This window comes from Dyadobacter psychrotolerans, assembly GCF_004349265.1.
Taxonomy (GTDB): Bacteria; Bacteroidota; Bacteroidia; order Cytophagales; family Spirosomataceae; genus Dyadobacter; species Dyadobacter psychrotolerans.
Map to the genome: position 1 here is coordinate 1 of NZ_SMFL01000013.1, position 57,671 is coordinate 57,671.

The 57,671-nt window shown below is 43.5% G+C and carries 46 protein-coding genes and 2 pseudogenes (1 of these 48 running past the window's edge); 23 read left to right on the forward strand and 25 right to left on the reverse strand.

What is annotated here, in order from left to right; all coding sequences use genetic code 11:
• The 9 genes from E0F88_RS26200 to E0F88_RS26240 all read left to right on the forward strand — a co-directional run.
• Positions 1-275: integrase core domain-containing protein (locus E0F88_RS26200; protein WP_165940013.1), on the forward strand; the 275-nt coding region annotated here is incomplete at its 5' end.
• Positions 276-382: 107 nt separating this feature from the next.
• On the forward strand, positions 383-1,120 hold the full coding sequence (locus tag E0F88_RS26205) for an IclR family transcriptional regulator (protein ID WP_131961259.1): 738 nt from the start codon (positions 383-385) through the stop codon (positions 1,118-1,120).
• 270 nt (positions 1,121-1,390) lie between these two features.
• The gene (locus E0F88_RS26210; protein ID WP_165940153.1) at positions 1,391-2,800 is read left to right on the forward strand and encodes an endo-1,4-beta-xylanase; all 1,410 of its coding nucleotides are present in this window, start codon (positions 1,391-1,393) and stop codon (positions 2,798-2,800) included.
• A gap of 91 nt (positions 2,801-2,891) precedes the next feature.
• Positions 2,892-4,085 (forward strand): enolase C-terminal domain-like protein, encoded by a 1,194-nt coding sequence (locus E0F88_RS26215; protein WP_131961261.1) that lies wholly within the window; start codon positions 2,892-2,894, stop codon positions 4,083-4,085.
• Between the two features lie 24 nt (positions 4,086-4,109).
• Positions 4,110-4,877, forward strand: a complete 768-nt coding sequence (locus E0F88_RS26220; protein WP_229213919.1) for an SDR family NAD(P)-dependent oxidoreductase — start codon at positions 4,110-4,112, stop codon at positions 4,875-4,877.
• A 69-nt stretch (positions 4,878-4,946) separates the two neighbouring features.
• Positions 4,947-6,203 carry an MFS transporter gene (locus E0F88_RS26225; protein WP_131961262.1) on the forward strand — a complete coding sequence of 419 codons (1,257 nt, stop codon included), beginning with the start codon at positions 4,947-4,949 and terminating at the stop codon, positions 6,201-6,203.
• Positions 6,204-6,297: 94 nt separating this feature from the next.
• Positions 6,298-7,011, forward strand: coding sequence for an RraA family protein (locus E0F88_RS26230; RefSeq protein ID WP_131961263.1), 714 nt, complete (start codon positions 6,298-6,300; stop codon positions 7,009-7,011).
• A 363-nt stretch (positions 7,012-7,374) separates the two neighbouring features.
• On the forward strand, positions 7,375-9,126 hold the full coding sequence (locus tag E0F88_RS26235) for an FAD-dependent oxidoreductase (RefSeq protein ID WP_131961264.1): 1,752 nt from the start codon (positions 7,375-7,377) through the stop codon (positions 9,124-9,126).
• Between the two features lie 83 nt (positions 9,127-9,209).
• Positions 9,210-11,174, forward strand: a complete 1,965-nt coding sequence (locus E0F88_RS26240; protein ID WP_131961265.1) for a sialate O-acetylesterase — start codon at positions 9,210-9,212, stop codon at positions 11,172-11,174.
• 460 nt (positions 11,175-11,634) lie between these two features.
• Here E0F88_RS26240 and E0F88_RS26245 read toward each other — a convergent pair whose 3' ends face one another.
• The 9 genes and pseudogenes from E0F88_RS26245 to E0F88_RS26285 form a co-directional block, all read right to left on the reverse strand.
• Positions 11,635-12,561 carry an alpha/beta hydrolase gene (locus E0F88_RS26245; protein WP_131961266.1) on the reverse strand — a complete coding sequence of 309 codons (927 nt, stop codon included), beginning with the start codon at positions 12,559-12,561 and terminating at the stop codon, positions 11,635-11,637.
• Positions 12,562-12,734: 173 nt separating this feature from the next.
• On the reverse strand, positions 12,735-14,420 hold the full coding sequence (locus E0F88_RS26250) for a RagB/SusD family nutrient uptake outer membrane protein (RefSeq protein WP_131961267.1): 1,686 nt from the start codon (positions 14,418-14,420) through the stop codon (positions 12,735-12,737).
• 4 nt (positions 14,421-14,424) lie between these two features.
• Positions 14,425-17,505 (reverse strand): SusC/RagA family TonB-linked outer membrane protein, encoded by a 3,081-nt coding sequence (locus E0F88_RS26255; RefSeq protein ID WP_131961268.1) that lies wholly within the window; start codon positions 17,503-17,505, stop codon positions 14,425-14,427.
• Between the two features lie 724 nt (positions 17,506-18,229).
• Positions 18,230-19,720, reverse strand: a complete 1,491-nt coding sequence (locus tag E0F88_RS26260; protein WP_131961269.1) for a hypothetical protein — start codon at positions 19,718-19,720, stop codon at positions 18,230-18,232.
• 257 nt (positions 19,721-19,977) lie between these two features.
• On the reverse strand, positions 19,978-20,295 hold the full coding sequence (locus tag E0F88_RS26265; RefSeq protein ID WP_229213920.1) for a TonB-dependent receptor plug domain-containing protein: 318 nt from the start codon (positions 20,293-20,295) through the stop codon (positions 19,978-19,980).
• Between the two features lie 878 nt (positions 20,296-21,173).
• Positions 21,174-21,311: pseudogene (locus E0F88_RS34860) on the reverse strand (hypothetical protein); the annotation flags it as partial.
• Positions 21,269-21,505, reverse strand: coding sequence for a Tn3 family transposase (locus E0F88_RS34865; RefSeq protein ID WP_131961388.1), 237 nt, complete (start codon positions 21,503-21,505; stop codon positions 21,269-21,271). The gene E0F88_RS34865 and the pseudogene E0F88_RS34860, both read right to left, overlap by 43 nt.
• Before the next feature lie 185 nt (positions 21,506-21,690).
• Positions 21,691-22,515 (reverse strand): AAA family ATPase, encoded by an 825-nt coding sequence (locus E0F88_RS26280; protein ID WP_131961270.1) that lies wholly within the window; start codon positions 22,513-22,515, stop codon positions 21,691-21,693.
• On the reverse strand, positions 22,502-23,917 hold the full coding sequence (locus tag E0F88_RS26285; protein ID WP_131961271.1) for a TnsB C-terminal domain-containing protein: 1,416 nt from the start codon (positions 23,915-23,917) through the stop codon (positions 22,502-22,504). Before E0F88_RS26285 ends, E0F88_RS26280 begins: the two co-directional genes overlap by 14 nt.
• Positions 23,918-24,065: 148 nt before the next feature.
• Here E0F88_RS26285 and E0F88_RS26290 point away from each other — a divergent pair, with 148 nt between their 5' ends.
• From E0F88_RS26290 to E0F88_RS26315, 7 genes and pseudogenes are all read left to right on the forward strand, one after another.
• Positions 24,066-24,683, forward strand: coding sequence for a recombinase family protein (locus E0F88_RS26290; RefSeq protein WP_131961272.1), 618 nt, complete (start codon positions 24,066-24,068; stop codon positions 24,681-24,683).
• A gap of 257 nt (positions 24,684-24,940) precedes the next feature.
• Positions 24,941-25,519: a Crp/Fnr family transcriptional regulator gene (locus E0F88_RS26295; RefSeq protein ID WP_131961273.1), complete on the forward strand. Its 579-nt coding sequence runs from the start codon at positions 24,941-24,943 to the stop codon at positions 25,517-25,519.
• Between the two features lie 72 nt (positions 25,520-25,591).
• A pseudogene (locus E0F88_RS34870) lies at positions 25,592-25,753 on the forward strand (maltose acetyltransferase domain-containing protein); the annotation flags it as partial.
• 306 nt (positions 25,754-26,059) lie between these two features.
• On the forward strand, positions 26,060-26,182 hold the full coding sequence (locus tag E0F88_RS34875) for an LbetaH domain-containing protein (protein ID WP_374756327.1): 123 nt from the start codon (positions 26,060-26,062) through the stop codon (positions 26,180-26,182).
• Positions 26,183-26,185: 3 nt separating this feature from the next.
• Positions 26,186-26,824 (forward strand): NUDIX hydrolase, encoded by a 639-nt coding sequence (locus tag E0F88_RS26305; RefSeq protein WP_131961275.1) that lies wholly within the window; start codon positions 26,186-26,188, stop codon positions 26,822-26,824.
• An 872-nt stretch (positions 26,825-27,696) separates the two neighbouring features.
• Positions 27,697-28,371 carry a response regulator transcription factor gene (locus E0F88_RS26310; RefSeq protein ID WP_131961276.1) on the forward strand — a complete coding sequence of 225 codons (675 nt, stop codon included), beginning with the start codon at positions 27,697-27,699 and terminating at the stop codon, positions 28,369-28,371.
• Positions 28,368-29,639 carry a sensor histidine kinase gene (locus E0F88_RS26315; protein ID WP_165940154.1) on the forward strand — a complete coding sequence of 424 codons (1,272 nt, stop codon included), beginning with the start codon at positions 28,368-28,370 and terminating at the stop codon, positions 29,637-29,639. Before E0F88_RS26310 ends, E0F88_RS26315 begins: the two co-directional genes overlap by 4 nt.
• A 189-nt stretch (positions 29,640-29,828) precedes the next feature.
• Here the strand turns inward: E0F88_RS26315 and E0F88_RS26320 are convergent, their stop codons facing one another.
• From E0F88_RS26320 to E0F88_RS26335, 4 genes are read right to left on the reverse strand one after another with little or no spacing between them, the layout of a single operon-like run.
• On the reverse strand, positions 29,829-30,539 hold the full coding sequence (locus E0F88_RS26320; protein ID WP_229213921.1) for a LytR/AlgR family response regulator transcription factor: 711 nt from the start codon (positions 30,537-30,539) through the stop codon (positions 29,829-29,831).
• The gene (locus E0F88_RS26325) at positions 30,524-31,309 is read right to left on the reverse strand and encodes an ABC transporter permease (protein WP_131961278.1); all 786 of its coding nucleotides are present in this window, start codon (positions 31,307-31,309) and stop codon (positions 30,524-30,526) included. Before E0F88_RS26325 ends, E0F88_RS26320 begins: the two co-directional genes overlap by 16 nt.
• Positions 31,306-32,214: an ABC transporter ATP-binding protein gene (locus E0F88_RS26330; RefSeq protein ID WP_165940155.1), complete on the reverse strand. Its 909-nt coding sequence runs from the start codon at positions 32,212-32,214 to the stop codon at positions 31,306-31,308. Before E0F88_RS26330 ends, E0F88_RS26325 begins: the two co-directional genes overlap by 4 nt.
• A 49-nt stretch (positions 32,215-32,263) precedes the next feature.
• Positions 32,264-33,325 carry a sensor histidine kinase gene (locus E0F88_RS26335; protein WP_131961280.1) on the reverse strand — a complete coding sequence of 354 codons (1,062 nt, stop codon included), beginning with the start codon at positions 33,323-33,325 and terminating at the stop codon, positions 32,264-32,266.
• Positions 33,326-33,550: 225 nt separating this feature from the next.
• On the opposite strand from E0F88_RS26335, the gene E0F88_RS26340 reads away from it, so the two are divergent.
• Positions 33,551-35,959, forward strand: a complete 2,409-nt coding sequence (locus E0F88_RS26340; protein WP_131961281.1) for an outer membrane beta-barrel family protein — start codon at positions 33,551-33,553, stop codon at positions 35,957-35,959.
• Positions 35,960-35,986: 27 nt separating this feature from the next.
• Complete coding sequence (locus E0F88_RS26345; RefSeq protein WP_131961282.1) at positions 35,987-36,664, forward strand: phosphatase PAP2 family protein; 678 nt, start codon at positions 35,987-35,989, stop codon at positions 36,662-36,664.
• Here the strand turns inward: E0F88_RS26345 and E0F88_RS26350 are convergent.
• Complete coding sequence (locus E0F88_RS26350) at positions 36,658-37,272, reverse strand: HD domain-containing protein (protein WP_131961283.1); 615 nt, start codon at positions 37,270-37,272, stop codon at positions 36,658-36,660. The two genes, E0F88_RS26345 and E0F88_RS26350, sit on opposite strands and share 7 nt — an antisense overlap.
• A gap of 146 nt (positions 37,273-37,418) precedes the next feature.
• On the opposite strand from E0F88_RS26350, the gene E0F88_RS26355 reads away from it, so the two are divergent.
• Positions 37,419-37,832: an EamA family transporter gene (locus tag E0F88_RS26355; RefSeq protein WP_131961284.1), complete on the forward strand. Its 414-nt coding sequence runs from the start codon at positions 37,419-37,421 to the stop codon at positions 37,830-37,832.
• 23 nt (positions 37,833-37,855) lie between these two features.
• On the opposite strand, the gene E0F88_RS26360 is transcribed toward E0F88_RS26355, so the two are convergent.
• Positions 37,856-38,605, reverse strand: coding sequence for an ABC transporter permease (locus E0F88_RS26360; protein WP_131961285.1), 750 nt, complete (start codon positions 38,603-38,605; stop codon positions 37,856-37,858).
• Positions 38,602-39,531 (reverse strand): ABC transporter ATP-binding protein, encoded by a 930-nt coding sequence (locus E0F88_RS26365; protein WP_131961286.1) that lies wholly within the window; start codon positions 39,529-39,531, stop codon positions 38,602-38,604. Before E0F88_RS26365 ends, E0F88_RS26360 begins: the two co-directional genes overlap by 4 nt.
• Positions 39,532-39,735: 204 nt before the next feature.
• On the opposite strand from E0F88_RS26365, the gene E0F88_RS26370 reads away from it, so the two are divergent.
• A complete protein-coding gene (locus E0F88_RS26370) occupies positions 39,736-40,770 on the forward strand; it encodes a sensor histidine kinase (RefSeq protein WP_131961287.1) in 1,035 nt (344 codons plus the stop codon).
• A gap of 2 nt (positions 40,771-40,772) precedes the next feature.
• Complete coding sequence (locus E0F88_RS26375) at positions 40,773-41,477, forward strand: LytR/AlgR family response regulator transcription factor (protein ID WP_131961288.1); 705 nt, start codon at positions 40,773-40,775, stop codon at positions 41,475-41,477.
• Between the two features lie 20 nt (positions 41,478-41,497).
• Here E0F88_RS26375 and E0F88_RS26380 read toward each other — a convergent pair whose 3' ends face one another.
• The 3 genes from E0F88_RS26380 to E0F88_RS26390 form a co-directional block, all read right to left on the reverse strand.
• Complete coding sequence (locus E0F88_RS26380; protein WP_131961289.1) at positions 41,498-41,749, reverse strand: hypothetical protein; 252 nt, start codon at positions 41,747-41,749, stop codon at positions 41,498-41,500.
• A 170-nt stretch (positions 41,750-41,919) separates the two neighbouring features.
• The gene (locus E0F88_RS26385) at positions 41,920-42,621 is read right to left on the reverse strand and encodes a LytR/AlgR family response regulator transcription factor (protein WP_131961290.1); all 702 of its coding nucleotides are present in this window, start codon (positions 42,619-42,621) and stop codon (positions 41,920-41,922) included.
• Entirely contained in the window at positions 42,622-43,656 is a 1,035-nt protein-coding gene (locus tag E0F88_RS26390; RefSeq protein WP_131961291.1) for a sensor histidine kinase, read from the reverse strand.
• A gap of 204 nt (positions 43,657-43,860) precedes the next feature.
• On the opposite strand from E0F88_RS26390, the gene E0F88_RS26395 reads away from it, so the two are divergent.
• Both E0F88_RS26395 and E0F88_RS26400 read left to right on the forward strand, forming a co-directional pair.
• Complete coding sequence (locus E0F88_RS26395) at positions 43,861-44,745, forward strand: ABC transporter ATP-binding protein (protein ID WP_131961292.1); 885 nt, start codon at positions 43,861-43,863, stop codon at positions 44,743-44,745.
• Complete coding sequence (locus E0F88_RS26400; RefSeq protein ID WP_131961293.1) at positions 44,735-48,373, forward strand: ABC transporter permease/M1 family aminopeptidase; 3,639 nt, start codon at positions 44,735-44,737, stop codon at positions 48,371-48,373. The genes E0F88_RS26395 and E0F88_RS26400 overlap by 11 nt, the downstream gene beginning before the upstream one ends.
• A gap of 494 nt (positions 48,374-48,867) precedes the next feature.
• Here the strand turns inward: E0F88_RS26400 and E0F88_RS26405 are convergent, their stop codons facing one another.
• From E0F88_RS26405 to E0F88_RS26430, 6 genes are all read right to left on the reverse strand, one after another.
• Positions 48,868-50,379 (reverse strand): IS1182 family transposase, encoded by a 1,512-nt coding sequence (locus tag E0F88_RS26405; protein ID WP_131961294.1) that lies wholly within the window; start codon positions 50,377-50,379, stop codon positions 48,868-48,870.
• Between the two features lie 289 nt (positions 50,380-50,668).
• A complete protein-coding gene (locus E0F88_RS26410; protein WP_131961295.1) occupies positions 50,669-51,346 on the reverse strand; it encodes a phosphatase PAP2 family protein in 678 nt (225 codons plus the stop codon).
• 78 nt (positions 51,347-51,424) lie between these two features.
• Positions 51,425-51,934 carry a heme-binding domain-containing protein gene (locus tag E0F88_RS26415; protein WP_131961296.1) on the reverse strand — a complete coding sequence of 170 codons (510 nt, stop codon included), beginning with the start codon at positions 51,932-51,934 and terminating at the stop codon, positions 51,425-51,427.
• A 36-nt stretch (positions 51,935-51,970) separates the two neighbouring features.
• On the reverse strand, positions 51,971-53,071 hold the full coding sequence (locus E0F88_RS26420) for a VIT1/CCC1 transporter family protein (protein WP_131961297.1): 1,101 nt from the start codon (positions 53,069-53,071) through the stop codon (positions 51,971-51,973).
• 57 nt (positions 53,072-53,128) lie between these two features.
• Positions 53,129-54,262 carry an efflux RND transporter periplasmic adaptor subunit gene (locus tag E0F88_RS26425; RefSeq protein WP_131961298.1) on the reverse strand — a complete coding sequence of 378 codons (1,134 nt, stop codon included), beginning with the start codon at positions 54,260-54,262 and terminating at the stop codon, positions 53,129-53,131.
• A 7-nt stretch (positions 54,263-54,269) separates the two neighbouring features.
• Positions 54,270-57,671 carry the 3' portion of a CusA/CzcA family heavy metal efflux RND transporter gene (locus tag E0F88_RS26430; protein ID WP_131961299.1) on the reverse strand. The gene runs 957 nt beyond the window's last position, so 3,402 of the gene's 4,359 nt are visible here — the last part of the coding sequence; the start codon falls outside the window, past its right edge; the stop codon is at positions 54,270-54,272.

Genomic DNA, 57,671 nt, shown 5'->3' on the forward strand with positions numbered 1-57,671 from the left:
GAGATCCTAACGAGAATGCGATGGCTGAGAGATTATTCCGGACACTTAAAGGAGATTTTGAAATCAGAGGTTTTGTTTCTTTTTCGTCAGCATATGAAGCTGTCGAGAAAGCGATTAACAATTATAACGCCATGCGGCCACATGCATCGCTCGGATATCTGACACCCCATCAGGCACATTACCGGACCGGACCTCTCCCATTGAAATGGTATCCCTATAAAAAAATCCGTTTTGGGAATGTCCACTATCCGGATCATTATCAGAAAACCGGCTAACTGTCAACAGATTTCAGTAGCATATGCTCCAATTTCGAAAATAAATGTTCAAAACTAGACCAATCTATTTTTTGGAGTATATTTGTTTTACAATATAAAATTAATCGATGATTCAAGTAATTAATCGGGCATTAGACATCATTGAGCTTATTGCTCAGGAGCCAGATCGACCGAAATATCTAGGTGATATAGCCAATGCCGTTGGCTTAAATCACGGAACATGCGCCAATATCCTGAAGACCTTAGTCGCCCGCGACTTTATCGAGCAGGCGGCGGCAAAAAAAGGTTACACACTTGGAGCCAAGGCCTACGCATTAACTGGTAATGATAATTATCGGAAGGATTTACTCGAAGCAGCTACCGGTGAGATGAACAACCTAACCAAAGAGCTAAATGAAAATGCACTGTTAGCGGTTATGAAAGGAAATCAGAGGATTGCCTTGTATCATAGCTATTCCGATCATGACCTGCAAGTACGGACCATTGACCAAAAAGATGCATACGAGGCAGCATCAGGCCGTTTACTTCTCGCTTATTATACAGAAGCAGAAATAGGAAAATTTATTAGTAGATATGGCTTGCCAACAGATGCCGTCTGGCCCGAAGCCTCAACACAGGCATTATTTACTCAAGTGCTAACCCAGATACGACGGGAGAATCTGGCCATTCAACCAACCAGAGGAAGACAGGTCATTGGACTGGCTGTTCCTATTTTCAAAGCCAGCCTAGTAGTTGCAAGCCTAAGTGTTTACATGCCCGAATACCGATATCTGGCAACTGACCGGGTTAAAGTAATGCACGAACTACGGGCGGCGGCAGAACGCATATCAAGTCGGCTAGTCTGATTTATCAATAGTTTATACGGTCCATTTAAATTAACTGGTATTGGTCAGTTAACTTAAATGGACTTTTCTTTTTATACTATTTTCAAGAAATAATTAAAAAAAATTACTTAAAAATTTTGTTAACTCAAAAAGAGAGGGTTTATTTGCTATCATTATTGTAATAATTTTTATAATATAAAATTATATAGTTTTATGTCTCTTAAATTACGTTATTTCTCTATGCCCACCTTGATGTCATTGCATTTGCATATTGCCCAAAGTCGATTCCTTTTGATTGTTAGAAGAGCTGTGACGGGCTCCAAACTTTACCTGCACTGTATGAAACAAATTGCCATTGCTACATTCCTCTTATTTTTGGCTCTACAAGCGTCGGCTCAGTTTTCAGATCAGTACAACGACCAATGGAACGACCCGGGTGTTCAACAACGGATTACCGATGGTATTCGCGAGAATCGCATGGGGACATTCACTGTGCGCTTCACCGACAAATCAGGTAAATCTATCACGCCCGGCGAGGTGGCACTCACCCAAACCCGGCACGATTTCTACTTCGGATCCAATGGCTTCATGGTGAAAGGATTTAAAAACCCCAAAGAAGATGCGTTGTTTGAAGAGCATTTTACAAAACTTTTCAATTTTGTGACTGTTCCGTTTTACTGGCGGGAATTGGAGCCCGAACCTGGCAAGCTTCGCTTTGGTAAGGACAGCGAATTCATGTATCGCCGTCCGGCACCTGATGTCGTGCTGGAGTTTTGCCGCAAATACAACCTTACACCCAAAGGCCATACACTCGTATGGGATAGTCCGCGCGCTTCGCTTCCTACCTGGCTTCCGCAGGATGAAAAAATCATGGATCAAAAAATCAGTAAACGAATTGAACAAATTGGCCAGCGTTATGGTCACGAAATCCAGATTTGGGACGTAATCAATGAAGTGACAGACCGTCATCCCGAAATATTGATGCCGAAAGATTATGCCTTCAAGGCGCTTAGAGACAGCGAACGTCTGTTCCCTAACAGCAATGTATTTACTGTTAATTTCAGTCAAATATGGAAACGCAGCGTTAAGAGAGAATACAGTGCCGATTACCTGTTCCTCGAAAATCTACGGCTTCGCAATGCCAAAGTCAACGCCATCGGTATGCAGTTTCACAACTTCAACGAGATTGAATATGAGCAGATTATGAAAGGTAAAGATTTTGCCCCTAAAATGTTGTTTGATGCACTCGACCTATATTCCGATTTTAATTTGCCCATTCATATTACCGAAATCACTGTGGCGGCACTGACCGAAAAAGGTCCCGAATATCAAGCTGTCATGACTGAAAACTATTATAAATTATGGTTTAGCCATCCGAATGTAGAAGCCATCATCTGGTGGAATCTGGTGGATGGAACAGCCTACCGGCCCGACGTCAATGTGGCCTCCGGCGAAGACAAGTGGAATGGGGGCTTGTTGAATCGTGATTTCACAAAAAAGCCTGTTTATCATGTACTCGACCGATTGATTAATAAAGAATGGCGCACCAACCTAACGGTATCTCCTAAAAATAATGCGGTGAGTTTCCGCGGTTTTTACGGTACCTATAAGCTCGTCACTCAGGTAAACGGGAAGAAATATGAAAAGGAAATACAATGTCCTAAAAGCGGCACACGCGAAATTGTGGTGGCGCTGAATTGAGAAGTTGTATAAAAATTCCATAAGCTAAATCATTATACTTTAACCGAAAGAACGAAAATTTTCCTGGACTCTTTCACTTATAAAAAAAAACGTGAAAATCATTGATATCCGCACCCGGTGCGTTGCCATCCCACTTAATGCCCAGCTGCGCCACAACACCGGGGTTCATCCCGGCTATTTCCTGAGGACTATTCTTGAAGTCTTTACCGACGAAGGAATCGTTGGCCTGGGCGAAGTAGGTGGTGGCGATCAGCGGGGGGCTTTACAGAAACTAAAACCACGTATTCTTGGCGAAGATCCGTTCCATCTCGAAGTGATCAAAATGAAGGTATTACGGAGTATTTATTACCTCTCTAATGCACGGTTATACGCAGCCATCGAAATGGCTTGTCTCGACATTCAGGGAAAGGTTCTGAACCGCCCTTTGAGTGACCTGCTCGGCGGGCGCGTTCGGGACGAGGTTCCGTTTATTGCCTATCTGTTCTGGCGTTATGACCGGCCAGGAGACGGAAAAAATGATGAAACGGCCGAAGACCTGGCCGACTATTGCCAGGAACTGCACGAAACGCTCGGCGTTAATGCAATGAAATTGAAGGCTGGGGTTATGGCTCCAAAAGAAGAGGTGCGTGTGCTCGAACTTTGTCGCGACAGGCTGGGTGATGATTTTGGACTTCGTATCGATCCGAACGGTTTGTGGTCGGTGGCAACAGCGGTGCAGATGGGCCACCGCATGGAAGACCTGCATATCGAATATTTTGAAGATCCGTCGTGGGGACTGGAAGGAAATGCATCCGTCCGTAAGCAGGTGCGAATGCCAATCGCAACAAACATGTATCCGGCCAAGTTCGATGATCTCGGTCCCGCTATCCGGTTGGGTGCTGTCGATATTGTGCTGACTGATATCCATTACTGGGAAGGCCCTCGCGGCGTTAAAGACCTGGTGGCCGTTTGCAACACTTTCAATATGGGCGTGGCAATGCATTCCGGGGCCGAATTCGGGATTGAACTGGCGGCCATGATTCATACAGCCTCTACCATCCCGACGATGACCTTTGCCGGAGATGCGCATTACCACTATCTCACTGACGACATTATCGAAGGCGGATTGATGACCTACGAAAGTGGCTGTATCAAGGTTCCGACTGGTCCGGGACTCGGCGTGTCACTGGACGAGGACAAAATGAAGCATTACGAAAAATACTATGAAGAAAAAGGAGACTACTACGCCCGGTTCCATCAGGATCCTTATCGGCCTGACTGGTATCCGTCTGTAGGAGGAATTTAAACCGGGCTATTAAAAGGTTATATCGTGAACATAGCAAATCTATTGGATCTGGCAAATAAAAATGCACTGGTGACGGGTTCAAGCCAGGGAATCGGAAAGGAGTTGGCACTGGCGCTGGCTCAACAGGGAGCCAATGTAATGATTCATTGCCGCGACGAAATTGAAGCGGGCCAACAGGCTGCTGATCTGGTTCGGCAATTGGGTGTAAAATCCGGGCTAATCGTCGCCGATCTGGCTCTTGAACATGCTGTTGACCGGATTGCGAACGAAGTGCAGCAGCAATTTGGGACAATTGATCTCTTGATTTTGAACGCCTCAGTGCAATTCCGGAAGCCCTGGCTCGATGTGACGACCGATGAATTTAACCAGCAGATGATCGTAAATTGGCAACGAACCTTACAACTGATTCAGCGGTTTGCACCTAGTATGCAACAACGTGGCTGGGGCCGTATTCTGACCATTGGCAGTATTCAGCAGATAAAGCCCCATCCCGACATGATTGCCTATGCGGCAACGAAAGCTGGCGTTCTGAACATGGTTCGTAATCTGGCTTTGCAACTGGCGGGAAGTGGCATCACGGTCAACAACCTGGCTCCTGGTGTGATTCTGACGGAACGCAATACCGATGCACTGGCCGATGAGGATTACCGCAAACGGGCACTGGGACGTATTCCGGTGGCTTTTTTTGGCGAACCACATGATTGTGCCGTGTTAGCGGTACTCCTTTGCTCGGAAGCCGGGCGCTACATTACCGGGCAGGACATTTTTGTGGATGGTGGTATGGGTTTATGATTCGCTCCACTTGTAATTTCCACAAAATGCCTGAAATGCAGCTATGACAAAACCTAAACTTTCCTTTTAATGATCGACTCTGCACCATCTGTTATTCGCAAACCAACCAGCTATCGGTGGGAGTTACTGATCCTGCTCTGGCTGGCTTTTTTTCTGAACCAGGCCGACCGTCAGATTTTCAGTGTCGTATTACCCCTCATCCGACAAGACCTGGGATTGACCGATGCTGAACTAGGCTTGATTGCCTCAGCTTTGGTATGGACTTATGGCCTGCTCGTGCCGATTGCCGGTTTCATTGGCGACCGATTTTCACGCCGAAATATTCTTGGTTTCTGCCTCCTGTTTTGGTCAGGGGCAACGCTCTTCACCGGTACGTGTTCAAGTGTTGTTCAGTTCATTTTACTACGGGGTGTCGGAACAGGTGGAGGTGAAGCATTCTATGCGCCTTCTGCGAATGCCTTGCTGGGTGAAACATACCGGGAGAATCGTTCGTTGGCCTTGTCTATTCACCAGACAGCCGTCTACTTCGGTATTGTTCTAAGCGGTCTGATTGCCGGTTACATCGGAGAGCACTACGGTTGGCGGAATGCTTTTTATTTGTTTGGAGGCTTAGGCATCGCATTGGCCGTGGTCTTTTTCAGTCGTATCCCAAAAGAAACAAGCCCTGATCGGGATGGCGACACAGAGGTAGCCTTTCCCGAAATACTGACGACAGCCCGCCTTATTGTGCGCAAGCCAACAGTGGTGCTGCTCACACTTGGTTTTGGCTGTATGGTGTTCGTAAATGTTGGCTATTTAACCTGGATGCCATTATTTCTGGTTGATAAGTTTACCATGAGCTTGACTGATGCTGGATTTTCGGCTCTGTTTTACCATCACCTTGGAGCTTTTCTGGGAGTATTGTCCGGGGCCCGCCTGGCTGATTATTTTGCCCGGGCCAATCCGCGTAGCCGGTTGATCATACAGGCACTTGGGTTACTATTGGCATCGCCGTTTATCTACTGGATCAGTATGAGTCAAACGCAAACGATGACCTACGTTGCATTATTTGGCTTTGGCCTGTTTCGGGGTTGGTATGATTCAAACATCGTGGCATCGCTCTATGAGGTAGTTTCACCAACCGTTCGCTCGACGGCCTATGGGCTGATGCTGGCCTGTGCTTTTCTGATCGGCTCATCAGCGCCCTATCTCCTGGGTGTGCTTAAACCAACACTAGGGTTAACACTGGGGCTGGCAAGTCTGTCGGGAGTGTATGCCCTCGGTGGTTTGCTGATTGGAAGCGGAGCTATCTGGTTTTTTGAAAACGATAGAGAAGTAAACCTATGAAACAGCTCTTAACTGTATCCAAAACGGTAGCTGCCTGACGCTGATATTGCTTGAAAATAAAAAATACATTTAACCGATCATCATTTTAATCCACATGGAAATAATCACGAACGACTACCCAATTCGTAAACATTCGGTTCATTACGATGCTGCCGAAATAGCTCACCGCTACAAAAAATTGTATGCCGCCCTGGTATCTGATGCACTTGAAGGACTGGGTTATCATGATCAGTGCATGGCCAGTGGTGTTTATCCACTTATTCACACCATGAAAGTAGCCGGCCCAGCCTTTACCGCCCACGGCATTGCAACACCCAGCCGCGACCAAAAGGTTCATGACATCCGATTGGGAATGTTTAAAAGTATGACCGATGGTATAGTGCAGATCCGGGATACACAGGGTGATTTATCCTGTGGGCAATTTGGCGAAATATCGGCCACAGCAGCTGCTGCTGCCGGTTGTGTCGGCGCGGTCATTGATGGATCCACCAGGGATTCCAATTACCTTATCGACATGGGTTTCCCGACCTTCTGCCGGTTTCGGAATCCGGTCGAGGCCTTCGGCCGGTTTATGGTCGTAGATTACCAAATACCGATCTATGTGAAAGGCATGAGCGGGCTCCTGCAGGTAAACCCTGGCGATTATGTCTTTGGCGACAATGACGGGGTCGTTGTTGTACCACAGGAACTGACCATCAAAGTATTGGAAATTGCCGAACAAGCCTTTTCCGACGAAGCCCAGAGTCGTCAGGCAATGGCTACCGGCCGCGATCCGTTTGAGGTGTACCAGGAATTTGGACGGTTTTAAAGTTGGAGAAGCCTGGAAAACTGTTTGATCGGTTATATGTCCATGAAGTTTTAAGCATTTGAATGTAACCTTATCAAACAGTTTTTTTAGAAAAGGAAGTATAAGGCAAGTTGTCCAGGAGCCTCCTAACGATAAAGGCAATTTGATGACCCAGGCTTTGAATCGCGGAAAAGGCGATGAAAATGCAATTCGAAAATCACCGATTCACAATCTATGACCATTATTGTAATGCATCGCATTAAAAGCCTGACCTGATGTGGCATTGGTGCGTATTTACTATTAAGGAACGAAGTGTACAGCGACAAAGCGGATAGTAATTATCCTGATAACGCTGAATTAGTTTACAGTTAAACCTAAAATTTTATGCCTTCATCCAGAAAGTTTTGCCGGACCAGCTCTTCTATCTCGCATCATATCTTTATAATAAGAAGTGGCATAAGTAAATGGCTGTCGGCCTCCTTGTTGATTGTTTGTGCGGGATTGAGCACAACTAATGCCGGACATTCGCAGGGATCAACCGGGATTGAACAGCAAGGTATCGTCCGGCGGGCCGATGTAATCATTTATGGAGGCACTTCAGCAGCTGTGATTGCAGCTGTTCAGGTTAGAAAGATGGGCAACTCGGTAATTATCGTTTCTCCTGATAAACATCTTGGTGGACTATCGGCAGGAGGACTGGGTTTTACCGACACTGGCAATAAAGAAGTAATCGGTGGCTTGTCACGTGAATTCTACCAGCGTATCTATCAGCATTATCAGCAAGAGGATGCCTGGAAATGGCAGAAACGGGAAGAATATGGCAACAAAGGCCAGGGAATACCAGCCATTGATGGGGCCAGCCGCACCATGTGGATTTTTGAACCTCATGCCGCCGAAAAAGTTTTTGAAGATTTTGTGAAAGAGCATCATTTGACAATCTACCGTAATGAATGGCTTGACCGGTCGGTTATCGGGGTTCGGAAAAAAGCCGGCAACATCCAATCATTTCGAACGCTAAGCGGGCAGGTATATGAGGGCAAAATGTTTATTGATGCCACCTACGAAGGAGATTTGATGGCCGCCGCAGGTGTTAAGTATCACGTCGGTCGCGAGGCGAATAATGTATATGGGGAAACCCACAATGGCGTGCAAGCCGGTGTGTTCCAGCACGGGCATCACTTTAGTGTTGATATTAGTCCGTATAAAATTCCGGGAGACATCAAAAGTGGTCTGGTACCAGAGGTGCATGAGGAAACTCCAGGCGAAAATGGCGCAGGTGATTCTAAAATTCAGGCCTATTGCTTTCGGATGTGCCTAAGCAATCATCCGAGCAACAGACTTCCATTTGCCAGACCAAATGGGTACGATTCAACCCGATATGAATTACTGATACGTGTATATAAAGCTGGTTGGAGTGAAACGTTTTCCAAATATGATCCCATTCCCAACCGTAAAACAGATACGAACAATCACGGTCCGTTTAGCACGGATTACATTGGTAAAAATTACGATTATCCCGAAGCTACATACGAACGTCGGCGCGATATAATTCGCGACCATGAATTGTATCAAAAGGGCCTGATGCATTTTTTGCAGACGGATCCACGCGTTCCAGCCGATGTGCATGAGAAAATGCAGCAATGGGGATTGCCCAAAGATGAATTTGTCGATAATGCGGGTTGGCCACATCAGCTCTACATTCGTGAAGCCCGGAGGATGACAGGCCAATTTGTGATGAAAGAAAATGATGCGCTGGGTAAAACAAACATCCCCAACTCAATTGGAATGGGATCATATGCGTTGGATGCCCACAACGCGCAACGGTACGTTCAGAAGAATGGATTCGTTCAGAATGAAGGTGATATTGGTGTACATCCGGATAAGCCCTATTCCATTGCTTACGGATCTATCTTACCGAAGGAGGTTGAGTGCAACAATCTGCTTGTGCCTGTCTGCATGTCGAGTTCACACATCGCCTACGGGTCAATTCGGATGGAGCCGGTCTTTATGATTTTGGCTCAGTCAGCGGCAACGGCGGCTGTGCTGGCAATCAGGGATAAGGTCTCACCCCAGCGATTATCTTACTCAAAATTAAAAGCTGTTTTGCTTAAAGACGGACAACGACTGACTCAGTAGTCCGTAAAGCCCTTTTCTAAACTCAGACTAAAATGTCTCCTTGCACTTGTGCTCATTCTATTCCACCAAAATCAAGTATTCAAATGAAACGTATGACATGGTGTCTTATTATTAGTGTGTTGGTATTTCAGGTTTCCTTTGCCAATGTTAGTTTGCCTAATGTTTTTGGCTCGCACATGGTACTACAACGCCGGAAGCCGGTACCGGTCTGGGGTTGGGCCGCTCCTAATGAAAACGTGACCATTACACTTCTATCTCAGGTCAAGACCGTACAGGCAGGCAAAGACGGTAAATGGCGGGTTTCGCTGGATCCAATGGAAGCGGGCGGACCTTATCGGCTTATTGCGAAGGGCAAAAATAATACCATTACTTTCGAAGACGTGCTGGTGGGTGAGGTGTGGATTTGTTCCGGTCAGTCAAATATGGAATGGCCTCTACGTTCGGCGGCAAATGCCAAAACAGAAATCCCCAAGGCTATCCATCCACAAATCCGGCAGTTGCTGGTTAAGAAAAGCATCAGTTTAACCCCCAAGGATAACATTGAGGGTAGTTGGGCCGTGTGCAGCCCTGAAACAGCGCCCAACTTCACCGCTGTTGGTTACTTTTTCGCTAAGCAGCTTCAGGGAGAATTGCATGTGCCAATTGGGCTAATTAATACGTCCTGGGGCGGCACACATTCCGAAACCTGGACCAGCCGGGAGGCTATGAATCAAAATGAAGAATTAAAGCTGATTGCCAATAAATTACCTGCTACCTATGAAGAAGTAATTCAAGGTGGTGCCGAGCGAATAAAAGTACTTATACAAACCCAACAGGGCGGTTTACCTACCGCTGCTGAAGAACAAACATGGTCAAAGGCCGATTTTGACGATAGTGTATGGAAAACGATGGATATACCCCGTGATTGGGAGTGGGCTGGCTTAACAAGTCTGGATGGCATTGTTTGGTTTCGTCTGGAAGTCGTCATTCCGCCAGGAAGTAAGTTGAGCAAAATGCAGTTGCACATCGGCTCCATAGAAGACAACGATTCGACGTTTGTGAACGGGCAGTTAATTGGCAGTAAAAAAGGCAGAGGAGCACGTGAATATGTAATACCCGAAGGCTTGCTGAAACCGGGTCGCAATGTGATAGCTGTACGGGTTGTTGATACCGGGGCTGTTGGAGGGATGGTCGGTCCGCGCGAGCAGCTTAACCTTGTTGGCGAAAGCTTAATAATTCCATTGGCTGGGTTATGGAAATATAGAGTGGCAAGTGTTTTTGCTTCTTCCTACAAACCGGGATCGAATACGTATGCTACTCAACTGTTTAATGCCATGCTGAATCCTTTAATCCCGTACGCAATTCAGGGAACTATCTGGTATCAGGGGGAGACGAATGCGAAACGGGCATACCAATATCGTAAAACATTTCCGCTGATGATTCAGGACTGGCGACAGCATTGGGGATATGATTTCCCATTTCTGTATGTTCAGCTAGCCAGTTATAATGCACTGAATGGCAACAGTCGGAACGGAAGTACATGGGCGGAACTCCGTGAGGCACAAACTATGACATTGCAATTGCCCAATACGGGCATGGCCGTTACGTCTGATATTGGCGAGCGTATGGATATTCACCCAAAAAATAAGGAAGACGTTGGCAAGCGTTTGGCGGCCGAAGCTATGCGGGTGGCCTATCACAAAAACGAAGCTGGTTCAGACGAAACGTCACGCGGACCACAGTTTGATAAGATGACCATTGACGGTAATAAAGCAATTCTGACGTTTCGCAATGTGGGTCAGGGTCTGTTCGCGAAAGATAAATATGGGTACCTGAGGGGATTTGAAGTGGCCGGATCCGATCAAAAATTCTACTATGCCAAGGCCGCTATTCAGGGGAATTCCATTGTTGTTCACGCCGATTCGGTGACTACGCCACTGGCTGTACGCTATGGCTGGGCCGACGATAATGGTGACGTAAACTTGTATAACCGCGATAACTTTCCTGCCATTCCTTTCCGGACCGATACTTGGAAAGGAATTACTGAAGCTGTTAAATTTGGTGAATAGGGCCAGAAAGGAAGTCTCAGGGTTTTCTAAAAAACAGACTTAAACAGGCTCAGAAAAAATCCCTCCGGACCTGCAATCCAGAGGGATTTTCGTATCAAAGTGAGACAGATCCGGTTACACGGGTTAAAAGGATTGAATGAAAAGTACCGCGGGTTTCGTGTAGCAAAGTTTGCGAGGTACCGATCACCTGCATTCAAATCTCAGCGCCTTCTTTGAATATTGAAGAGTAAAAAATTTACCTTTTCTCAAACCTTCCCTCCGGAACTGGCTGCCATAGAGCATAAGCAATTTAATTTCAACTTATGAAGACTCGTATTTGCTCCATATAGCTTTCAATAGGCTGGCGGTCATTTATGGACAATCTTTTAGCCTGACCCGTAACACCTGTATCATATTCTGCAATACAAATTTGTATCAACGAGAGTTTTGCATTGGCAGCAGATCCTCCGACATATTTTTTTTATTTCTTAATGTAATTCATTGCTTTCAACCAACCCTCCATGGCCGCAGGCCAATTTGCAAGCGAACCTTTGCCTTCGGTCCGGAATCCGTAGCCGTGCCCGCCCTTTGGATACAAATGCAGCTCGGCCGGTATTTTTAGCTTTTTCAATGCCAACGCGTATGCGATGCTATTTTCTGGCGGTACGCCTTCGTCATCCATCGTGTGAACCAAAAAGGCTGGAGGTGTTTTGGCGTTCACCTGTAATTCATTAGAATAATATGTGATCAATTCCTCAGATTTTTCAGAACCAAGCAGCCTGTCCCGTGAGCCACCATGAGCAAGGTTAGGCAGAAATGAAATCACAGGATACAATAAAATTGAGAAATTTGGCTTTGCTTCTTCCGAGGCCTTTTCGCCCATATTATAATGCGTCGAAAGCGTAGCGGCAAGGTGCCCGCCGGCAGAAAATCCCATGACACCAATTTTATTTACATCTACATTAAACTTTTCAGAGTTTTGACGGATAATTTTCATTGCCTGCATGGCATCCATCAACGGTACTTCATGCTGATGTGTCATCGTCTTTTCATCCGGCAGACGGTATTTCAGCACGAAAGCCGAAATACCGCGCTCGTTGAACCAATTGGTCAAAACGCTTCCTATGTGTGACGCCAATACTCCATAACCTCCGCCGGGACAGATCAAAACACCTGCTCCGGTTGCTTTGTCTCTGGGTGCAATAAAAACGGTCATTGAAGGAACCGTTACACCACTGATCCGCAGAATTCCAGCGCCATCAACGACCGATTTCTCCTCGACGGTATTGATCCTGAAGTTGGGTATCTTGCCATCGGGCCAGAGCATCAGGGTTTCGGTCTGCGCCATGGAATTAAGGAATGAAGCCGACAGGCACAAAGCCAGCAAAATTTTTAAAGTCTTTTTCATTGGTTCATTTTTCTTTGCAGGAAAATACCTGAAGATATACGGCGCCGGCAACAAATTCGCTGCCGGCGCTGGGAAACCGAGTCGCACAATCTCTGGATTGCTCTACAATTAAAAAGATCTGCCAGGTTTTACATACCTGCCAGATCTTTTTAATTTACCTAAGCCTCAAACCATTACCAATCAGGATTTTGTGTGATTCCGGGATTGGTATCCCGTTCAGACTGCGGCACCGGCAAAAGGTTTAGTTTAGGATACCAGAATCGCATTTCCCTTACCATACGTACGCTTTCACTTTCGGCATATGTTGGAATGTTGTTTAGGTCATTTACTACCGTCAGTTTGAAATTAGGCCTGGCTGGAATAATCGCGGGATCCTTGGCAATACCCATCACTTTTTGCGGCATCACAATAGAAGCAATATCCCAGCGACGAATATCGAACCAGCGAAAACCTTCCATAGCCAGCTCGACAGTCCGTTCCCGGCGAATCAGCTGTCGCATTTTGGTCTGATCACCCATCACTGCGTCGGGCTGCCCAGCCCTTTTCCTTATCAGGTTAATGGCGTTCAATACCGAGGCATCGATTTCATTAAGTTCAATTTTTGATTCGGCGAAGGTGAGCAAAATTTCAGCATAACGCATCAGGATAAAATTAACCCTTGCCGAAAAGTTGTTTTCGGCCGTCATCGTATATTTTGCGTGCAGCAATCCTACCCCACTTTTGGAAGGACCAAAAGCATTATCATAATCGGCGTTGGCTTTGGTCGACCACGTCCCGTCCGCATTTTTGAATGAAGTTGTGTTTTTATAGATGTCATAAACCAAGGTAACCAGGTTCATCGAAATCGTGTCGCCAGGAATCGCCACTGTATATTTCAAACGGCTATCCCGGTTCAGGCGTGGATTTTTGGGATCGTAAACAGCCGATTCATCAATGCGTTTTCCATCTTTTGCTTCAAACATATCTACCAGTCGCTGCTGCGGAAAGCGCGCAGACTGTCCACCGGCAGCTCTTGAACTACCTGACAGCGGTAGGTAAGTAAATGCATTCACATCAGCATCAGTGTAAAGAACTTCAAACATGATCTCCTTTCCGGCATTCGGCGTCTGCCCCAACTTGGTAAACAGATCCTGGAATTTAGGATTCAATCCCAGCCCAGCACCATCCATTACCGACTTGGCCGCATCAGCCGCTAATTTGTAATCTTTATTGTAGAATGCAGTACGAGCCTTTAACCCTAGAACAACCGCTTTGCTCATACGGCCGCGGTCGGCAGGTGCCCAGTCAAGTCCGGCAGTCGCAGCATCCAGATCGCTGTAGATAAACTTAATCACATCGGCCTTCGGTGTACGTAACTGGTTATAAAATTCAGAAGGAAGCAGTGGCTTAGTAATCAAAGGAACATCCCCAAACATATTTACCAGATAGAAATAAGCAAATGCGCGTATCCCTTTTGCCTCCGCCTGCATACGGTTGTAAACCGCGGCTGGTACATTGGCCTTCCCGGTCTCCATACCCTCGATCATTGTGTTCGCACGCTGGATCGTTAAATATGCCATGGTCCAGAGGCTTTTTGAATGGGTATTAAAAACATCGAAGTTGCCTTCACCTAAATCCGGGGCCCGTTGCAGGGCAATATCTGTCCATCCATCGAATACATATTGATATGGTATGTTGCCGGTGTTCCAGTATACTAATTTGTAAACAGCATTGAGAGCTGCATTCATTTCTGTCTGATTATTGAAAAACTGCCCGGTTGCCGGCGCGTCCAGAGGTGCTTCTTGAAGATAGTCCGTGCAGCCTGAAAAAGCGTGTAAACAAAGACAAAGACCAGTTATATAAAAGATTTTCTTTTTCATTTTTTTAAAGATTAATATTGATACCAACAGTGTAGGTTTTCATGATCGGATAAAATTCTCCGCCTGTGTTGCGCTGTTCAGGATCGAAACCGGGGAAGAAATTATTCCAAGTCACCAGATTTTGTCCACTCAGGTAAATTCTTGCCGATTTAATTTTGATCTTCCCTGTAATCGTTTTAGGCAGGGTATATCCAAGCACCAGATTTTTGACGCGCAGATAGGATGCCGAACGTACCCAGTAAGAAGACGTTACATAGTTGTTGGGAATGGCATTGGCAGTCAGACGTGGATATGACGCATCCGTATTTTCAGGTGTCCAGAAGTCCTTTTGATGCTCATACATAGAACCCTGAAAATTGGCCGAGTAAAATGGCTGAGAGCCTGTTCCTGATAGATAATTCTCCATCTTGCCAACCCCTTGAAAGAAACCGGTGACGTCAAAACCCTTATACTGGGCCGCCAGATTGAAACTGTATTCATAACGTGGAAAGTAATTGCCAAGAATGGTACGGTCGTAGCTGTCAATTTTATTATCCGGAATACCGTTCGGGCCACTGATATCGCGGTAGCGAATGTCGCCGGGCGCAGTGTTCCCATAGTGGAATGGTGCATTTTTCACTTCCTCCGCGGTTTGAAAAAGCCCGTCAGCAATATATCCGTAATATGAATCAAGGGCGTAACCCTGCTGCTGGATCGTCGCACCGCTGATGATCGGGGTCCCGCCATTTCTAAGCACCTCGTTTTTCACGTCTGAGATGTTAAACTGTGCCTGATAGCTGAAATCCTTCATCTTGTCTTTCCAGCCAATGCCTAGTTCCCAACCCGTATTGCGCATTGAGCCTACGTTGACAAAAGGAGATGCAAGCCCAACGTAAGACGGAATTGGAACAAGTTGTAACATATCTGAAATATCCCGCTGAAAGTAATCCGCTGTGATTGTCATCCTGTTCCTAAGCAGCCCAAAGTCTGCACCTATGTCCAGGATTTTCGAAGTTTCCCATTTGATATTCGGGTTGGCAGCTGTTGTAAGTGCATAACCTGCATTAACTACATTGTTGAAATAATAGTTGTAAGCCGTTCCTGAATAGAATGTAGAGTATGTCGGATAGTAATCCGCCGATCCGCTTCTGATCAGATTCTGATTACCAAGCGTTCCATAAGAAGCACGAATTTTGGCATCCTGAACGATGTTGTTGATGCCCGACCAGAAACCTTCCTGCGAAATTCTCCACCCGGCGGACACCGAAGGGAACAACTTCCACCAGTTTTCCTGTCTGAAACGGGACGATGCATCCATACGTCCGTTTACTTCCAACAGATATTTTTCATCGTAGTTGTAATTCAAACGCCCATAAGCAGAAACCATAGAGTACCTGTTGATTCCGCCACTCATGTTTTGTCCAAGCGGATCACCGCTGTCCAGATAAGGGCGGTCCGGCGAGAGCAGATTCTGACGGAGTGTATTTATGTTTGAACTTTGAAAATCCTCGGTACTGAAACCGCCCAGAGCCGTGAGGTTATGTTTGCCAAATGCCCTGGTGAATGTAGCCTGTATCCGAAAAAGGTTCTGGGTATTTTCAGTAGTATTGTCTGCAAGCGAATTCAAGGCAGGCCATGGCCGGGCGAACAGAAGTGCGTTGTTGGCGGCATCCGCAATGTAAATTTTGTATTGATCCGTAAATGTCCTGCCATGTGATGTGTAAAAATTTGAGCTGTAAGAAGTGAGAAGTTCCAGGCCAACAATTGGTTTATAAGTCAGTGTTCCTTTGATGATCCTGGAATTCGTAATATTTTTGCTGAAACCACCATCCTCTGCCTGTGCGGCAGGGTTGGCATTAGACCATCCTTCTCCCCACTCACCACCATCATAACGGCCTGGTGCTGTTGCCGGGAAACCAAGCATCTGACGAATAATCGATTGCGGGGTCGACTGACCGGGCCATAGGCGGTCGCTTTTGTTTAAAACAAGATCCATCGAAGCCGACAGTTTTTTTGTTAAAGCAATATCGGTATTGAAACGCAGGTCCGTACGTTTGTACCTGGTATTGGCAGTAAGACCGTTCTGATCCAGAAAGCTTCCCGACGCATAAATTTTTATCCTGTCTGTTCCTCCCGAAACATTGAGGTTGTGATTGTGCATCATACCGTTTCCGGTCAAAACAAGCTTTTTCCAATCTGTATTAAAAATGGTGTAATTATTGGGGCCGGAAGCTTCGTACGCAGCAATCTGTTGTGTGAAAGCGGCCGGCAAACCACTGTTAGCCTGGGCTACGTCCCAGTATTTCATGTGCTCCAAAGCGTTGACCTTGTTTGGCAGATCAGTAGGAGTCTGATTTGAAACATAGGCATTGTAACTCACATTGATCCCGCTTGTGCCGCGTTTAGTAGTAATCAAAATGACGCCGTTGGCTGCCCGTGAACCGTAGACCGCCGCCGCAGCCGCATCTTTCAGAATCGATATACTTTCGATATTATTAGGATCAATTGCATCTAGACTCATTTCTACATTATCAATCAAAACAAGTGGATTCTGACCGGCATTAATCGAACCTATACCCCTTATACGTATTGTTCCGGCATCGCCTCCCGGCACTCCCGATTGCTGGGTAACCGTTACGCCCGGAGCTGCCCCCTGCAGTGCCAGAGAGGTCGAAGCCACTTGTCTGTTTTTCAAACGTTCGCCATCAATGATAGAAACTGCCCCCGTCAAATTGACTTTTTTCTGCGTTCCGTATCCAACTACCACAAGCTCGTCCAGGGTTTTGCTATCAGACGCTAATAAAACATTGATTTCGCCAGGACCGCTAAAAGCAATCTCCTGACTGATCATACCCATAAAAGAAAACACCAATGTTCCGGTAGGCTGGGTAAGCGTCAGTTTATAATTCCCTTCTGCATCTGTTGTCGTTCCTGTTGACGAACCTTTGATTAGAACAGTTACTCCAGGTAATATTGAGCCGGTTCTTTCTGTTACTTTACCACGTAAATCCCCGCTTTGTGCAATTGCCTGGTACTGGTGACACATGGTGACAAGCATCATGAGCCACCAGCCCATTCGACGTCCTTTATTAGAAAAATTTTGCATTGATTTGATGATTAGATATAATTAATGGAACTTACTTTTGGATCTTCATTCGAAGGGCCACCACGGTTTTGGAAAAGAGTAAAAAGTTTAAAAATAATGTATCTCATATAACCTACACTGCAGGTTATGACAAAATCGATATCGGCTTCGAAAGTATGGTTCCTGGCCGGTCAAAGACTGGCTGGATCTCCTTATTTCCCTTTTTGCTCTAATCCATTATCCGTTTTATCAAAGTAATTTTTCGGAAAAACATCCAAAGTCTCTCAAGCAATCTCAGACTATATATTTCCACCCCGATTCTGACATCAACGTTGAACTTGCCTTTCGGTTTGTTCCGGTCAAATATGCATTCATCTTGTCACTGACTAGATTGTGGTAATACTAGTGATCCTTGACCCGGTTCATCATAAAATAGTTGGTAGGGTATTCTTGCTTGCATTTATTTGAATTTTTAGTGCCGTCCAAATGTACATCCTCCAATATTACAAGACCTAATTTTTTAACAGTGAGCAATTTATCCTTAAATCACTCCTTAATTTCACGAAGAAAACGTTTACGAAATCCTGCAATCGTGTTATTTCCAGGTCTTGAATTGCGGTAATTAAACGAAAGCAAAAGAATCATGAGTAGCTGCTTCATTTTCTTGAACTAAACATACCCGTCGGATACCCATAAAAATCTTTCTCATCACCACCAATTGACACATACAAATCAGATTCACTTATTAGTTAGATATATTGGAAATCGCTTCTAAATAACCAAATAAATCCTTTTGATTAGGCACCAACCCCGGGCCTCCCTCTGCCCATTCTGATACATTATAGATAACAACTGTCTTCGGTTTTGCCGTAGCCTTGGTGACATTGACGGCATGCTGTAAAGCTTGTTGAAAAAGCAATGGTGTGCTGCCATACAGGTTCCATTGCGAAGGGTGTGGGGCTTGTGTTTTAGCCGAGGTCATTACGTTCAAAACCCTGAAATCATCCAGAGGGAACACCGCTGAGTCAGCTGCATAAGCCTGATAGGGTCCATTTCTGGTATGGGCATACGTACTGGAATAATCCTGTGACAGTAGAATAACATGGTTGTTTTTCAAATCAGTCCTAATCCCCGCAGTAAAAGTACCGGCACCAGTGGCGAGCGTTCTACCATATATACAAATACCATCGTACCCCAGGTTTATGCACTTTTGCGCCAATGATTTCAGATAGATAACCGAATTCGTAGTTCCATTGTAGGAATCGTGGGTGCCGCGGAATCCCTCCATATTCCAGCCATAAAAGACTGGGTATCTTTTCCCGTTTTCTACGTGACAATATACATTATCATAATTTGCCAGTATGTTATCGATCATATCATTATCCCGCGCAGTCGCATCCACTTTGGTAATTCCGTGGTTCGCCGCAATCCATACAGAATACTTCAGTAACTTGAAGTTTTTCGCATGGTTAAACAACTGATAAAGCCAATGTCCGGAATCGGACGGCTGATTCCAATTTGTTGTTCTGAAATTATTGGTTATGATCGTTCCTTTGACCCCGTACTTAACCATCCAATATGATATCCAGTCCAATACTTTTGGATCATCTCCGCGATACCAACCTAGAAGCGGGTGCCTGGCAGGATCATAATTTGCATTGGTTGTAAAATTCCATCGCCAATCATACCAACCGTGCCAGCCATTCTGCCCATTTTGTGCCATTGCAGTTCGTGCGAGCCCAAAATCATTATACCAATGTGCCAGAATATCCACCGTTTTCGATGTCGGGACTGTTGCCAGAGGCGCTTCGATAAGATTTCCTTCTGTTATGTAATTGGGATATGTGAATACCTGCTGGGAAAGATTATGAGGAATCCCGACAAATTCAACTTCGGGATCATAAATCAATGCATTGTTAAATTTGATGATTCCTGCACCGAAAAAACCCTCCGTAGGTGCTGAGTGAACATTGAAAGTGTAATTGCCATCGTAAACATAAACCGGCAATTGAAGTTGATTCGCAAGTGTTATTGCCGCATTCAGAGAATCGACGTCATTAAAATATACGGAATTGACATTGTCAATGACCGCAACTCCATAGGGATCATTGCCCCTTGGATCCGTCAGGGAACCATCTAATTCGTGGTCTACCAGGAGGGAGCATGAAGACAACATCAATGATGTGCTGATTCCCACAATTAGCATTTTGCATAAACGACCTAGTTTGCTCATCATCTATATATTTTGTTAAATGATTAATTGACTATTATTTATTATTTGACGGCTTGGTACCAGCCGGGATTTGTCTCAACTTAGCGTTCAATTTTAATTCGATTCTGTCATTCCCGGTCCCGGACCTCCACAGCCACCATCAACCGTATGCACCGTAATGATCGGCTGGACTAACAGAGACTGATAAACAATGGTTTCGGCAGGTACCGCAGTAGCTACGCAACAGGTCGCTAAAGATTTCCTCCAACTGTTTCCGTCAATTACATACAAAGGATTATTGTTTCCGATTGTGCCAATTCCACGTATTCTGACAGTTGCACCACCGCTGGCGAACCATTAGTGGTGATGTAAACACCTGGGATTCTCCCTTGCAATGCTTTGATGAGATTACTCAAAGGCACGTCTTTGATATCCGAAGTTCTAACAACGCTGACAGCCCCTGTAAGATCCTCTTTTTTATGTGATTGATAACCAGTCACTTTACCACGTAAATTCCCACTTTGTGCAACTGCCTGGTACTGGTGACACATGGTGAGCCACCAGCCCGTTCGACGTCGTTTTTTAGAAAAATTTTGCATTGATTTGATGATTAGATATAATAAAATGATCTTACTTATGGATCTTCATTCGAAGGCCCTCCACGGTTTTGGAAAAGAGTTTAGGAATAATGTATCTATACTGCGCTGCAGGTACTTAAAATAATATTGGCTTCGAAAGCATAATTCCAGTCCAAAAAAAGAAGATGGGCCGAATCCGGTATTTCCTTTTTGCTGTTACCAGTTTTAACAAAGTAACTTTCTTAAAATCATCCAATCGCAAGTGCTTCACAATTAACAATTATAGCTTCATGTCATATAATTCTATTTTTATATTATAAAATTAAATTTTAACAACATACAATGTTAACGCTAAAAACTGTTTCGATGCAAATTTTTTGCCTTTTTTTTATAAAAAATTTTTATTAATACCTTTCTGGTTATGAATTTGATAGATCTGCTCTTTCTGAAAGTATTCGACAAGTGAAACTATTTGCTAAGCTTTTTTAGCTGATATATAGAATTTCTAAGATTTATTAAGAGCTCAAATGAATGAAATTTCGTAAAAATCACACTTTAAGGGCCTTTTAGGCCTACATCTTAACAGGTATGCCAAAAGCGCCAAGCCTTCCACCATTGTTGCACTCGGCTAATTTCAAATGAATTGTTTATGAAATAGGTTTAAATTTTATAATATAAAATTTAAACCCTAAGAGTTATTTGGTTGATCATAAATACTGAGGGGATTTCCATCCAGGGGTTCTTTTAGCAAATGGGCAAAGAAATACGCTAAGCAATATGCTCGTCAATTATGATCTTAATGGGCGTAAGCCATTGGATTCAAATTTTTTCACTTTTTTAAAAGTGCATCTGCCTAAACGGTTGATGTGCGCAACCTGGCCGGCGAAAGATGTTCGGGATCATCTTCTTCTACCGGATATCCCTCTGCCTGGTGCTTTTTGAGCACTTCTTGTATAAACCGTATTCCAGACCAGTACCAGGTTGGTCACAACGTTCAAACATCCGACAGTATCTTGCTGGGCATCTTCTTGTTTTCTACGGAGAGGGCCATCGCCTCAAACCAAAGCCAGGCCCGAAGCGCGTGCAGCTGTTCTCCCTTGTTCAGCTGGGCGTGAATTCGCCGGCGCAAGGGCTGGCTTTGCAAATACCGGAGTATAAAGGTGGTTTTGACCAGTTTCCCAGACTCTTGTAGAAGCTCCGCTCCGCATACAGCCCTACTTGATAAATCGATTCCCTTCTACGCTTTAGGCTTTGTGTCGATCCTGATGCTGCACCATTTTCCACGTGTACTAGATAACGGAGGATAAATAGAACAGCAAAGTAAATCCCAGAAATCTGTGTGAACTTTAACAATAAATTGCATATTTATTTCAACATTAAATTGCCGTATTAATAGGGATCAAACTTGAATGTTACTCACCCAATAAGCAGACACTTTCTTGCGGCTTCAACAACCTCTTTGGTTACTGTTTGCAGCTTGTTTATTTCCATAATCCTGCATATCTGACTGAATATACGGTCAATCAATCTAAAGTTGCCGCCTGTGATTCGTATGATAGTATTCATTGCTTCATAGTCGGCAAAATACTCCGGATCATATTCTTTACCCATTTTACTCCATATTCTAGGAAACACAAACCGCATTTCATCTTCTCCCAAAGATTTATATTGATGTGCAAATCCGATCCGGGAGAATAGCTGGGGATATCTCGAAAGTCTTTTCTCAAAGCCAGGCATACCAATCAGTACCAATCCGAAATGTAAATAATCATACATATTCCTAACTTCTTCCAGGCTATTAAAACTAAGCCTGTCTGATTCATCAAGTATAACTAAAGGGCAGAATGAATTTGCGTATTTGACTCTTACTTCCAGATCCGTTATTCCATTTGCTTTTGCAACGGATGAGCCATAACCAAAGTAGCGCCGGTGAATTTCATATCTAATAGTTTTTGGTGTGTTGGTAACGGGAACTGTGACAAAAACACCTTTGCAAATTTTTGCCATTGAACTATTCTCTAAGGATATATCACTGACAAGGTTCTCAGAGGTTAATTCTTCCCTCCATTTAGTGTAATATGCAGCAGCCAGCGATTTGCCAACACCAGGTTCTCCGTAACAGACTCCTATATACCGGTAGTCTACACATGAGTTAACAAATTCCTCAAACCTTTTAAATTCCTGCGTGAGAATAAATGAAGACAGAAACTTTCCAGGAATCTTTAAATCATTCATTTTCATAAATACGAAGTTTAGATGTTTTCGGCTCACTGACTACGGATTGCTTAGGAGATGATGGACATTTCCTGCCTGTGACACCTTTAATGAAGGCTTTTGACTGTCTGAGCTGATCAAATAAATCCTTTTTTACGGAGCTTCTGGCTGCTTTAATCTCTTTAAGGCTGATAGTCATATCAGAAAGATCCTGACAGACAGCTTTGCATAGGAAATTATCCTGGTGGTAGACTTTAATCTCACCCAGATCATTAGGATCATATCGGATAGTTACGGTTTCACCAACAAACGCTGCCAGAACGATTGAGATATATCTCATGCCAAGGAACCGGATGCCATCCCTTTGCACCTTGCGTGGCCTTTGAATGAACAATAGTAAAAGATCAAGTTCTTCAAATGAGTTCGGCATTTGAGGCAAAAAGCCTTCTGACCATCTTTGAAGGGGCGAAACGCCGATTGTCCTATGTATTTGCTGGTTGTAAGTTGTCACTATAAAGTCCTTTACAGCAGAATTGAGCTCCGTAAAAGTCAACTTTGGTTTAGAAAGAGGTTTACCATTCTGGCTATAACCAGGTAGGATTGCTAGAAGCGTGTCATTCAATGTTCTGAAAAACCGTTCAATTTTACCACGGCCTTGTGGACGGCCCACAGCTGAATTGAAGTGACGAATCTTTAAATTGACACATACCTGTTGAATATGTACAGACATGAAATCAGTGCCATGGTCGGTGTAGAGAATCTGTGGTATTCCGCAAGTCTCCCAGCATGGTTCCTCTTTTCTGGAAATTGCCTGTCTTAATGCCAAAGCGGTATTAATAGAGCTTGGAGCTTCTACTGATAATTGAAATCCTGCAATCGCCCGGCTATAATCATCCATTATAATAGTAAGCCAGGTTTTTACTTCCTTTCCATCGCTGTCCAGGACATAAATGTCTAGCTCTGTGTGATCACATTGCCATATTTCATTAGGGGCCTTGCACTCTCTGCGATAAATAAGTTCAAATTTTTGTCGGTAAGCTTTAACACCTTCATGAGATAGCGTCAACAAAGCCGGCTTGATCTTGCGTACAACATTATATACTGTTGTATAGGAAGGGGGCTTTTGATTGGCTTGCTCAGCTAACAAAACAATTTTCTGATAAATAGCCGTAATCCTCAGTTTGGGTTTGAGTAAAGCGAATCCGCCGATCAGCTCTTGCATTTGCTGTGACATACACCTTCGCGTTCCCTGGTCTTTTCTTTTTATATGATCCAGTCCGGGAAGACCCAGGTTTATAAATTTTTTCTTCCAGTCACGCAGAGTCCGCACCGGTATATTGTGAGTCCGGGATAATTCTGTTATAGAAACATCCTGACTGAGTGATGGCAGAATAAGTTGATACTTATCCCATGGAGTTCGCTTTGCCATATCAATTTGGGAGAAAGTAGCGCGAAAAACATTATAAAATAAACGTTCGTATAAATAGTAAGGATAATTTAGCAAAAATGCTTTAATATTACGCTGTTATTATTATAAAATAAATACCTTATTTAGGTTTTCATCTAATCGATTAAAAATGCCTAGAAATATTGCCTACTTACGTGTTTCTACCCTGGACCAAGATCTTGAAAAGAATAAAGCCGACATACTACACCTGGCCAATGAGAAAAATTTAGGAAAAGTTGAGTTTGTACAGGAAAAGGTTTCCGGAAAAGTTTCCTGGCGTAGCCGTAAGATCGGTCCAATCCTGGACGAACTTAAAAAAGGAGATGTCATTTTACTTAGTGAGTTTTCCAGACTTGGCCGGTCTATGCTTGAAGTAATGGAGATCATTTCCATTGCCATGCAAAAAGGCATCCGGATCTATACTGTGAAAGGCGCCTGGCAACTAGACGACTCGATCCAGAGTAAAGTGATGGCAATGGTTTTTGCAATGGCATCAGAAATTGAAAGAGACCTGATCAGCAAGCGGACAAAAGAGTCACTCGCGGCCAAGAAACTATCTGGAATAAAACTGGGCAGGCCCACCGGTCCTGGTAAAAGTAAACTTGATCAGTTCAGGCCTGAGATCGAAGCATTGCTGCTCAGTGGTTCTAGCCAAAGGTACATTGCGGACCGTTATCAAATTACAGAGGCTACCTTATCGAACTGGATAAAAAAGAATAGTATCAAGAAGTATCAAAAAGCAGCGTAACAGTATAAAGTATTTATATACACAGGGTCGCAGAAAATTGGGAAGGCTGAATTTTCAGACTGCATCAATTACTGCAAATTAATCTAAACTTTTCAAGCAAGAGAGCGTTGAGACCCACAGCAAAACGGAAGGAAAACCAATAAATCTATGAGTAAAGAAATACAACCGTTTTTGCGCACCCAAAAGACGGCTTAGTGAGGACTCGTTAATTGAGAGAAAGTTACTGGAAGGTATTGCATTAAAAATTGAATGTGGAAATGAATTATTCAAAATTTGAGAATACGGTAAATGGGTTAAGACGTTACCACCAGATGTGTGATGCCTCAGTTAATGAGTTGCTCGCTCATTTTACACCGCAACGCCTTCCTAAGTACCATATTTTAATCCGCCCTAACCTTAGTAATAATTATTTATATTTTATCGAACACGGTTGCACTCGGACATATCTAATCGCTGACGGAAAGGAAGTGACCAACTGGTTTAGTAGAGAGGGGGATATCACGTTCTCTTCCAATGCGCTCTATCACCGGACGGCAGGGTTCGAATACGTTCAGTTATTAGAAGATTCACTTCTATATGCCATGTCTATTGACACTTTGAACGAGTTGTATAAGAACAATATAGATATAGTAAACTGGTCACGCATAATCCACCAGGAGGTGCTTCTTAAAATGCAAAGGCTTCGCCTTGATCAATTATCGCTTACTGCCAAGGAACGTTATGAAAAGTTTATTATTGAAAATCCTGGTTTAATTAACCGAGTTAATCTAAAATTTATAGCATCCTATTTGGGCATGACTCAACAGCATCTCAGTATCATCAGGGCAAAACACTGATTTTAATATAGATGAAATTCTGTCTTGTGAATGTTACCTAAATTTGTCGATTTAACATATTTCAGATTCCCAATGAAAACCGAATTACAAAAATGCTTAGATGGGGAAGTTTTTAACACTTCTGATCCGGAGTTACTGGCCATTATTCATAATGCAAGAAGCCTTACAAAAGACTACAATCAGACTGTCAGCACAGATTCCGACAAGCGACAAAGCATTTTAAAACACCTCCTTGGAAATGTAGGTGCAAATGTAAATATTGATACACCCTTTTATTGCGACTACGGCCAACACATTGAAGTGGGCAACAATGTGATTATCAATATCAATTGTACCTTCGTTGATTGCAATAAAATCAAGATTGGCAATAATGTTCTTATTGCCTCTAACGTCCAGATCTACACGGCCACACATTCGGTAAACCAAGATGATCGGCTTGTCGAAAACTGGGACTCAGATTCAGGAATTCCCTATTTCAGGACATTTGCATTACCTGTTACCATTGAGGATAATGTATGGATTGGAGGCGGCGCAATTATATTGCCTGGCGTGACCATAGGCAAAAACTCAGTCATTGGTGCCGGTAGCGTTGTTACGAAATACATCCCCGAAAACTCTGTTGCTGTGGGTAATCCCTGCCGCGTAATTCGTAAAATCAATTGAGTCATGACAGATACGACCAATTGGCTGCGCTTTGTTCAGCGATTTAGTGCCTTGGCTGAAACTGGTCTTGCATATTCTCAGAATGATTACGATAAAGAACGCTATGCGGAAATTAAAGTAATCGGCCTGGAAATGTTAGCAAATATGGCAAATGTTTCTGCCGCGACGATTATCGAACTGATGCCTCCGGATAAAGGGTATCAGACCCCAAAAGTTGATATCCGTGCTGTCGTACTAAACGCATCGAACGAATTATTGATGGTGCAAGAAAAAGTCGATGAAAACCGGTGGAGCTTACCCGGCGGCTGGGCGGACATAGGTTATACTCCGTTCGAGGTTGCAGAAAAGGAAGTTTTTGAAGAAACCGGCTTAGAGGTAAAAGCCACGCGTTTATTGGCCGTATTTGACAAAAAAATGCATCCCCATCCACCGCAGCCCTGGTACGTGTATAAATTCTATATTTTATGCCAGGTGACCGGTGGTGAGTTGTTAGCGGATACAATTGAGACAGGGGAAGCATCTTGGATTGATCAGAAAGCACTCGGTACCATACCTTTTTCAACAGATCGAATAACCCTATCTCAATTGAAAACTGTTTTAAGAATATCAGCTGACCCTAATGGGCCTACGCTTTGTGATTAATGGAACTGTATTTTCGCACTCTAAAACGACGGTTTCAATGAATCCGCTTGTGCAAAATATCTCTGTTAAAACAGTGCAAAACAATTCTATAATTCACACGATTTTAGCGGACCCATAATGTACAGCATAAGGACCGTTTTTGCGCACTCTGAAAACGCCCGCCTATTGCATGATGGCAAAGAACAATTGGGAAGAGACAATATCAACTTGTGAACGTGATTAACTATTTGGGTACTCGGTTGACTTTACAGAAACCTTACATGTAGTATTCCCGACAACCCAATTTATTTAATCAATACAAGTTGGTTTAACCCTCACTACTATACGTTTTGAACATAATAAGTAATTTCTGATTATAGAATATAAAATTAATATATTATAATTTATAATCATAATTTTTATGATGTTTTTGTGGATAAAGGTGTTTCGCCAAAAAGCTAAATATAACAGGTCGCCCATGTGCTTAAATCTAGCTTCGCTCCTTTCAACGATGTCCTACTGCCCTTGCCTCCTTGCAAACATCAGGACTTTTTGCACGAAATTTCAGAATAAAATTGTGGTGATGTAGGTACCAATATTCAGGATGGGTCAAATTCAAAATAGTACAGTTTAACGTGCCATTTTGCACTATAATAGTAATTTGTTCCGGTGTATCACTAAATCGTAATTTCGAAGTATAGCGATCAGCCATTTTAGGAATCAAAAGTGAGAAAAATGGAAGGGTCTAAGGGTACGGAAAAACCACCGTATAATTCAGATAGCAAATTTCATAGATGAAATCTATTAGTGGTTAGCAACAACTATTTGCCGGCATCAGCAAGTCGCTAACCTTCTTCTAAAAAAATTCCAAATCATCGATGTAAATTTCTGAAATGAAAATCCTGATCATCGAAGACGAACCAGAACTTGCTGCCGACATTGGGGCTTATCTATCCGCGCAGGATTACTTGTGTGAATATGCCGGTACATGGGCGCAGGCAAGGGAAAAAATCGAGTTTTACCGTTATGAATGTATCCTCTTGGACCTGATGCTGCCTGGTGGTGACGGATTGGATATTCTTGACATCCTTAAAGAAAAGGGGCAGCAGGACGGTGTGATCATCATTTCAGCCAAAAACGATTACGAAAACAAAATCAAGGGCCTGCATGCGGGCGCGGACGATTATCTGGCCAAGCCCTTCCATTTGCCTGAACTGGCAGCGCGCATTTACTCAGTAATCCGCCGCAGGAGTTTTGCTAACCAGAACAATGTGCTGCAAAATGAGCTGAAAGTAGATTTGTCATCAAGGGTCGTGACGGTGAATGGAGCTATTGTTTCATTAACCCGCAAAGAGCTGGACCTCTTATTGTTTTTTATCAGCAATAAAAACCGCGTCATCGGTAAAAGTGCATTGGCTGAGCATTTATCAGGCGACATTGCTGATATGTTTGATAATCATGACTTCGTATATGCGCATGTTAAAAATCTTAAAAAGAAGTTGATCGAAGCTGGTTACGGTAATTATCTCAAAACTATTTACGCGACAGGCTACAAATGGGAAGGATGAAAAAATTGCTGGACCAAAGCCTTCGCCCACTTGTTATTTATGCGATGGTGGTGCTGATCATAAGCATTCCCGTTTATTTTCTGACCATCAACTGGATCTGGGAAAATGAACTGGATAAACACCATTATGCGATCCGGGAAAAACTTGAAAAAAGATTGACCAGCATGGATCTTCCCGACAGCTCGGTGACGGGTATGATCAATGTGTTAGATAAAGTGCAGCCAGGATTTTCTTTTGCCCAAGCTACTGCACCCAGCCCGGACAGTAGCTACACACTGATCCGGTTTGATACTTTCATGAACGACCGTGAGCAGTTTCGTTGTTTGACGACCGATATCCGTGTGAATGGAAAACTCCTGCGGGTTCTGATTGAAACCAATATGGAAGAAATCGATGAAACGATCCTGGCAATCGCAGCGGTCACCATTTTCTTCTTTATTGTGCTATTGGCCGGCTTCGTTTACCTAAACCGCAAGACCTCGCTGCGTGTCTGGCGCCCCTTCTATGAAACACTGGACAGTCTGCATGCTTTCAGATTGGAAGGCGGCAAACCGGCAGCATTGCCTGAATCGCAGGTAACTGAATTCACCGACCTGAACCAAAGCCTTGACAGGCTCATTGATGCAAGCCTGGCCTCATACAAGCAGCAAAAAGAATTTACCGAAAATGCCTCGCACGAGCTGCAAACACCATTAGCGGTTGTCAAATCCAAGCTTGACCTGCTGCTGCAAAGCCGCTCGCTGGATCAGCCGCAAATGCGAATCCTCGAAGATGCATACCAGGCCATTAACCGCGTGACAAGGATCAATAAAAACCTTTTGCTTCTGGCAAAAATCGAACATGCCCAATTCGACAACCAGCAGGACATTTCTGTTTCCGGGTTGCTTGCTGAACTGAGTGCGCAATTCGCCGATCGGTTTGCAAGCAGCGGCATTCGTTATACCCAGCAAGTAGGAGAATTGATTTTGCAGGCCAATCCAATGCTTTTGGAAATACTGCTAACAAATTTACTTGTGAATGCGCTGCGCTACACCCCGGCAGGTGGCAACGTTACTGTACGCACGAACCAACGCATGTTAATATTTGAAAACACGGGCATATCACCGCTTAATGAGCAGAACCTTTTCCGGCGGTTCGCACAAGCATCTGCCGAACATGTCGGTAGCGGACTTGGACTTGCTATCGCCCGCGAGATCTGCGAGCGCTACGACTGGCAAATTTCCTATGATTTCGACTGTGGCCATCATCATTTCACTATAAGATTCTGATAATTAACACTTTAAATTTGACTGATCAATCAATGGGCCTAAGCTGGAATAGTAAGCGCTTTGGGAAAGGTATTACCATGCACCATTGCCTATTCACCAACAATAGGAATTTTTTTAGATATATAAAACAAGGTATGTCTATGAACAAAACTCCTAAAAGGCTAGCAGTCGCCTACACACGGTATGCATTTACTTGGGCAAATCCAAAGACATTTTCATAAGATCTTTCCAGTAACGATCACTTACCGGTAAATTTTTATCTGCCATCAATACCCGGTGTTTCTCTATCCTTTCCACTTTGTTAAGATTGATCACATGACATTTATGAATTCGTAAGAAATTCTGCGGCGGTAATTTTTCCAATGCTTCCGATAATTTCATTCTCACAACGGTTCTCTTCTCTGCTTCAAAGAACGTAACATAATTTCCCGCCGACTCTACAAACAGCAATTCTTGCAATTTGATCTGAACTATCTGATAGCCGTCTTTAACAAATAAAACATCAGATACTCCTTTCATCTTATGTCTCTCCCTGGCTTTTTGCACAGCCGTCAAAAAACGGGGTAGCGTAATTGGTTTAAGCAAATAGTCCGTTGCTGAGAGGTCAAAGCCCGAAACCGCATATTCGGAGTATGCCGTGGTGAAAATAATCAAGGTCGAAGGACTAATTAGTCTTGCAACCTCCAGACCATTCATATCCGGCATTTTTATATCTAAGAAAATTAAGTTTACTTCTACTTTTTGCAAATAGGCCAGCGCTTCTCGGCTGCTAAGAAAAGTACCCAATAACTCCAAATCCGGTACTGCTTCTGTATGCCTTCGGATTAGATCCAAAGCAATAGGTTCATCATCGATAGCAATAGCTTTCATATTGAATTCAGATATTATTCTTTGAACCATTTTACAAAGTCCACATAACTTAACAATGAAAACACCGCGAAATAAAGCAAACTGAAAATTTCATGTATCGCAAATACCCCGATCTGATTATTGGAGACAAATTGCTGGGGGTTAACAGTGAGGTAGTTATATGAGTAAGGATAATAAACCAACTCCGGCGCACGTCCCTGGAATAATGCGACAAAAACGATCCCACTGACGATTGCAAACCCAATGGGAATAATCATATTTTTAAACCGTATTGACATCCAAAAATGAATAGCAAATACACCGAGTGTTGCAACAAAGGAATGAAAACAGGTATTAAGTAAGTACAGGTAATCAGGTTTGGTACTTAACATTTTAAGTTCTGGATGCAAGATTCCTAGTAAGTTGCCGCTAACCAGCCAAAAGGGAATAAATAGCCCATACAAAGAGGCAAACAAAATCAGTAACGTAAGGTACTTGTACAAGTAAAGTGAACTTCTTTTAACAGGTAAAGTGAAAAGGTGCTTCCAGGCTATGCTTTTATGTTCAATATTTAACACCAGGCACATCAGAAGCACCACCCAGAAGTTGGTATACAAAAAAGCCATCCCTTTCCAGGAAATCTCAGTATAGGCAGTCCAGGTATTTTCTCCGGTTTTGGGGATAAAATTCTTCCATTTTGTCATCACAACAAAAAAGACAAGTCCTGGCATGAACCCTGCACCTAACAGCAAAAGCCAAAAGGCAAAGCTGTTCCTAATCTTGATAAATTCAGTACTCAGCGATCCTATAAAGTGATTCATGCTTTTTTGAGGATATTTAAAAATAAACTTTCAAGGTCACTTTTGGCCTTCTCAATATGAAAAATAGATATTCCTGCACTTACCAATAGATTACACAGGCTTGCAATCTGTTCTTTATCTCCGTAAGTAACTTCCAAATAATTACCATCATTACTCAACCGTAAACCAAAAGTTTCTTCAATAAGTATTTGGGCTTTTGTGTTGTCGTTTGTTTCTATTTTTAAGTGACTGTGCCTACCCTGTGCAAAACCAAGGTCCTGTATTGTTCCCTGAAAAATTAATTGCCCGTTATCAATAATACCTAAGTGGGTAACAAGCTTTTCTATTTCTGGGAGTTGGTGGCTGGATAAAAATATACTTGTTCCGTTTTCCTGGTTAAGTTTTATTAGAAGCTCTCTTATTTCAATAATCCCATTCGGATCTAAGCCGTTTATTGGCTCGTCAAGAATCAATAGATCAGGTTCTGCCAAAAGAGCAATTGCAATTCCAAGCCGTTGCTTCATACCCATAGAATACGCACTGACCCTTTTCCTTGCATCCTTATGTAAATCAACTATTTTAAGGACTTCTTCCACCCGGTTGGCTCTTATGTTTCGAAGTCTTTGTGTAACGATCAGATTGTCCCGGCCGGACAGGTGCTCATATAGCGACGGCTGCTCGATCAATGCGCCAATTCTTGAAAAAATAGACATTTTGTTTTCTTCCAACGGTTGCCTAAATAGATAAATCTTATTTGGTACTGCTGATAAAAGCCCTAATAATAAACGTATTGTGGTTGTCTTTCCGGCACCATTGGGACCTAAAAATCCGTATATGGAACCTCGGGGTACCATGATGTTTAAATTCTTGATAAGCTGCCTGTGCCGGTCAAATCCAAAATTCAGGTCTTGTGTTTCAATGATCATTGGTGGCGAGTTGTACATTATTAATTTGGTATATCAGCATCTAATTATTCTACAATTCTACCCACAAATTTACCTCGTAACTGGAATCATCCTCCTTAATCAAGAGCTTGTGACGAAGCGGATAAAGCAGTTCTAGTCTTTTCCTAGTATTCAACAGTCCCACACCGGACGGGTTTCCAATGCCCGTTTCTGCGGCTTTTAAATTCGCGATTGTCATTCTTAATTTCCCCTTTTGGATTTGGATGTCTAAATCGATTTGACTCATGCGGTCGATACTAATTCCGAATTTGAATGCATTTTCAATAAATGGTATCAAAAGCAATGGCGGAATTAAGGCTGGATTTTTATCATAAAATATCTGTGAATGAATCTTGATATTCTCACGTTTTGGCAATCTTATGTTTTGTAGATGGAGGTAATCCTCAATGAATTCTATTTCATTGATCACCTCGGTATTTTCAACGTGAGAGCCAGTCAAGACGTAACGCATCATTGTAGACAGTTTATCAATAATGTCAGCTGTTCGAAGCGCATTTTCTTCTAAGGCAGTCCCGTACAAATTGTTAAGTGTATTGAAAAAAAAGTGCGGATTAAGTTGGGACTTAAGATTTTGAAGTTCTGCCTGAGAATGTTGATACCGCCGTTCGGTGGTCAGGTATTCACGTTGAAAAATCCATCGAACAGATGTATAAATACCTGAATACACAAGATACACCAAGAATAAGGGGATGAATTTATTTGTTTCAGGCTTATCCGACAGAAAAGCACTTATGAAATGGAAAAAGCCTGAAAACACTGCACCGAAAAAAACCTGCAAACCGAAAAACGTCCATATATCCCTTCTGACAAATATTTTCTGGTATCCAAATTCTACTAAAAAAGTGAAAAATAGAATAATCCAGTAGGTGCCATCCCTGAAACGCTCCCAAAAATTTGGAAGGTCATTAATTTGATTATGAGCAAAGTATAATGATTGGTAGGTGTAAGAGAACAGATCAAGAACATGGATAACGACCATCCATAGCAATGCGTGTAATAGCCATTGCTGCCAAAAAGTAAGTTTTATGATAAAGTTGATTTTGCTTCGGCCCATAGATATTTTGCTTTTCATCAAAGCAACATGTTATGAGTAGACTTAGCAAATAAATGGGAGCAACACCCTGACCTTTGTGAGAAGTGAGGAAATAAACATTGTTCTGGACCTTATACCGGCTTACAACTAATTTTCTAGTTCCGCCAAGCCTTTTTTTCCCCATTTGTAAGAAAAACGTCAATTCTAAATTTCTTCCAAATCAATCCGGACTTTCGCTATCAGATCTAACAAAATGAAATCTAAATGGCTTTCAAAATTTCATTAATCCTGCTCTCTTTCATAGCAGCGCTACACAGCGTCCAGGCGCAGGTAAACAAGGTCACTATATCGGGCCAGGTCGCTTCGCAGCCTAAAAAGGAAATGCTGCCGTTCGTTAATGTGATCTTGAAAACTGAAAAAGACACTGCGTTCGTGACGGGCACAATTACGGCTGCCGATGGCCGGTTCACTCTGACCGACATTGCGCCAGGAAATTACCACCTGGAATGTGCTTTTTTGGGCTTTCAAACACTTAGAATACCTGTAACAGTCGGTGCACTGAGTGCTTTTCTTGACCTGGGTGTTCTGGAGATGAACGAAGACGCGCAGGTATTAAGGGAGGTAACTGTCACCGGGACCCAGGCCGATGGCGTGGATGACAAGCTTGACCGAAAAGTCTTCGACATCAGCAAAAATTTGAGCCAGAGCGGCGGGTCTGTTCTGCAAGCGCTTAAAAACCTGCCAGGCGTTACAGCTGGTGAAGATGGCAAGGTTATGCTCCGTGGAAGTGATAAGGTAGCTGTGCTGGTAGATGGACGCCAAACTGCTTTAACGGGTTTTGGAAATCAGACCAGTCTTGATAACATCCCAGCGTCAGCGATTGAAAGGATCGATATCATCAATAACCCTTCTGCCCGATATGATGCCAATGGGAACGCGGGCATCATCAACATCATTTACAAAAAGAACAAACAGGAAGGCTTTAACGGCAAGCTAGGCATGACCACAGGACTGGGCGCACTGTGGGTGCGAAAAGAGAATTTTCCCGGCATCCGTCCTCAGTCCCGCAATACCCTGAAACTAAACCCCTCGGTAGCCTTGAATTTCAAAAAAGAGAAAATCAACATCTTTTTTCAAGGCGATTACCTGCATACACCGACGCTCAACAAGAATGAATTTACAAACCGTTACTATGATTCGGGCGATACAATACGGCAGCAACTAAAACGCAACCGCAGCACCAATGTAGTAACATCCAAAGCGGGCATAGACTGGAACTGGAATGAGCAGAATGCATTGTCGGTTTCGGCCCTTTTCAGCAGCGAGAAGATCCTGGACCGGGGAGACCAGCCTTTTTTTAATGCAGATTTTACTCAGCGACGCCGTCTCTGGCAGTTTTTGGAAGATGAATTGAAAACCACGGTGACTGCGACAGCCTCCTACCAGCATAAATACCAACAGCCGGGCCGCCTTCTGAAAATTGGCTTTAACTATACATTTCACCGGGAAGATGAGAAGTATTTTTTTACCAACATCATGCCCGATTTTACTGGCCAGGATGCATTCAAGCTGCTTTCGGATGAGAATGTGTTCGACTTGAATGCAGACTATATCCGGCCCTTACGGTATGGTCGCTTTGAAGGCGGATTGAAACTGCGCAGGCGATTTATTCCAACCAATATGCAGTTCTTCCCAGGCCTGAATTCACCGCTCGATAGTCTTGCAGGCGGCTGGGCCAATTACAAGGAAACGATTCCGGCCTTGTATGGCAACTATGTTTTTGAAAACCGCAAGTTCGAGCTGGAAGCAGGTCTGCGGGTAGAGTATATCAATCTGCGCTACACGGTTAACCCCACGCACCCAACCTATAAGAGTGATGGGTATTCCTACGCAAAGCCTTTCCCCAATGTGCGCCTGGCTTATAAGCTTAATGAGCATGATAAAATTTCCCTTTTCTATAACCGCCGTGTTGACCGCCCTAACGAAGTGGATATCCGCATTTTCCCAAAATATGACGATGCCGAAATCATTAAAATCGGAAATCCTGCGCTCAAACCACAATTTACCAGCTCCTTTGAGGCAGGATACAAAACCAGCTTGACTCGCGGTTCGCTTTACGCGGCAGCTTATCACAAGCAGACTAACGGCACCATTACCAGGATCGGAACTACCGTCCCGGGCAGCACCTTGATCTATAATATTTTCCAAAATGCGGGTAAGAGCTATAATATCGGCGGCGAGGTGGTTTGGCAGCAAGATCTTGCCTCATGGTTTTCGTTAAATGTCAATGGTAACCTTTACCGCAACAGCATTGATGAATTTACGGTGGAAAACCTGTATCCGGTCCGTTCAGTATACAGTGCGGGCAAACAGCAGCTTACCTCAGGAAGTGCGAAAATCAATGCGTTATTAAAAGGAAAAAAGACCGAGTTGCAGGTAGCAGTTATCTATCAGGCACCCGACATCGTACCGCAGGGCCGAACCGGTTACCGCCTCTCTGTTGATGCAGGCGCAAAACGTCAGCTGCGTAAAGGCGAGCTGTTTGTGAATGCAACCGATCTTTTCGGAACGCTCATCATTCGCAAAACAGTTTACGGCGAGGGCTTTCATTATACCAGCCGCGATTACTACGAAACCCAATTGATCCGGGCCGGATACAGTTTCAAATTTTGACTTTCAGCAAAAATATTCTGTTGCATCATGCGTACATTAGTAATCCTTCTTGTATTTTCCAGCTGGGTCAACGCTTCGCCTGTGATGCTTGGTGATACGCTGCCGGCCCGAAAACCCGTTACACTCCGAACATTTTATCCGCCTGCTTCGCTCATTATTGGTGGTCTGTTGTCAACAGGGCATTCCGAAGAAGCCATCAGAAACGAAGTGGCCGAAGAACGGAACCACCTCATTCCTCATTTCCGCACTAAAGTCGATGACTATCTTCAATTTTCGCCCCTGGTAATTGCCTATGGCCTGGACGCTTTTGGCGTGCATTCTAAAACAGATCTTATTAACCGGACTGTGATCCTGATCAAAGGAGAAGCGATGGCACTGACAACTGTCACGCTTTTGAAATCTGCCACCCATACGCTCCGGCCTGATGGCAGCAGCTACAATTCATTCCCCTCAGGCCATACCACGCAGGCCTTTGCAGCAGCCACTTTCTTGAATGAAGAATACAAAGACCGCTACCCATGGATGCCCTACGCTTCCTATACCGTGGCATCATCCGTAGGGTTGCTGCGCGTGGCCAACAACCGGCATTACATCAGCGACGTTCTCGTTGGCGCGGGTATTGGATATCTGTCAATGAAGGTGGCCTACTGGACGCACCTGTACAAATGGGGGAAGGCAAGGCGGAAACACCAACTGGTTTATTGATCTGCTTCGAAAGCGGCTTGTATCCGGGCTTCCAATTGCCTGAGATTTTCATGCTTTTGAGCAGCTAGTCTGTCCTGACAATATGGAGTGCAAAACTGGTGAGACCGTAATAACTTTGCAGATCCGGATAGCCAGCTGCCAGCAGGTATATCCGTTTTTAATCTGCGGCTGGTTTCTTCTAACATTAACAGATCTTTTTCGGCAAATTCTATTGTACCAAAATGATAAAGGTCTGCATCGCAGACGATTGATTCCAGTAGATCGGTGGGCTTTTGTGGTAGCGTGGTTGCCAGAATGCAGTTGGTGACGCGCTCTATGAGATCGCCCTCAATGACTAAACGATTGGCAAATTCGCGGAAAATCAACGCGCCTCGCTGCTCATGGCCAGCAGGGTCACCGTTCACATAACCCAGGTCATGAAACCAGCTGGCTGCAATAACCACAAACCGGTCAGGATCAGTGAGCCGGTAGTGATCGGCAAGCCTTGAAGCATTTTGTACCACACTTAATGTGTGGTTTAGATTATGATAGATCAGCTCATCACCACAGGCAGATAATTGAGCCGACACGAAAGCTTCAATTGGATCCAGCAGGGAAGCATTTTTCATTGACTCAACAGATTTAAAAGTGTCGCCACGGATATCCGAAGCATGTTTTAAATGATAAACCTATCAGCCAATTTTGAATTCTTTTGGAATGTGCAACTAACCTTAAGTAAATACTTTAATATTCATCCTTGTTATTTAGCCCAACTATGTGGAAATACTATGCTTTGCTTTCTGCCTTGTTTGCAGGTGCTACTGCCATTTTAGCAAAAGTGGGTGTTAAAGGTATCAGCGGTAATGTGGCAACCGCTGTCCGGACAATCGTGATCCTCTTTGTCGCTTGGGGAATTGTTCTTTTCAGCGGACAAATGAAAGAAGTGAAAGACATCAGCAGGACAAACCTCATTTTCCTTGTATTGTCGGGAATTGCAACAGGCCTGTCATGGATATTTTACTTCAAAGCATTGGAAACAGGTGATGTTTCAAAGGTCGCACCGATTGACAAGCTGAGCGTCGCCATTGCCATCGGATTGTCCATCTTGATTCTAAAAGAGCCGATCGAAGCTAAGACAATCTTTGGCGCATTGATGATTGTTGCAGGTACAATCGTAATCATATCGTAACCGGGACCGGATTTAACCTGTGGTTACCCGCGAAACTTTTTAGTAAAGTCATAATAACTCAATATTACCAGTATCACAGTATACACGGTATTTAACAAATAAAGACTCTGGTGACTAGCGGCGCCTTCTTTATAATTCAACATCTGAAACGGGGCTGCATACGGCAGGTAAATGATATATTCCCAGCCTTTTAACAGTAAGCCGATCATCAGCCCACCCAGACCAATGCCCAACGATATGATCAGATTTTTCAGCCGGAACGACAACCAGTACTGTAAAAAAACCGTCGGCAAGATTGAAATGAAAAACTCGGTCACAAACCTGAAAATGTGCTGACCGGGTAGCGGAAATCTCGAAAATCCGAAATCTGGAACTGTATAGCCAAGGGCGATACCTGATAATACACTCAGCGACAGGTATAAAGTGAAAAAGCTAATGACAATGGCGACAATGACCATCAGCTTGACAAGGTAAATTTCGCTCCTGCCGATCGGTAAAGTAAATAGATGTTTCCATGCATTTGCTTTGTGCTCGATATGGATGATCAGGCCTATGATCAATAGAACAAAGCCTATCGAAAAGAAGCAGCACCCGTTTAGTATCCGGATCAGAAAATCGTCCCAAGGATTTACTCCGGGCCCTGGAACAAACGATTTTACGTCGGACAGATAGGTGGCAAACAAAATAAGCGGGACAAAAAGAGCGCCCAATACGGTTAGCCACAGAGCGAATGTATTTTTAAGCTTAATGAATTCGGTGTAATACAGTTTCATAAATGATCATCTTTGATAATTGAGAGAAAGGTTTCTTCCAAACTGCTTTCAACAAGCTGGGCGCGGTTAACACGCAGACCTGCCGCGGTCAACAAGGTAATCAGATGGGCCAGGCGATCTTTATCAACATATTGTACGTCCAGAAACTGAGTAGCTTTTATGACCGACTGATGATCTTCCCGCAGTATTTCAAGGGCGCGCGTGTTGTTATCGGTATCAATTTCAATGAAGGCGCTCTCGCTGCTGATCTGCTGAAGTTCTTTTAGAGGTCCTTGAAACAGCATTTTCCCCTGACCAATAATACCAACATGGGAAACCAGCCTCTCGACTTCCGAAAGTAAATGGCTTGATACCAAAATTGTAACACCGTGTTTTACATTCAGCTCCCGCAACAGCTCCCTGATTTCTAGGATACCGCTAGGGTCCAATCCATTGGTAGGTTCATCAAGGATCAATAGATCCGGACTGGAAAGTAATGCCAACGCCAGGCCAAGCCGTTGTTTCATCCCTAGTGAGTAGTTACGAACATACTTGCCAGCCTGTGCATCTAGCCCCACCATTTCCAGTGCTTCCCCCACCCTTTTCTGTCTGATGCCTCTCAGGTTTGCAGTAACTTTTAGATTGTCAAACCCGGTCAGATGTTCGTACAGGGAAGGTGTTTCAATGAGTGCTCCGATCCGGGAAAGCACTAGGCTGCGCTGATCGCGAAGTGATTTCCCAAAAACTTCAACAGCACCTGAGCTGGGCGAAAGCAGGTCAAGTATTAGTCTGATCGTGGTGGTTTTACCTGCCCCATTCGGCCCTAAAAATCCAAAAATGGACCCTTTGGGGATTTTTAGATTAAGCCCCTTGATCACTGTCTGTTCTTTTGAAAAACTAAAAGACAAATCGCTGGTTTCAATTGCGATTTCATTCCCATCAATCATATCTGTGTATTTAAATGATTGGCAAATATTTCCGGCATTATTGACATGGAAAAAAGATACGGACATACATGGTTCTTATCAAGTCTTAATGCGCAGTTGCCATGCCGAATCTTTTCAGCGGTACATCATTTGAATTGGGCATTGAAAAGCAGGCTTTCGGCATGAAGAGTTTCGAAAACGGCATTGATTGTCCATATTTGGGTTATGGAACTCCTGGAATCTCTTATTGGAAAAATGATGGCTTCCAAGATGTTAGTGCATCTGTCTTTTTGCCTTTCGTTTGTGGCTGTCTTTTCGCTTGCGGTCATTTTAAGTGGTAATCACGACGTGGTTGTTGCTGCGATGATAAGTTGCTTATACATTTTGAGCTGCACATATGTGGGAAGATGGTATGGCAAGTCCTGGATAACCCGGTCAGTAGTGCCGACGTCCCTGTTCAGATCAGTTCTAATTTTCCTGGTATTGGTACTGGGCAGTGCTGCCGGTGCTGCATATATGTTCAAGGGAGATGTCGGCAGATACTTTTTGCAGAACCTGTTTATCTGCTTTCCTATTTCGGTGCTCTTTATTTTTTTTGGTATCGCAATAGCCCTGGCGCGGCATGCTGTATGGATGCAAGTTTCACAGGCCGAAACCGCACAAAAGCATAAGGAAAGTGAGTTGCAGCTTCTATTATCCCAATTGAGCCCGCATTTTCTTTTTAATACGCTCAATAACATTTACGGAATATCGCTTACTCAACAGCAAAGGGTTCCGCAATTGCTGCTTAAACTCTCTGAACTGCTCAGATATAGCGTTTATGAGACCAGAGAAGAATTTATTCCGCTTCAAAATGAGCTGCTGTATTTGAAGAATTACATTGACTTTGAGAAAATACAAAACGGTGCCAGGCTACTCCTGGAACTTGCGATTGAAGAACATCAGGAAGATCGAATACGGATTGCTCCCATGCTCTTGATCGTTTTTGTTGAAAATGCATTCAAATATTCCAAAGCCACCCGCAAGCCCAATATGTGGATTGCCATTGCATTACAAGTTAGAGAGGGCTGGGTCATCTTTACGATCAAAAATTCATTCGAACCTGGCGGCAGGGAGCAATTGAGTTTGGAGGAGCCGTCAGGTATTGGCTTGCACCATACATTGAAGAGATTAAACCTGATTTATGGAAACGAGTATTTTTACAATGCGCAGAAAGAAAACGGTACATATCATGTTGAACTGCGTCTGAAAGCAAGATAATTATGATCAATTGCCTAATCGTTGATGACGCGCCGGTAGCACGAGAGATTTTAGTGCAGTACTGCAAACTGCTTCCTGTGCTGCGGGTTGTAGGGCAATGCGGTGATGCCTTTGAAGCCAGGGAGAAAATACAGCAGCTGCAAATTGACCTGCTTTTAGTGGATATCAATATGCCAGTGCTGTCTGGGATTGAACTCTTGAAGACATTGAAAAACCCTCCGCTGGTTGTTTTCACTACTGCTTATAGGGAATTTGCGACCGATGCATTTGACCTTGCTGCCTGCGATTACCTGCTAAAACCCTTTTCCATCGAACGCTTTATTATCGCCATTGATCGTGTAGTCGAAAAACTGAATCCTAAAACGAGTACCATACTTGAAATTCCGCCCTCTATTCCAAGCCATCATTTACTTTTACGAACAGAAGGCAGGATTAATAAATTGAACTATGACCATATTGTGTATCTGGAAGCCAGCAGGAACAATACCAAGGTCATCACTTCCAGCGAACACTTCATAAGCACCACACCATTGTCGTCTATTGAAACCCAGCTGCCAGCCGAACTGTTTTTCAGGGTTCACCGGTCCTTCATTATCAACCTTTCAAAAGTCACCAGTTTGCATGGTAACAGGATCATTCTAGGTAAGATTGAAGTTCCGTTGGGAGGCAATTATAAAGATGAATTCGTGAAAATATTTGGGGTATAGCCTGAAAAGTCATGCTCCGATCATCTCTTCGACCGCCCGATCAAATCCAAAGTATACTGCAAAGTGACATCCCTGCCAGTGACATAGTCCAGCAAATCCGGAATTACCTGATAATCAGGAATAATTCCCCGATCTGCATATTTTGACGCTCTGACTTGATTTACATATTTTAGCTTTGGTATGATTACCTGAATTCGGCTGTCGCCAAAACTACCCAGGATCCCCTTGATCCATGTATTTTCTATGATCAAAATTTTAAATCTTGTTTTCATCTTTTATTGAAACCCAATGACGCATTCGCAGTCTACATATTTGCATGAGCGTAATAATGATGTTTTCATTAATTTGTAATTGATTTTAATGTCCGATTTTATATGATCTTAATTTCCGTATGCTACTGGTCACGGGAGACGAAATCTCTACTGATACAACAAAATGATTTTCACAGTCCCAATATTTTAAAAAGTTCCTCCCGGTGATTTTTACCGATAGGTATTGCCTGTTCACCAATAAAAAGCCAGTTACCATCAATGCGGGTAATCTTTGATTTGTTGACAATAAATGAACGGTGAACCCTGGTGAATTGACTAGTAGGTATTTGTTGTTCCAAAACGGAGAAAGACATCATTGGTGATAGGGTTTTATCAGTAGTGACTATCCTGGTGTAATTTCGGCTGGCTTCGGCAAATAACAGATCATCATATTTTACCCGGTAGATCATACCCTCGGTTTTTATGAAAACATGATGGTCGCCGGCCTTAAAATCTGAATGGTTACTTCGGTATTTAATGTTTTCAGTGGCTTTGTCTATGGCCATTATAAACCGTTCCAAAGAAAAAGGCTTAACCAGATAATCGCAAACCGCGAGGTCGAACGCATCAACAGCATATTCCTTATAGGCAGTGGTCATGATCACCTGCGGCCTGATTTTAAGCGTTTGCAAAAGGCCGATACCATCCAAAACAGGCAGATGAATATCCAAAAAAAGGATAGAAATCGCCCTTTCCTGCAAAATCGCTTTTGCTTCTATGGCGTTACCACAAACGGCCTCAATTTTGAGTTGTGGTAAATAGCTGCAATAGGTAATCATTAGTTCCCTGGCTAAGGGCTCATCATCTACAATAAGGCAACTAATCTGACCCATTTATCTGGCTTTAAGAATAAGTTCAACTTTAAATTGATTTGTGCTATGAGTTTGTTTCAATTCATAATCGCCCGGATAAAGTAACTCCAATCGCTTAGTCACATTCGCGATGCCAAAGCCTGAACTCCGTTTATCGGTCGAATCCTTTGCACCATTATCAATATAGGTATTGACTACTTCAAAATAGATATTTTCATTGACTAGTTTGCAATTGACAACGAGCTGAATTTCGTTTTCAAGCGTATTACGGGCATGTTTAAACGCGTTTTCAATAAAGACGATCAGCAACATGGGTGCTATTTTCACATTTACCCGGGCATCAGCCAGATTGATGGTTAATGATAGGCGGTCGGCACTGCGGATATTTTCCAACGCGATGTAGTTGCGGATATATTCCAGCTCGTCCTTCAGTTGCACCAGAGGCTGGTCAGCTTCGTAAACCGAATAGCGCAATAGCTCAGATAGTTTAAGCAATAAATCTGGCATTTGGCTGGGGCGATTAATAGATAGGCTGTACATATTGTTTAGCGTGTTAAACAAAAAATGTGGGCTTACCTGCGAGCGCAGCAGGCTGAGTTCACTTCCTTTTTTTTGTTCAGCAAGCACGAGTCCATTCATCTTTTCCCTGATGGCGCTTCTGATCACTGCGATAAAAAAACCAATAAAAATTAAAGCAAAACTACACGCTGTAATATTTATAGCAGATTCGATCATATGATTTAAAGGTAGATCGGGTACAAAGAAATAAACATAAGCACCAAGGCCAATTATGCAATATCCCAAAAGGACAACAATAAGCATAGTTATCAGACCACCCCATTTGCTATTCATTAGCCATTTACGGCATAACCACCGGCCGGTATATATGCCGCCTAAGATAAATGAATAAATTAAGATCGCTCCCGGCGCATACTTCCATTTCTGGCTTACCGAGAGTATAAATACCATGAGCACTAGTAAAGCCAGGCAAAAGAACAAGTGAGCCCGTCTACCTTTTTCAAAAAATGCCTCGATGTGTATTTCCGGTAATTTCATTGTTCAAATGTGCATATACATCAATTAAATATAGCATATCCATTACCAAATAATAGAATCGAAGGACACACAGCATAAAATACCTGACAACTGGGTATATCAGGGCAATACAGATTTCTGTCCATCTATTGCTGGTGTCCGGCCTGCTAATTTTCCTCCAAGATATTCGCCTGGCATCTTTGAGGGGTATTAATTATAAAAGCTATGAAATTAGTAATCAACAATTTGTCTAAAACGTATTCCAATGGTGTTCGTGCACTTAACCAGGTGTCATTAAAACTTAATAACGGGTTGTTTGGTTTACTAGGACCCAACGGCGCAGGTAAATCCTCCCTAATGCGCACCATCGCTACTTTACAAGAGGCTGATAGCGGCAGTATCTTGTTAGATGATCTTGATGTATTAAGGAACAAAACCGACGTGCGGCAATTGCTGGGCTATCTGCCTCAGGATTTTGGCGTTTACCCCAAAATATCCGCGGAACGTTTACTGGATCATATTGCTCTATTAAAAGGCGTAGGAAATACAGCCGAACGGAAAGCACTGGTGGATGCCATGCTTGCACAAGTTAACTTGTATACTGAGCGAAAAAAACAGCTCGGCACTTTTTCGGGTGGGATGAAACAACGGTTTGGCATCGCACAGGCCTTGATCGGTAATCCCAGACTGATCATTGTTGATGAACCAACCGCTGGCCTTGACCCCGCCGAAAGGAATCGTTTTTATAATCTGCTTAGCCAAATGGGCGAAAACACTATCGTTATTCTGTCCACACATATTGTGGAAGATGTAAGTACGCTTTGCTCCAACTTCGCTATTATCAGCCAGGGCGAGGTCCGGTACTGGGGTGAACCCGACGATGCAGTCAAAGCGTTACACGGCGTGATCTTTAGCAAGGCCATAGCTCTGACAGAACTTGATCATTACAAAAATAAATACGCAGTTATTTCAACACAGTTAAAAACAGGCAAGCTGTATATACGGATAAACGCAGAAGCCGAGCCAGGGGACGGATTTGTTCCCGTTAACGCAAACCTTGAAGATGTTTATTTCTCCCATATCTCTAAATCTTTGCTGCATGTTCGGTGAAATATTTTTGTTCGAGCTCCAAACCCAGTTCAGGCGGCCAGCCACATACTTATATTTTGGGTCAATACTAATTTTCAGTCTGGGTACATTTGCTACTGGCTCTTTGCCATTAGCTGAAAAAGAACATATCAATGCACCCTACGTTCTGGCACTGTGGTGTGCTGCAATGAGTATGGTGATGGCACTGATCGGTTCATCGGTTATGGGCTTGCCTGTTTACCGGGATATTGAATACCGGACCAAGCAGTATTACCTTACTTATCCAATCAGCGAAGCAGGTTATTTTTTTGGACGTTATTCTGGCGCATTTTTGACTCTGCTTTTTATTGCAAGTGCTATAATTATAGGCGCGTACGCGGGCACATTGCTCGGGCCATTAATGGGCTGGCGGTATGCCGGACAATACGGATTAAACCTTGTAAGCTATTACCTTCAGCCCTTTTTTTCAATCGCCCTGACTAATCTGTTCTTTATAGCATCGCTGTTTTACGGATTGGTTGCCCTGACTCGAAATGTAAAAGTTATTTACAGCGGTGGCGTGTTTTTATTCTTGGGCTATTTTTTATCCTTCTTTTTTTTGATGAATAATCATAACTCAACTGTGGTTAACCTGGCTGATCCCTTTGCTGTCAACGGTGTGATGCTACAAACCAATGATGCTACGATCTTTCAGAAAAACACTTCGCCGATATCGATCGTTGGTATGTTTTTCTGGAACCGTGTGATATGGTCAGCCACAGGTGTAGCCATTCTTTTTTTTGCTTACAGTCGTTTTAGCTTTACCCGTTTTTTTAGCGAAAAAATGGGAGCGAAAACAATCGCTGATGCGCCATTAAAAACGACAACCTTCAGCGTTCCTAAGGTTCAGGTAACTTTTGGCAACCCTTATGGCCGGCGCACTTTGGTCAGCCTGGTGAAAACAGAATTACTGAACCTAATCCACGATAATTATTTCTGGATTATTTTTTCTAGCGGGCTCTTTTTTCTTTTGATATCATTCTGGATGGGTGTTTCTCCGTTTGGTGTTCCTGAATTTCCACGAACGGTTATTTTGTTTGAGATTTTCAACGATACGTTTCCTTTTTACATTTTCCTTTTTATACTGTTTTACACCGGCGAAATCCTTCACCGAGAACGTAGTAGCGGATTTGAGACCATTAACGACACCTTGCCGCCATCAAACCGGTTGTTAAATGGAGCGAAACTAATTTCTCTACTCATCCTTAGCATTTCTCTGGCCTTGATCCCGATAATTTCGGGGATCTGTGTTCAAATCGCGCAGGGATTCTTTCAGTTTAATTTCGCGATATATGCTACCCAGGTCGTTGTCATTTTGATCCCGCGTTTAATAGGAATCGTCCTGCTTTGTTATGTGGTGCACGTATGGGTCAATCAAAAGTTTGTTGGCCACGTCACCGGGCTGTTGATTTGGGTTGCCATGTTCTTTTTAAATAAATCAGGCACACTCGATTATCATTTGCTGCTTTATACTTATACACCTAAGTTCCGGTTTTCAGATATGGACGGATTAGGTCATATGTTGAGTCCAATAATCTGGTTTGATGCATACTGGCTGCTATTTGGCTGTCTGCTTATAATCTTATCTGCATTGGGTTATTATCGAGGGATAAGCAGCACATTCAAAGAAAGGGTTAGGTTGGCTTTTCGGCGTTTTGATGTCATTACCAGACGTGTGACTTTTATTGTTCTGATCGCTTTTCTGGCCGTTGGCGGTTTTATATATTATAACGTAAGTTATCTGAATAGTTACCTCACTCAAAACGAGCAAGCTTTCCGTAAGGTAGTTTTTGAAAACAGTTTAAAACGCTTTGCCTTACTACCATTGCCCAAGGTGACAAGTATAAAACTTCGGGTTGACCTATATCCGGAAAAACAACAGGCACTTACCAAAGCTGTGGTTACGATGGTCAATCAAACTACTCAACCTATAACGCAGCTACTGGTAGATGGCGACGAGCTAACCAATTTCAATATTAAAAACAACGGCCAATCTATTCCTTTTACTTACCCATTAATTTACACCCGCGGAATGTTTAATTTCTTCAGACCGAGAAATGAACCGTCTGAGTACAGGTTGTATCATGTCATCCCGGCACTCCTTCCCGGTGATTCTCTACATATGGAAGTTCATTCCTCTCAAATCTACAAAGGCTTCAGTAACGACACTTATGCTCAGAACTTGCTGAATAACGGAACCTTCGTTCAAGGCGGATTACCTACCCTGGGGTATAATGCTGCTGAAGAACTAATCGATCCTTTTGATCGGATGAAATATCATTTACCCAAAAGAAAAGCGGAAGCCGATATTCCACAGAACGACCGAGTAGGCAGGGCAACACTAAAATCGGGGCCTACTATCGACCTTTTAAAATTAGACATAACGGTAAGTACTTCCGCCGACCAGACTGCACTCGCGCCTGGCGCCTTAATAAAACGATGGACGGAGAATGGGCGAAATTATTTTCACTATGCCCAGACAGGTCCGGGGACCTACATGCCCTTTTATATACTGTCGGCGCGGTATGCAATTTCGGAGGATACTGTACAATTGGATCACCCTGTTAACATTTCTATTTATTACAATCCGCAGCATGCTGCCAATATCAGACGCTTTATGGCTGGCTATAAAGACGGTCTGCATTATTTCAGCAAGGCTTATGGATACTATCCTTTTGATGATATACGTCTGGCAGAAAACAGTGTTTATCAGAAAAAAATAATTTCAGCGGCAACGCTCAACGCCTATTCGGAAGATTTTGCCTGGAACGCTCATTTTAGTAGCCTCAATCAGTTTGATTATATTTATTTCTATACCATTCGCACCCTGGCACAGCAGTGGTGGCGCTTTCAGGTTGCCCCTAATAATACTGTTGGTTCAATGATTATTCCAGAGGGATTAGCGACCTACTGTGCGCTGGACCTGCTCGAAAAGAAATACCGCAAGAATAATATGCGGAATATTATTTTGGACCAATTACGTGATTACAACTACAAGCGATCGCGGCTAAACGAACAGGAGCATCCGCTGCAAACTATGAACCTTCCCGAACAAAATGGAAAAGCAGGCGTGGTTCTATTCGGATTAAAAAACCTCATCGGAGAGGATAAATTAAACGCAGCGTTACGCGATTTCAAAAATACCTATGCCTTTAAAAACAAACCGACTTACGCTGGTAATAATGATCTATACCGCCATCTCCGAAAGTATGCACCCGACTCCTTAAAGTATTATTTAGAGGATAACTGGTTGAAAGTAACAAGGTATGACAACAAAGTGATTAAGGCAACAGCAATTCCGATTGGAAAAGGCCGGTATCAGGTTACGTTTACGGTTAACCTAGGCAAAACTATGCTGAATGAAAACGGCATAGAAATACCTGTCAAAACCATTGATGATTATATAGACTTGGGTGTTTTTGCTCCTAACAGCACCGATAAAAAGGGGCGTCAGCAGACGAATCCTTTATACTTAAAGAAATACAAGTTGACTGCTGGAAATAATACATTAACCATCAATGTAACGGGTAAACCGGCATATGTTGGTATAGACCCATTTGCAAACTTGATAGATCGAGATGCAAATGATAATCTGAAAAATCTGAACTAACCTTCTATATGACAGGTCGTCAAACCAAATGTTGGCCAATGTGAACCGGGTAACAAAGTCAAATAGATCCGCCTTAATTTCAGCGCGCTCAGTTTTTGGTGAGTGCAGGACTGATGCCGCCTAATGCAATAGATCGAGTTTAGTGAGATTCAAAAAGCTATTATAATAGTTTAATCCTGATGTGGGTTCCTGTCAGTAGAGAATTAGATTTTCGATCAGAAATACACGTCATCGTTGTAGACGGAGCAAACAAATCCATTATTCGCGATTTTAAGTTGCTGAAATAGAAGGGTGTTCAGCAGAATTACATTTTAAGGTGGGGACCATTCTTGATCGCTGTACCAAAAAGCCCTACACCAGCTCCCATTCCTACCTATTTACTAAAATCTCACTTTTTCAAGAATTTCAAAAAAACCACCGTGGCCGTTGCGGAACTATCCTGACAAATTGAATCTGAGGAAGTTTAAGATCTGACTTGTGAGATTCTCAAAATTTCAAAGTAAAAGCAATCGAGGCTTCAAAAATGCGCCGGTTAAGTGAGCCATGGTCTCCATTGCTGCACTATTTGTAAATTTCCTTTTGAATGTTTTAAGGTACTTTTTGAGATTGAAGCAGGTCGCTGCCATTAGCATCACCTTATGTGCTGCGGCTTTTCCTAGAACATTGATTTTACTTAATCCGTAATAATGGACCAGGCTTCCAAAGACGGGCTCTACCGTACTTTGTCGGACTTGTTTCATCCGTTTCCCTCGCCTGCTTAATTGTCTTTCATAGGCTCGGTGGTAATAATCTTCATAAGCTGTCGTAAATATTCTTTTAAATAGTGACTTAGGTGTGCAGGATTCTTTTAAAACACAGGGAATGCAATCCTTTTTTGAAGCCCGGTAGTTTTTGATAAGCTTCCCGTCAGATGTTAGATCGAAGCCTTTAAAAGGAATTGTCTTCCCCATGGTACACGTAAAAACATCTTCTTTCCTGTCATAGGTAACCCATTCTCTTTCTGGTTTATACTTTCCAAAAACAGGGATCCATGGTGTGACATTTCTTCGTTCCAGGAACTCGTAATTAAAACCATTTGAGTATCCTGCATCTGCTAGGAGCTCTGTCATGCGAAGCTCATTTGCTTTCAGTCGGCTTTGAACTTGTAGAGTCATTGCTGGCAGATACTGACTGTCTCTTCCATCTGCAAAGTCGGCCTGTATATGGCTGATTATACCCTGACCTGTATCTACTGCCATACTGCAGTGATAGTTAAGTTTTCGTGCCTTGCCAGGCTTTACCGAAATACGAGCATCGGGATCATGCGGATTATAATGCGTTTTATTACTGAATAACTGGGCTTTTTCATGAGAAGCGCCGCTGGCTCCGACCGGATTTTTACGCAGTTTATCATGAATATGTTTAACACGCTTCAAATGATGCTGCGGAGCAGTGATCAACCCCACCGTGGAAGTTACAGCAGTGCTTGTTTGATTTTGGTTTTCGGTGTCTACGGCTTCAATGTGCCTTTCAATAGACTGAAAAGGTCTTTTCAGTTCAAGGCTTTCCATTGAAGCATTCGCCTTAATGGGAGCCGAATCCATGGCCTGGGTATGTCCACTGACCATGCCCTTATCAACACATAAAGCAAATATCTTATTGAACAGAGCCTCAAAAACGGTAGCTGGATATAATTGTCTGGTCCGACTGATGGTCGAATGCCAGGGTAATTGCTCATCAATATCATAGCCCAAAAAGTAAAGAATGTCCATGCGCATCGAGCAGTGATCTACCAATTTACGGTCAGACGTTATATTTTCCAGGTAACCGACAAGCATAAGCTTGAAGAATACGACCGGGTCTATGGATGGGTTTCCGGTGCGACCATACAGGTCTCGGGTATCGCTGTAAATGGATTGTAGATCCAGAGCCTCTCTGAGCCTCCTATAAAAATTATCCTTCGGGATCCGCTCGGATAACTGGAAGCTCATAAACAGCTTTTCGGAGTAATTTTTTCTTCCTTGCATTCCTGAAGTTACAAAAATCCAAAGAGTTTTGGAAAGGATTTAGGCTGTTTTTCATTGAGTTGTGCAACGGCCACCACCGTTTAAAAAAAAGCTAACAGGTATAGATCAAGTCTATTAAGATGGATATTTTCACTCGGTGTTTTTATCCGCTTCGATCAAGCGACTAAATTCTGATAACCGCTAACTAGTCACCGCTGCTAATTTTCATTCTGGCTAGAACCTTTTGTCACAATCGATAATGTTTTGGTACTTAAATCGTATTGACATGACAGGTATAAAATATTGTAGATTATTTTGAATTCTTGCGATTAAGTCTTTTCCCCCATTTATACTGGTGGGTCCAGTAGGCAACTTTTATAGACAAGAACCCAACTCCAGCGCCGACCAAAACGTCACTAATGTAATGTCGGTTGTTGGCGACCCTGAGAATCCCTACCGAGGAAGCAACAGTATAAGAAGCATAAGGCATCCACCGATAGGTACCTTTATATTCTTCACTCAGGAATGTAGCCGCCGCAAAGGCCTGTGTGGTGTGCCCTGAGGGAAAAGAGTTATAAGAACTCCCATCTGGCCGCTGGATATGGAATGCCTTTTTCAAAACCATAACCGTTGAAATGGCCAGGATCTCGCCCTTCACAAGAATTACCGAACGGTTGACAAAATCCGTGTTGGATTTAACCCCCGCCGCATCCAGTCCATAAGCAACTGCCAAAGGAGAGAACTGAAGATAATCATCCAGCTTTGTTTTAAACCTGGGAATGTGTTCTTTACGCTCTTCGGCTATTTCATTTTTGATCGACTCCCGCGAATGGCCATTAGAGATGAAACCCGCCAGTATAAGTGCAAAAGGTGCATAAAGCTGCGGAAAGGAAAAACGCAGCTCCTTGCGGGTAGAATCTGCGTTTTGCGAAAATGCTGAAAAATGCAGTACCACCACAACAAGAAGCGTAGCAGGGACCTTTTTCATGATATGGAAAGCAACAATTTGATTTTTGAATAGCTATTCTAATCCCAATTCTGGCGGTAACCATCACATCTGTTGCGCTCAGCTTTCAGCCTTCGGCGTTCTTTTTTTCATTTTCAAACTATCGGCTGGATACTCATTTTTCAGCATCGTCATTTGCTGCTTTACCCAGTTGATGAGAAGTTGGCGTTGTTGATCGGTCAGATTTGCCTCTTGATGCAAACCCAGGTAGGTGTACGATTTCAGCGGCATTTCTTTTTCATCCACCATTTCAATGATCTCATCGAATTTATGGTTCTGGACGGCAACCGGAAGTTTGGTGAACGTGGAGAAGTTCAATTCTCTTTTTCCCTCCTGAACGTGATTATCAAGAAACCAGGCCACGGGCTGAACATTAACATACCAGGGATAGGCTGTTTTGTTACTATGGCAATCATCGCAGGCCACCCTCAAAATTTCCTTCACTTCACCGGAAACCGGGTATTTCAGCGCAATGTTGTGCGTTTGATCATCGGAAAGATTTTTCTCAGGCCGGAAGAATTGTATGATTACCAGAATGGCAAGCAAACCCATTGCAATTTTTTTGAACATAACAGAGATGATTATGGTGAATAAACTGAATTCGATTTAACCTGCTACGGAAACACCAATTAGTCTTCCAATTCCAAAAGTGACGGCAGCAGCAGCAAGCCCGAAAAGAACTTGCCTGAAACCAGAATACCACACACTTTTTCCGGTAAATAAGGTGATGGCTGCACCGATCAGAAACAATCCGATTGCGCTGAAAACAGTGCTTGTCAAAATCGCCTGAGTACCGCTTAGAAAAAAGTAGGGGGATACAGGAATAATTGCGCCGACCGAAAATAAAAGAAAGGAAGTCACAGCGGCTTCCATGGCAGAACCTTTCAGGTCTTCCACATTAATACCAAGTTCTTCTTTGACCAGAATTGCCATTGTATCGTCCTTACTGGACATGATGTCTCGAGCCATTTTCAGAGCTTGTTGCTGCGGTATGCCTTTCGCCTGATAAATGAGTGCAATTTCCTGTTCTTCACCGGCTGGGTTGGTTTCCAGTTCGTCCATTTCCAGCTGCATCTGATTCTCACTGAGCTCCTGAGAACTTTTAACAGAAATCCACTCGCCCAGAGCCATCGATAAAGCACCCGCCAGCAGACCTGCGAGTCCGGTAAGCAATATTTCCTTTTGCCCTATGGCAGCACCCGCAATCCCCATCACCAGACTGAAATTGGAAACAAGTCCGTCATTTCCGCCTAGTACGGCAGCCCGTAAAGCATTCCCTCCCACTGATCTGTGCCGTTTCTCAAACCTGGTAAGGGTCGACCCGGCGATTTTCGGGTTGTTGTCCAGTATGTTCTTCAAAATCGCAACATGGGCGGTGTCTGAGATTGAACTGGCAGATCTGTTCTTATTTCTGGCATTGGATACGGAAGACGAAATGCTCTTTTCCGTATCCAGAAGTACACCCAATATGTAATCGTAGCCAAAAACCTTACCGATCGTATTCAGGATTTTTGCTCTGGCAGACGGGCCTGGTAATTGTGACAAATGCAGCTCATTCTTAGCCATAAATGCAAGTGCATGCCCGTGCTCTATTTCACTCATTTGCCTGAAAACGCTAGCCACATTTTCGTCTTCCTCGTTTTTAGCAAGAATCCCGTACAGAAAGCCTGCGTCAATTTCGGTTTGTATGTTTTTAAGACTGACCATGGTTTGTTTACAGTTTAAAATTGATGCGCAAAGTGAATTGTCCTTTAATAATCAATACTACTCTTCCGATTTATTCTTTAAAGACATCAGAAGAGAATACGCTCCATTTACTACACAAAGCTGGTTGTCAAGTTTTTGCTTGGAAATAATTTCCGTAAAACCGTTCTCCGAAGTTCCGGTCTGGACCTGTTTCATTTCAAAAGTGCTTTTCCCTTTTGGTATAAAAATGTACTGTTTGTCTTCGTATGTAACAATGGCATCGTCGGGCAGCACGAGCACGGAGCGGCTGTTGAGCTGGATGTCCGCATTCATAAACATGCCGGGTAAAAGTTCGGGCTCATAACTTTCAAAGTGTGAATGAACCTCGGCGGTCCTTTCCGGTGACAAATCCTTGCTGATCAGGATAATTTCACATTGGTATTTTTTTTCGGGCACGTTGTTGGTGTAAGCCAATATCTGCTGGCCAATTTTTACTTTATCCAGATCCTTTTCAAAAACTTTAAGGGCCAGATGGATGTCGGTCGGGTTTATCAGTTCAAAAAGTACTTCCGTAGCCGAAACGTACCGGCCGATATTGACATTCACCTTGGACACAAAACCGCTGATGGGCGAATGAATGCTGATACTTCGGGTAATGTTATCCTTTGTTAAGTGGTCAGGATTGATGCCGGCCAGCTTGAGCTTTTCGTACAACGCTTTCATCATCACCTGCTGGCTCTGGTAATCGGACTCAGCCTGCTGAAAGGTCTTATCGCTGCTTGATTTGCTTTTGTTCAGATCTTTCTGGCGTAAATAATCACTTTCCAGAAAAACGACCCTTGCTTTGCCAGTCAGGTAATCCTGCTGTAACTGAATGTACTGCTGGTCTTCCATCACTGCCAGAATTTCGCCTTTTTTTACGCGCGTTCCCGGTAAAAGTCTGGTCGTTTTGAGATATCCTCCCAGTGGTACGCTGATGGATACTATGTTTTGAGGCGGAACGTCAATCTTTCCATTTAGTTTTAAAACCGATGAAACCTGCTTTTTCTCTGGCAATGCCGTTTTAATACCCGCATTTTTAATTTGCTTTTCATTGAGTGAAGCAACATTGGGATCAGTACTTTTTTCAGTCTTTACGGTACCATTTTCAGCCTTTTTGGAACAGGATAAAAAAAGTAAAATCAGTAAGCTATATATCAGATATTTCATCATGGCGATGTTAATTTTGAAGGTAATAATTTAGATCAATGGCTTTGCTGTTCAGATTCATCACCGCATCCAGATATAGGCTCCGGATGGAAGTCGCATGGCCTATCAGCTGTACCCATTGCAGGTAATTGATGCTTCCGCCCGCTAGCTGTTGATTAGCCGTTGTGGTGATCAAAGCAGCATTTTTCAGGCTACTCGTTTCGTAATACTGCACGGCGGTCAGGAATTTCCGGTATTCTGTCAAGGCAGACAAATACTGCGATCTGAGCATTTGCGCACCTGCCTGATAACTTTGCCGGCTGATATCCTGGTTGATCCGCGCCGAATTGATCCTGGCTTTCTGAGCTCCTGCAAAAATGGGAATACCGACCCCGATCTGCCCAGATTGGAACCGCTGAGAACCGCTGTAGGTCTTCTCATCCGCGCCGGTGCCTCGCATACTCATGTTGTTGTAGCCCACATTAATCTGCGGCAAAAGTTTGGCCTTTTCAACATCAATAGTGGCCGTTGCAATCTGCTGCTGCTGCGAAAGAAACCGCATCTGAGGATGGTTTTCGATATTGATTGAATCCGGAACTGCAACCGGATTGTACAGATTGTCACGCAATTCCGGCTCGGGATTATCCGGCGCATTGAGCAATAGTTGAAATTGCAGCCTTGATAAATTTAAATCGGATTCGAGCTGCTGCCGCTGCATTCTGATATCGGCCAGCTGAGTTTCCACTGTCGTTTTTTCAAGAATATCACTTTCCCCCTTTTCAAATCGCTCCTTTGCCCTCTGATAAAAACCAGAGTAAAGACTGTCCAGAGAAATGAGCAATTCTTCTTTTCTCTTTTGGTACAAAACCATATAAAAGACATGCGCGACATTTCTTCGCAGTTCATTTTCCCTTACCGCCACATTGAGAACACTGGCCGATAATTCGCTTTGCAAAAGCGTTTTTTGCCTGGCATAAACAACCGGCAGACTTAGTGATTGTGTAATGTTAAAGCGCGTGTCTGTATAAAAACTGTTGATCTGCCCTGCCTCCACCTGAACTCCCGTTTGAGGTAATACCACGGCTGTTTTTATAAGCGCTTTCTGGTACTGGGCTCTAAGCTTTTCGGTTTTCAAATTCTGGTTGTTGGCCAGAGCAAGCTCCTGAGCCGTTTTCAGGTCAATTTTGTTCTGAGAAAAACCATTTGCATGATTGAGCAGCAACATCACTTGAATCAGCAGCGATACTAATTTGGTTTTACCATTCAGTTTAAACTTAAACCCATTTTCAAAAAACAGATAAAGCACCGGAAGTACAAAAAGTGTCAGAAAAGTTGCTACTAAAAGACCACCGATCACGACTGTTGCCAATGGACGTTGCACTTCCGCCCCTGCACCATTACTGATAGCCATTGGAAAAAAACCAAGCGACGCCACAAAAGCAGTCATCAGTACCGGACGAAGCCGGTGTTGTGTACCTTCCACAACAGCTTGTTTAATGTCCTTTTGCTCTTCTTTTCTGATCCGGTTGAATTCTGCAACGAGCACGATCCCGTTTAAAACCGCGACACCAAAGAGCGCTATAAAACCAATTCCGGCACTGATACTGAATGGCATACCGCGAAGGGCTAGAAAAAATATCCCGCCAATAGCAGATAAGGGTATGGCTGAATAAATCAACAATCCGTCTTTCACGGAGTTAAAAGCAAAAAACAACAGAACAAAAATCAGCAACAGTGATACCGGTACGGCGATCATCAGCCGCTGTTTGGCAGCATTCAGGTTTTCAAAAGAACCACCGTAGGTAATGTAGTAACCAGTTGGAAGTTTTAGGTTTTGGTTGACTTTTATTTGCAATTCGTTGACAATGGTCTGCACGTCCCTTCCGGCAATATTGAAACCGACCACAATCCTTCTTTTTGCATCCTCCCGCTGGATCTGATTTGGCCCATCCTGGATTTTAACTTCTGCCAGCTGGTAGAGTGGAATCTGCGTTCCGTTGGGCGCGGCTACCAGCAGGTTACGGATATCTTCCAGATTTTTCTTACGCTCTCCACTAAGCCTCACCACCAGCTCAAACCGTTTTTCGCCTTCAAAAACCATCCCGGTGCTCTGACCGGCCAATGCAGTATTGACCGTTTTATTGATGGCTGAAATGTCCAGGCCGTACTGCGCCAAAGCACTACGGTTGTAACGTATCGTAATCTGCGGCATACCGGAAACGGCCTCCACATACAAATTTTTCGTGCCTTCAACCTGGTTGACCATGGTCCCAAGCTTTTTTGCATACAGTGCAAGCGTATCCAGGTCTTCACCGAATATTTTGCAAACCACATCCTGACGTGCGCCTGTCATCAGCTCATTAAAACGCATCTGGACAGGAAACTGAAACCCGGCTGTAATGCCCGGGACTTCTTTGAGCGCCTCTCCCATTTTTTCGGAAAGCTCAGAAAACGTTTTAGCGGATGTCCATTCACTTTTGTTTTTCAAAATCACCATCATATCGCTGGCTTCCATCGGCATCGGATCGGTCGGGACTTCCCCGCTTCCTATTTTGGTAACCACTTTTAATACCTCCGGGAACTGCGTTTTCAAAATGTGTGCAGCTTTCGTAGTATTCTCAATCGTCGTAGTCAGGCTGCTTCCGGTGAGTACGCGGGTATCCACTGCAAAATCGCCTTCTTCCAGTGCGGGAATAAATTCTCCGCCAAGCGTAGTCAGCAGGTAAACCGCAGATCCAAAAAGGATCAGCACCGACATCAGGATCATTTTAGGATGACCAATTACCCGTTCAAGTGCATAGCGATATTTCTTCGCCAGCGTGTCCATGATCCGGTCAGAAAAACCGGGCTCCGTTTTTATTTTTTTGCTCAGAAACACAGCACTCATCATTGGAATGTAAGTGAGTGATAAAATGAACGCGCCTAAAAGTGCAAAGGCAACCGTCTGTGCCATAGGCTTGAACATTTTCCCTTCAATTCCCTGTAAAGTAAAGATGGGCAGGTAAACGATCAGGATAATGACCTGGCCGAAAACGGCACTATTCATCATCCTATCTGCGGACTCATTCACTTCCTGGTCCATCTGCTGCTGAGTAATCCGCGCCAGACCTGCAAATTTTTTGTTATGTGTAATCTGGTGCATCACCGCTTCTACGATGATGACCGCACCATCTACAATCAGTCCGAAATCCAATGCTCCAAGGCTCATCAGGTTACCGCTCACACCAAAAGTATTCATCATAATCACCGCAAAAAGCATAGCAAGCGGGATCACTGAAGCGACCAGCAGACCAGCACGGAAATTTCCAAGAAACAGCACGAGTACAAAAACGACGATCAGCGCACCTTCCAAAAGATTTTTTTCAACGGTTCCAATGGCATTATTGACCATTTTAGTCCGGTCAAGAAAAGGCTCTATCACCACGCCTTCGGG

What these genes read in the sequence shown, in the direction of transcription:
- E0F88_RS26205 (WP_131961259.1), top strand. Translation starts at nt 383, where the DNA reads ATGATTCAAGTAATTAATCGGGCATTAGACATCATTGAGCTTATTGCT.
- E0F88_RS26225 (WP_131961262.1), top strand. Translation starts at nt 4,947, where the DNA reads ATGATCGACTCTGCACCATCTGTTATTCGCAAACCAACCAGCTATCGG.
- E0F88_RS26230 (WP_131961263.1), top strand. Translation starts at nt 6,298, where the DNA reads ATGGAAATAATCACGAACGACTACCCAATTCGTAAACATTCGGTTCAT.
- E0F88_RS26235 (WP_131961264.1), top strand. Translation starts at nt 7,375, where the DNA reads ATGCCTTCATCCAGAAAGTTTTGCCGGACCAGCTCTTCTATCTCGCAT.
- E0F88_RS26240 (WP_131961265.1), top strand. Translation starts at nt 9,210, where the DNA reads ATGAAACGTATGACATGGTGTCTTATTATTAGTGTGTTGGTATTTCAG.
- E0F88_RS26245 (WP_131961266.1), bottom strand. Translation starts at nt 12,561, where the DNA reads ATGAAAAAGACTTTAAAAATTTTGCTGGCTTTGTGCCTGTCGGCTTCA.
- E0F88_RS26250 (WP_131961267.1), bottom strand. Translation starts at nt 14,420, where the DNA reads ATGAAAAAGAAAATCTTTTATATAACTGGTCTTTGTCTTTGTTTACAC.
- E0F88_RS26255 (WP_131961268.1), bottom strand. Translation starts at nt 17,505, where the DNA reads ATGCAAAATTTTTCTAATAAAGGACGTCGAATGGGCTGGTGGCTCATG.
- E0F88_RS26260 (WP_131961269.1), bottom strand. Translation starts at nt 19,720, where the DNA reads ATGATGAGCAAACTAGGTCGTTTATGCAAAATGCTAATTGTGGGAATC.
- E0F88_RS26265 (WP_229213920.1), bottom strand. Translation starts at nt 20,295, where the DNA reads ATGCAAAATTTTTCTAAAAAACGACGTCGAACGGGCTGGTGGCTCACC.
- E0F88_RS26280 (WP_131961270.1), bottom strand. Translation starts at nt 22,515, where the DNA reads ATGAAAATGAATGATTTAAAGATTCCTGGAAAGTTTCTGTCTTCATTT.
- E0F88_RS26285 (WP_131961271.1), bottom strand. Translation starts at nt 23,917, where the DNA reads ATGGCAAAGCGAACTCCATGGGATAAGTATCAACTTATTCTGCCATCA.
- E0F88_RS26290 (WP_131961272.1), top strand. Translation starts at nt 24,066, where the DNA reads ATGCCTAGAAATATTGCCTACTTACGTGTTTCTACCCTGGACCAAGAT.
- E0F88_RS26295 (WP_131961273.1), top strand. Translation starts at nt 24,941, where the DNA reads ATGAATTATTCAAAATTTGAGAATACGGTAAATGGGTTAAGACGTTAC.
- E0F88_RS26305 (WP_131961275.1), top strand. Translation starts at nt 26,186, where the DNA reads ATGACAGATACGACCAATTGGCTGCGCTTTGTTCAGCGATTTAGTGCC.
- E0F88_RS26310 (WP_131961276.1), top strand. Translation starts at nt 27,697, where the DNA reads ATGAAAATCCTGATCATCGAAGACGAACCAGAACTTGCTGCCGACATT.
- E0F88_RS26315 (WP_165940154.1), top strand. Translation starts at nt 28,368, where the DNA reads ATGAAAAAATTGCTGGACCAAAGCCTTCGCCCACTTGTTATTTATGCG.
- E0F88_RS26320 (WP_229213921.1), bottom strand. Translation starts at nt 30,539, where the DNA reads ATGGTTCAAAGAATAATATCTGAATTCAATATGAAAGCTATTGCTATC.
- E0F88_RS26325 (WP_131961278.1), bottom strand. Translation starts at nt 31,309, where the DNA reads ATGAATCACTTTATAGGATCGCTGAGTACTGAATTTATCAAGATTAGG.
- E0F88_RS26330 (WP_165940155.1), bottom strand. Translation starts at nt 32,214, where the DNA reads ATGATCATTGAAACACAAGACCTGAATTTTGGATTTGACCGGCACAGG.
- E0F88_RS26335 (WP_131961280.1), bottom strand. Translation starts at nt 33,325, where the DNA reads ATGAAAAGCAAAATATCTATGGGCCGAAGCAAAATCAACTTTATCATA.
- E0F88_RS26340 (WP_131961281.1), top strand. Translation starts at nt 33,551, where the DNA reads ATGGCTTTCAAAATTTCATTAATCCTGCTCTCTTTCATAGCAGCGCTA.
- E0F88_RS26345 (WP_131961282.1), top strand. Translation starts at nt 35,987, where the DNA reads ATGCGTACATTAGTAATCCTTCTTGTATTTTCCAGCTGGGTCAACGCT.
- E0F88_RS26350 (WP_131961283.1), bottom strand. Translation starts at nt 37,272, where the DNA reads ATGAAAAATGCTTCCCTGCTGGATCCAATTGAAGCTTTCGTGTCGGCT.
- E0F88_RS26355 (WP_131961284.1), top strand. Translation starts at nt 37,419, where the DNA reads ATGTGGAAATACTATGCTTTGCTTTCTGCCTTGTTTGCAGGTGCTACT.
- E0F88_RS26360 (WP_131961285.1), bottom strand. Translation starts at nt 38,605, where the DNA reads ATGAAACTGTATTACACCGAATTCATTAAGCTTAAAAATACATTCGCT.
- E0F88_RS26365 (WP_131961286.1), bottom strand. Translation starts at nt 39,531, where the DNA reads ATGATTGATGGGAATGAAATCGCAATTGAAACCAGCGATTTGTCTTTT.
- E0F88_RS26370 (WP_131961287.1), top strand. Translation starts at nt 39,736, where the DNA reads ATGGAACTCCTGGAATCTCTTATTGGAAAAATGATGGCTTCCAAGATG.
- E0F88_RS26375 (WP_131961288.1), top strand. Translation starts at nt 40,773, where the DNA reads ATGATCAATTGCCTAATCGTTGATGACGCGCCGGTAGCACGAGAGATT.
- E0F88_RS26380 (WP_131961289.1), bottom strand. Translation starts at nt 41,749, where the DNA reads ATGAAAACAAGATTTAAAATTTTGATCATAGAAAATACATGGATCAAG.
- E0F88_RS26385 (WP_131961290.1), bottom strand. Translation starts at nt 42,621, where the DNA reads ATGGGTCAGATTAGTTGCCTTATTGTAGATGATGAGCCCTTAGCCAGG.
- E0F88_RS26390 (WP_131961291.1), bottom strand. Translation starts at nt 43,656, where the DNA reads ATGAAATTACCGGAAATACACATCGAGGCATTTTTTGAAAAAGGTAGA.
- E0F88_RS26395 (WP_131961292.1), top strand. Translation starts at nt 43,861, where the DNA reads ATGAAATTAGTAATCAACAATTTGTCTAAAACGTATTCCAATGGTGTT.
- E0F88_RS26400 (WP_131961293.1), top strand. Translation starts at nt 44,735, where the DNA reads ATGTTCGGTGAAATATTTTTGTTCGAGCTCCAAACCCAGTTCAGGCGG.
- E0F88_RS26405 (WP_131961294.1), bottom strand. Translation starts at nt 50,379, where the DNA reads ATGCAAGGAAGAAAAAATTACTCCGAAAAGCTGTTTATGAGCTTCCAG.
- E0F88_RS26410 (WP_131961295.1), bottom strand. Translation starts at nt 51,346, where the DNA reads ATGAAAAAGGTCCCTGCTACGCTTCTTGTTGTGGTGGTACTGCATTTT.
- E0F88_RS26415 (WP_131961296.1), bottom strand. Translation starts at nt 51,934, where the DNA reads ATGTTCAAAAAAATTGCAATGGGTTTGCTTGCCATTCTGGTAATCATA.
- E0F88_RS26420 (WP_131961297.1), bottom strand. Translation starts at nt 53,071, where the DNA reads ATGGTCAGTCTTAAAAACATACAAACCGAAATTGACGCAGGCTTTCTG.
- E0F88_RS26425 (WP_131961298.1), bottom strand. Translation starts at nt 54,262, where the DNA reads ATGATGAAATATCTGATATATAGCTTACTGATTTTACTTTTTTTATCC.